This window comes from Bradyrhizobium sp. T-12 (assembly GCF_058314695.1).
Window position 1 is genome coordinate 5629099 of sequence record NZ_CM177756.1, and the last position, 55779, is coordinate 5684877.

At 64.9% G+C, this 55779-nt stretch carries 57 protein-coding genes and 1 tRNA gene (2 of these 58 cut by a window edge); 20 read left to right on the forward strand and 38 right to left on the reverse strand.

The window, feature by feature from the left end:
- On the reverse strand, positions 1–469 hold the 5' portion of the coding sequence (locus tag AC0WRY_RS26845; protein WP_210346988.1) for a hypothetical protein. 2087 nt of this gene lie to the left of the window's left edge; 469 of the gene's 2556 nt are visible here — the first part of the coding sequence; the start codon lies at positions 467–469; the stop codon falls past the left edge of the window.
- A gap of 163 nt (positions 470–632) precedes the next feature.
- A complete protein-coding gene (locus AC0WRY_RS26850; RefSeq protein WP_194403779.1) occupies positions 633–1112 on the reverse strand; it encodes a ribbon-helix-helix protein, CopG family in 480 nt (159 codons plus the stop codon).
- 81 nt (positions 1113–1193) lie between these two features.
- Between AC0WRY_RS26850 and AC0WRY_RS26855 the strand changes: the two genes are divergently transcribed.
- The 7 genes from AC0WRY_RS26855 to AC0WRY_RS26885 all read left to right on the forward strand — a co-directional run bounded on the left by AC0WRY_RS26855 (position 1194) and on the right by AC0WRY_RS26885 (position 4806).
- Entirely contained in the window at positions 1194–2666 is a 1473-nt protein-coding gene (locus AC0WRY_RS26855) for an AAA family ATPase (protein WP_194403780.1), read from the forward strand.
- Positions 2667–2668: 2 nt separating this feature from the next.
- Complete coding sequence (locus tag AC0WRY_RS26860) at positions 2669–2992, forward strand: hypothetical protein (RefSeq protein WP_194403781.1); 324 nt, start codon at positions 2669–2671, stop codon at positions 2990–2992.
- 8 nt (positions 2993–3000) lie between these two features.
- Entirely contained in the window at positions 3001–3255 is a 255-nt protein-coding gene (locus AC0WRY_RS26865) for a hypothetical protein (RefSeq protein WP_194403782.1), read from the forward strand.
- A 633-nt stretch (positions 3256–3888) separates the two neighbouring features.
- Complete coding sequence (locus AC0WRY_RS26870) at positions 3889–4158, forward strand: hypothetical protein (RefSeq protein WP_194403783.1); 270 nt, start codon at positions 3889–3891, stop codon at positions 4156–4158.
- Positions 4158–4340 (forward strand): hypothetical protein, encoded by a 183-nt coding sequence (locus tag AC0WRY_RS26875; protein ID WP_194403784.1) that lies wholly within the window; start codon positions 4158–4160, stop codon positions 4338–4340. Before AC0WRY_RS26870 ends, AC0WRY_RS26875 begins: the two co-directional genes overlap by 1 nt.
- The gene (locus AC0WRY_RS26880) at positions 4340–4534 is read left to right on the forward strand and encodes a hypothetical protein (protein ID WP_194403785.1); all 195 of its coding nucleotides are present in this window, start codon (positions 4340–4342) and stop codon (positions 4532–4534) included. The genes AC0WRY_RS26875 and AC0WRY_RS26880 overlap by 1 nt, the downstream gene beginning before the upstream one ends.
- The gene (locus AC0WRY_RS26885) at positions 4534–4806 is read left to right on the forward strand and encodes a hypothetical protein (protein ID WP_194403786.1); all 273 of its coding nucleotides are present in this window, start codon (positions 4534–4536) and stop codon (positions 4804–4806) included. Before AC0WRY_RS26880 ends, AC0WRY_RS26885 begins: the two co-directional genes overlap by 1 nt.
- Positions 4807–4957: 151 nt before the next feature.
- Here the strand turns inward: AC0WRY_RS26885 and AC0WRY_RS26890 are convergent, their stop codons facing one another.
- Entirely contained in the window at positions 4958–5344 is a 387-nt protein-coding gene (locus AC0WRY_RS26890) for a hypothetical protein (protein WP_194403787.1), read from the reverse strand.
- A 73-nt stretch (positions 5345–5417) separates the two neighbouring features.
- Here AC0WRY_RS26890 and AC0WRY_RS26895 point away from each other — a divergent pair, with 73 nt between their 5' ends.
- Positions 5418–5633: a hypothetical protein gene (locus tag AC0WRY_RS26895; RefSeq protein WP_194403788.1), complete on the forward strand. Its 216-nt coding sequence runs from the start codon at positions 5418–5420 to the stop codon at positions 5631–5633.
- Here AC0WRY_RS26895 and AC0WRY_RS26900 read toward each other — a convergent pair.
- The 6 genes from AC0WRY_RS26900 to AC0WRY_RS26925 all read right to left on the reverse strand — a co-directional run bounded on the left by AC0WRY_RS26900 (position 5630) and on the right by AC0WRY_RS26925 (position 11439).
- Entirely contained in the window at positions 5630–6448 is an 819-nt protein-coding gene (locus tag AC0WRY_RS26900) for a metallophosphoesterase (protein ID WP_194403789.1), read from the reverse strand. The genes AC0WRY_RS26895 and AC0WRY_RS26900 overlap by 4 nt on opposite strands.
- A 141-nt stretch (positions 6449–6589) precedes the next feature.
- A tRNA-Lys gene (locus AC0WRY_RS26905) sits at positions 6590–6665 on the reverse strand.
- Between the two features lie 180 nt (positions 6666–6845).
- Positions 6846–7460 carry a Spy/CpxP family protein refolding chaperone gene (locus tag AC0WRY_RS26910; RefSeq protein WP_194403790.1) on the reverse strand — a complete coding sequence of 205 codons (615 nt, stop codon included), beginning with the start codon at positions 7458–7460 and terminating at the stop codon, positions 6846–6848.
- Between the two features lie 244 nt (positions 7461–7704).
- Entirely contained in the window at positions 7705–8709 is a 1005-nt protein-coding gene (locus AC0WRY_RS26915; protein ID WP_194403791.1) for a TRAP transporter substrate-binding protein, read from the reverse strand.
- Between the two features lie 218 nt (positions 8710–8927).
- Positions 8928–10490 carry a 2-isopropylmalate synthase gene (locus AC0WRY_RS26920; RefSeq protein ID WP_194403792.1) on the reverse strand — a complete coding sequence of 521 codons (1563 nt, stop codon included), beginning with the start codon at positions 10488–10490 and terminating at the stop codon, positions 8928–8930.
- Between the two features lie 685 nt (positions 10491–11175).
- Complete coding sequence (locus tag AC0WRY_RS26925; RefSeq protein ID WP_194403793.1) at positions 11176–11439, reverse strand: hypothetical protein; 264 nt, start codon at positions 11437–11439, stop codon at positions 11176–11178.
- A gap of 324 nt (positions 11440–11763) precedes the next feature.
- On the opposite strand from AC0WRY_RS26925, the gene AC0WRY_RS26930 reads away from it, so the two are divergent.
- The 4 genes from AC0WRY_RS26930 (at position 11764) to AC0WRY_RS26945 (ending at position 18735) form a co-directional block, all read left to right on the forward strand.
- The gene (locus AC0WRY_RS26930) at positions 11764–12981 is read left to right on the forward strand and encodes an SMP-30/gluconolactonase/LRE family protein (protein ID WP_194403794.1); all 1218 of its coding nucleotides are present in this window, start codon (positions 11764–11766) and stop codon (positions 12979–12981) included.
- Positions 12982–13313: 332 nt separating this feature from the next.
- A complete protein-coding gene (locus AC0WRY_RS26935; protein WP_194403795.1) occupies positions 13314–14495 on the forward strand; it encodes a calcium-binding protein in 1182 nt (393 codons plus the stop codon).
- 255 nt (positions 14496–14750) lie between these two features.
- Positions 14751–17258 carry an excinuclease ABC subunit UvrA gene (gene uvrA / locus AC0WRY_RS26940; protein ID WP_194403796.1) on the forward strand — a complete coding sequence of 836 codons (2508 nt, stop codon included), beginning with the start codon at positions 14751–14753 and terminating at the stop codon, positions 17256–17258.
- Between the two features lie 166 nt (positions 17259–17424).
- The gene (locus AC0WRY_RS26945; protein ID WP_194403797.1) at positions 17425–18735 is read left to right on the forward strand and encodes an ABC transporter substrate-binding protein; all 1311 of its coding nucleotides are present in this window, start codon (positions 17425–17427) and stop codon (positions 18733–18735) included.
- Between the two features lie 228 nt (positions 18736–18963).
- Here AC0WRY_RS26945 and AC0WRY_RS26950 read toward each other — a convergent pair whose 3' ends face one another.
- From AC0WRY_RS26950 to AC0WRY_RS26960, 3 genes are all read right to left on the reverse strand, one after another.
- Entirely contained in the window at positions 18964–20133 is a 1170-nt protein-coding gene (locus AC0WRY_RS26950) for a Gfo/Idh/MocA family protein (RefSeq protein WP_491121688.1), read from the reverse strand.
- Positions 20134–20178: 45 nt separating this feature from the next.
- Positions 20179–20493, reverse strand: coding sequence for a septal ring lytic transglycosylase RlpA family protein (locus AC0WRY_RS26955; protein ID WP_194403799.1), 315 nt, complete (start codon positions 20491–20493; stop codon positions 20179–20181).
- Between the two features lie 215 nt (positions 20494–20708).
- A complete protein-coding gene (locus AC0WRY_RS26960; protein WP_194403800.1) occupies positions 20709–21137 on the reverse strand; it encodes a hypothetical protein in 429 nt (142 codons plus the stop codon).
- A 292-nt stretch (positions 21138–21429) separates the two neighbouring features.
- Between AC0WRY_RS26960 and glgC the strand changes: the two genes are divergently transcribed.
- From glgC to AC0WRY_RS26975, 3 genes are read left to right on the forward strand one after another with little or no spacing between them, the layout of a single operon-like run.
- Entirely contained in the window at positions 21430–22692 is a 1263-nt protein-coding gene (gene glgC, locus AC0WRY_RS26965) for a glucose-1-phosphate adenylyltransferase (protein ID WP_194403801.1), read from the forward strand.
- The gene (gene glgA, locus AC0WRY_RS26970) at positions 22689–24143 is read left to right on the forward strand and encodes a glycogen synthase GlgA (RefSeq protein ID WP_491121691.1); all 1455 of its coding nucleotides are present in this window, start codon (positions 22689–22691) and stop codon (positions 24141–24143) included. The genes glgC and glgA overlap by 4 nt, the downstream gene beginning before the upstream one ends.
- A 37-nt stretch (positions 24144–24180) precedes the next feature.
- Positions 24181–24441 (forward strand): SemiSWEET transporter, encoded by a 261-nt coding sequence (locus tag AC0WRY_RS26975; RefSeq protein ID WP_194403803.1) that lies wholly within the window; start codon positions 24181–24183, stop codon positions 24439–24441.
- A gap of 163 nt (positions 24442–24604) precedes the next feature.
- Here AC0WRY_RS26975 and AC0WRY_RS26980 read toward each other — a convergent pair whose 3' ends face one another.
- Positions 24605–25399 carry a DODA-type extradiol aromatic ring-opening family dioxygenase gene (locus tag AC0WRY_RS26980; RefSeq protein ID WP_194403804.1) on the reverse strand — a complete coding sequence of 265 codons (795 nt, stop codon included), beginning with the start codon at positions 25397–25399 and terminating at the stop codon, positions 24605–24607.
- A gap of 154 nt (positions 25400–25553) precedes the next feature.
- Between AC0WRY_RS26980 and AC0WRY_RS26985 the strand changes: the two genes are divergently transcribed.
- Positions 25554–25733 (forward strand): hypothetical protein, encoded by a 180-nt coding sequence (locus tag AC0WRY_RS26985; protein ID WP_194403805.1) that lies wholly within the window; start codon positions 25554–25556, stop codon positions 25731–25733.
- A 21-nt stretch (positions 25734–25754) separates the two neighbouring features.
- Here AC0WRY_RS26985 and AC0WRY_RS26990 read toward each other — a convergent pair whose 3' ends face one another.
- Both AC0WRY_RS26990 and AC0WRY_RS26995 read right to left on the reverse strand, forming a co-directional pair.
- On the reverse strand, positions 25755–27215 hold the full coding sequence (locus AC0WRY_RS26990) for a carboxylesterase/lipase family protein (RefSeq protein ID WP_194403806.1): 1461 nt from the start codon (positions 27213–27215) through the stop codon (positions 25755–25757).
- Between the two features lie 76 nt (positions 27216–27291).
- Positions 27292–27504 carry a hypothetical protein gene (locus tag AC0WRY_RS26995; RefSeq protein ID WP_194403807.1) on the reverse strand — a complete coding sequence of 71 codons (213 nt, stop codon included), beginning with the start codon at positions 27502–27504 and terminating at the stop codon, positions 27292–27294.
- 228 nt (positions 27505–27732) lie between these two features.
- Here AC0WRY_RS26995 and AC0WRY_RS27000 point away from each other — a divergent pair, with 228 nt between their 5' ends.
- The 3 genes from AC0WRY_RS27000 (at position 27733) to AC0WRY_RS27010 (ending at position 31207) form a co-directional block, all read left to right on the forward strand.
- Entirely contained in the window at positions 27733–30402 is a 2670-nt protein-coding gene (locus AC0WRY_RS27000; RefSeq protein WP_194403808.1) for a flavin-containing monooxygenase, read from the forward strand.
- Positions 30403–30533: 131 nt separating this feature from the next.
- Entirely contained in the window at positions 30534–30806 is a 273-nt protein-coding gene (locus AC0WRY_RS27005; RefSeq protein ID WP_194403809.1) for a hypothetical protein, read from the forward strand.
- A gap of 95 nt (positions 30807–30901) precedes the next feature.
- A complete protein-coding gene (locus AC0WRY_RS27010) occupies positions 30902–31207 on the forward strand; it encodes a hypothetical protein (protein WP_194403810.1) in 306 nt (101 codons plus the stop codon).
- A 301-nt stretch (positions 31208–31508) separates the two neighbouring features.
- Here AC0WRY_RS27010 and AC0WRY_RS27015 read toward each other — a convergent pair whose 3' ends face one another.
- The 19 genes from AC0WRY_RS27015 to AC0WRY_RS27105 all read right to left on the reverse strand — a co-directional run bounded on the left by AC0WRY_RS27015 (position 31509) and on the right by AC0WRY_RS27105 (position 52218).
- Complete coding sequence (locus AC0WRY_RS27015) at positions 31509–31664, reverse strand: hypothetical protein (RefSeq protein ID WP_167771231.1); 156 nt, start codon at positions 31662–31664, stop codon at positions 31509–31511.
- Between the two features lie 100 nt (positions 31665–31764).
- A complete protein-coding gene (locus AC0WRY_RS27020) occupies positions 31765–32283 on the reverse strand; it encodes a septal ring lytic transglycosylase RlpA family protein (RefSeq protein WP_194403811.1) in 519 nt (172 codons plus the stop codon).
- Positions 32284–32436: 153 nt separating this feature from the next.
- Positions 32437–32604, reverse strand: a complete 168-nt coding sequence (locus AC0WRY_RS27025; protein WP_194403812.1) for a hypothetical protein — start codon at positions 32602–32604, stop codon at positions 32437–32439.
- A gap of 6 nt (positions 32605–32610) precedes the next feature.
- Complete coding sequence (locus AC0WRY_RS27030; RefSeq protein WP_194403813.1) at positions 32611–33861, reverse strand: DUF1501 domain-containing protein; 1251 nt, start codon at positions 33859–33861, stop codon at positions 32611–32613.
- 2 nt (positions 33862–33863) lie between these two features.
- Complete coding sequence (locus AC0WRY_RS27035; protein WP_194403814.1) at positions 33864–35318, reverse strand: DUF1800 domain-containing protein; 1455 nt, start codon at positions 35316–35318, stop codon at positions 33864–33866.
- A gap of 147 nt (positions 35319–35465) precedes the next feature.
- Complete coding sequence (locus AC0WRY_RS27040) at positions 35466–37985, reverse strand: M56 family metallopeptidase (protein WP_194403815.1); 2520 nt, start codon at positions 37983–37985, stop codon at positions 35466–35468.
- Positions 37982–38374 carry a BlaI/MecI/CopY family transcriptional regulator gene (locus AC0WRY_RS27045; RefSeq protein ID WP_194403816.1) on the reverse strand — a complete coding sequence of 131 codons (393 nt, stop codon included), beginning with the start codon at positions 38372–38374 and terminating at the stop codon, positions 37982–37984. The genes AC0WRY_RS27040 and AC0WRY_RS27045 overlap by 4 nt, the downstream gene beginning before the upstream one ends.
- 234 nt (positions 38375–38608) lie before the next feature.
- Positions 38609–40204, reverse strand: a complete 1596-nt coding sequence (locus tag AC0WRY_RS27050; protein ID WP_246776521.1) for an NAD-dependent malic enzyme — start codon at positions 40202–40204, stop codon at positions 38609–38611.
- A gap of 224 nt (positions 40205–40428) precedes the next feature.
- On the reverse strand, positions 40429–41421 hold the full coding sequence (locus tag AC0WRY_RS27055; RefSeq protein WP_491121698.1) for a Bug family tripartite tricarboxylate transporter substrate binding protein: 993 nt from the start codon (positions 41419–41421) through the stop codon (positions 40429–40431).
- Positions 41422–41523: 102 nt separating this feature from the next.
- Positions 41524–43863 carry a mechanosensitive ion channel domain-containing protein gene (locus tag AC0WRY_RS27060; protein ID WP_194403819.1) on the reverse strand — a complete coding sequence of 780 codons (2340 nt, stop codon included), beginning with the start codon at positions 43861–43863 and terminating at the stop codon, positions 41524–41526.
- A gap of 733 nt (positions 43864–44596) precedes the next feature.
- The gene (locus tag AC0WRY_RS27065) at positions 44597–44746 is read right to left on the reverse strand and encodes a hypothetical protein (protein WP_194403820.1); all 150 of its coding nucleotides are present in this window, start codon (positions 44744–44746) and stop codon (positions 44597–44599) included.
- A gap of 5 nt (positions 44747–44751) precedes the next feature.
- A complete protein-coding gene (locus AC0WRY_RS27070) occupies positions 44752–45702 on the reverse strand; it encodes a polyphosphate kinase 2 family protein (protein ID WP_491121701.1) in 951 nt (316 codons plus the stop codon).
- The gene (locus AC0WRY_RS27075; protein ID WP_194403822.1) at positions 45662–46681 is read right to left on the reverse strand and encodes a branched-chain amino acid ABC transporter permease; all 1020 of its coding nucleotides are present in this window, start codon (positions 46679–46681) and stop codon (positions 45662–45664) included. Before AC0WRY_RS27075 ends, AC0WRY_RS27070 begins: the two co-directional genes overlap by 41 nt.
- A complete protein-coding gene (locus AC0WRY_RS27080) occupies positions 46678–47559 on the reverse strand; it encodes a branched-chain amino acid ABC transporter permease (protein WP_491121703.1) in 882 nt (293 codons plus the stop codon). Before AC0WRY_RS27080 ends, AC0WRY_RS27075 begins: the two co-directional genes overlap by 4 nt.
- 5 nt (positions 47560–47564) lie before the next feature.
- The gene (locus AC0WRY_RS27085) at positions 47565–48269 is read right to left on the reverse strand and encodes an ABC transporter ATP-binding protein (protein WP_194403824.1); all 705 of its coding nucleotides are present in this window, start codon (positions 48267–48269) and stop codon (positions 47565–47567) included.
- On the reverse strand, positions 48269–49039 hold the full coding sequence (locus AC0WRY_RS27090; protein ID WP_194403825.1) for an ABC transporter ATP-binding protein: 771 nt from the start codon (positions 49037–49039) through the stop codon (positions 48269–48271). The genes AC0WRY_RS27085 and AC0WRY_RS27090 overlap by 1 nt, the downstream gene beginning before the upstream one ends.
- A 15-nt stretch (positions 49040–49054) precedes the next feature.
- Positions 49055–50365, reverse strand: a complete 1311-nt coding sequence (locus tag AC0WRY_RS27095; RefSeq protein ID WP_194403826.1) for an ABC transporter substrate-binding protein — start codon at positions 50363–50365, stop codon at positions 49055–49057.
- 93 nt (positions 50366–50458) lie between these two features.
- Positions 50459–51163 (reverse strand): NUDIX hydrolase, encoded by a 705-nt coding sequence (locus tag AC0WRY_RS27100; protein ID WP_194403827.1) that lies wholly within the window; start codon positions 51161–51163, stop codon positions 50459–50461.
- A 29-nt stretch (positions 51164–51192) separates the two neighbouring features.
- A complete protein-coding gene (locus tag AC0WRY_RS27105) occupies positions 51193–52218 on the reverse strand; it encodes an ABC transporter substrate-binding protein (RefSeq protein ID WP_194403828.1) in 1026 nt (341 codons plus the stop codon).
- Between the two features lie 137 nt (positions 52219–52355).
- Between AC0WRY_RS27105 and AC0WRY_RS27110 the strand changes: the two genes are divergently transcribed.
- Entirely contained in the window at positions 52356–52805 is a 450-nt protein-coding gene (locus AC0WRY_RS27110; protein ID WP_194403829.1) for a cupin domain-containing protein, read from the forward strand.
- A 72-nt stretch (positions 52806–52877) separates the two neighbouring features.
- Here the strand turns inward: AC0WRY_RS27110 and AC0WRY_RS27115 are convergent, their stop codons facing one another.
- The 4 genes in view from AC0WRY_RS27115 to AC0WRY_RS27130 are tightly spaced (at most 40 nt apart) and all read right to left on the reverse strand, a layout consistent with a single transcriptional unit that may run on beyond the window.
- Positions 52878–53651: an anti-sigma factor family protein gene (locus AC0WRY_RS27115; protein ID WP_194403830.1), complete on the reverse strand. Its 774-nt coding sequence runs from the start codon at positions 53649–53651 to the stop codon at positions 52878–52880.
- Positions 53648–54166: a sigma-70 family RNA polymerase sigma factor gene (locus AC0WRY_RS27120; protein ID WP_194403831.1), complete on the reverse strand. Its 519-nt coding sequence runs from the start codon at positions 54164–54166 to the stop codon at positions 53648–53650. Before AC0WRY_RS27120 ends, AC0WRY_RS27115 begins: the two co-directional genes overlap by 4 nt.
- Before the next feature lie 40 nt (positions 54167–54206).
- Positions 54207–55676: a YncE family protein gene (locus AC0WRY_RS27125; RefSeq protein WP_491121708.1), complete on the reverse strand. Its 1470-nt coding sequence runs from the start codon at positions 55674–55676 to the stop codon at positions 54207–54209.
- Positions 55677–55685: 9 nt separating this feature from the next.
- Positions 55686–55779 carry the 3' end of a DUF305 domain-containing protein gene (locus AC0WRY_RS27130; RefSeq protein WP_194403832.1) on the reverse strand. It continues 443 nt past the right edge of the window, so only the last 94 of its 537 coding nucleotides appear in the window; the start codon falls outside the window, past its right edge; its stop codon occupies positions 55686–55688.

The following is a 55779-nucleotide window of genomic DNA, read 5'->3' on the forward strand; positions in this document are numbered from 1 at the left end:
CCTGCTCTGATCCGATGTTGCGCCGGGGCGCCTCGATTGGATTGCCCGCCCAGTCCGTCGGCTCGCCCATCTCGATGAGGCGACGGAGCGCAGGGCTGGTTGCCGATGCGAGATCGGCCTGGCGGCTCTCCTCGGCACGGGCGACCTTGGCCTGGTGCTCGGCGTCCTGCTTGCGCTTCGTCAGGTTGACGGGGCGCAGCTTAGGACCACGACGCTTCTTCGCCTTGCTGGCGGGCGCCGGGGCATGCGTCAAGGATTCGAAATCTGGTGCGGTGTCCAGGTTCATGCGAGCTATCCAGGGAACAGCAATAGACCGGACGCCCGCAAGCGGCAATGCCTTACGGCAGACTGTGGCAGACAGCCCACGAATCCTGCTGGGGGCCGCCGGCGCCGCCCACCTAGGCCCCGGAGCCACGGTCGGAACGCGCAGACGAGTCCGGGTCCGGACTCGGTTCGTGGCCCGGGCCACGTTTCTAGACTCGAATTGTTGGAGGCAGACGTTTCTAGTCTAGCAACGTCGATATGGGGGCATCAGTCGATGGTGCGCGAAAGGTCAACCGACTGTAACGGCGTCGATTTCTCGAACGACAATTAGAGTCTTGTAACATCAAGATCTCGAATTGTGAGCGCGCCTACTTCTTCTTGAGACGGTGCGAGTTGTCGATGGGCGCGTCGGCAGGATCGGTCGCCTCGCCGTCCTGCTCGAGGTGGCCGCCGACAGGCGCTGGCCAGTAGGATTCGGCTTCCTCGAACCAATCACGCGGTGGCGCCATGCCGAACAGCAGCTCATGAGCTGTGGAAAACCTCTGCCAGCGGTCGGCGGTCCGGAGCGGATCCCGCGATCTCATTTCATAGGGGGTTGGGCCCGGCTTGACGCGGCCCATGGCGTCGAGCTGCGGGTTGCGCGGGTCGGCGGTCAGCCAGCGGATCAGCAGCCGCTCGATGTAGTGCGACCGGGAGACGCCGGACTCATCGGCGCGCAGCGACAGCAGCTTGAGCAGGTCGTCGTGGGCCCGCAGCGTGATGCGCTCCGAGCGGTTCTCCCCGTCGTCACGGGCGGACGGTCCTGGCTTACGGCGCAGCTTCCTGTTCTTTGGGAATCCAGTAACCATGATCAGGCCAAATCCTTGCTTTTAGTGCATCTTTGTGCGCACAAAGATAGCCAATGGTGGCGACTTGGCGCGGGTGATAACATGGCTTCCAAGGATTCGTCGAGGGGCAAGAAGCGCTCCAACACCGCCGATCTGCTGCGCCTGATCGCCGAAGACCGAGCCGAGGGCGGCCGGCGGCCGCCGCCGACGTCGGGGCACCCTGCCCTGTCTTTGTTGCTCGTCGGACGCTGGGATGACGCATTCGGAATCCTGCATCAACTCTCCGAGGAGGTCATCGGCGCCGAGCGCGCGCAGCGCCTGCTGGACAAATGCGGCGACCGCGTCGCCGTGCAGGAGGAGATCCGCGAGACCATCGAGGCGCTCTACTCGCGCGGCAACCGGAAGGACGGCGAGCTGGCGCTGGCCTGGTCGATGATGACATGCCGCGCGACCCACCCGGCAAGCTTCCGCAGCGTGCTGCCGCAGCTCCAGTACGCGCTAGATGCCGCCGACCTCGATGCCGACGACGACGGCGACTGCCGCGACCGGCTTCGCTATTGGTGGCAGTGCGGCGCCGGCGCCTTCGCCCACGAAAAGCGCTCGCCGTTCGCGATCGCGGCGGCCATGCTATCCGGAGCTATCATCAAAGAGCCCGCCTTGGAGTCGCCGGCGAGCGAGGTCGACACGGCCCAGTGGTTTCGGTCCGCGTATCCAGGCCCGACGCTGGTCGTGATGCCGGCGTCCAGAGCTACGAAGCTGAACAACCACAACAAGCCGTTCGCCGAGATCCTCGACAAGCCGCTGCCGCTCGTCTGCGCTCGCAACCTCGACGAGGCGCGGAGGCGCCTGGCGCAAGAATTCCCGCACGCAGCCACCGCGCTGTCGATGCTGTTTCGCGACCTGCGCGAAGGCGAGGCGGTGCTCGTCAAGCCCATGCTGCTAGTCGGGTCTCCCGGCGTTTCCAAGTCTCGGATTGTGAGGAAGTTTTCGGCCTATCTCAATCTTTACGTGCAAAGATATGACGGTGCATCCAGTAGTGACGGCCAGTTCGCGGGTACCTCTAAAGGCTGGTCGAACACCGAAGCATCCGTGCCCGCTCGCGCCGTGCTCGCGAGCCGGACGGCCAACCCCGTGGTGTTCGTCGACGAGATCGACAAAGCCAAGTCCAACCATCATGGCGGGCTGGTCAACTCGATCACGGGGTACCTCGACAAGGAGACATCTAAATTCATGCGGGATCAGTCGACCGACTGTGAATTTGATCTGTCCATGGTGTCGTACTTGGCCACCGCCAACGACGTCAGCGGGCTGCCGGAGCACATCCGCGACAGATTCCGCATCGTGCGCGTGCCCTCCCCGCGGCTCGTCGACCTGCCCCTGCTGGCGGCGTCGATCGTCGACGACATGCTCACCGAGGACGGCGACGAGTGGGCCGGTAGCGTGGCGCCGTTTGCGCCCGACGAGCTGCGCGTCATGGCGAAGGCCTGGGAGGCCCGCGGGTTCTCGATGCGAGCGCTGCAGAAGATCGTCGCGGCAACTTTGGAAGCCCGCGACGCCTGCCAGATGAGGCACTGACGATGTCGAATAGTGGTTGGAAGCAAGACCTGGCGCGCGATCTCGAGAGCTTCACCCTCGGTGAGACGCCGAGCGCGTTCGAGCAGCTCCGCGCGCCGACAATCGAGAACTGGACGACGCAGGTCCGCCGCGTCGGCAAGGAGTTCAAACTGGTCATCAAGGGCCAGGCGCGGAAGCACCCTGACTACGACGACGGCGAGGACATCTGCACCGCGGCGATCCACTGGTTCGACCGAAATGGCCGCTTCGCTCGTTCCGCGCACCGGCTCTATATGCTGGGCGAGCAGCGGGGCGACGAGATCCCGATCGAGGGGATCGACGAATAACGCCCGAGATGGCCCGCCTGCTGGAGCGCCTGCAGACCGGCTGGCGCCCTCGCCCAGATGAGATCGACATGCGGATCCCCCAGCGGACGATGGCGAGGTGGGAATTCTGGCCGAGCCGCCACGCGAGCCGACCTCACATGCTGATCGCCGGCTGGCCCGTCGACGACGACGGCGCGTGGCCGCAGTTCACTGAGCAGGTCCTCTGGATCGACGAGCGCCTCGAATGGGCGCTCTGCGAGGATGGATTCTGGTGGCTCCAGTGAAAGTTTTTCACTCAGAAGTCGTGAACGGTCAATTAGTTATCGTCGTGCAAAGGCGTGGCATGATGAGGAACACGTTGGCTCAGGTCGAGCGCGCGGTGTCTGAAGCGCTGGGCTGCGCCCGCGTCGCCGTCGTCACAGAGGCGCAGTGGTCGGCCCCATAGGATACCTAAGACGGCTTAGCTTCCCAAAAGGCGCGAACTTCCATCGGACCTCCGGAAATTTTTCCGCGACCTGGCGCAGATTGCGCTTCGTCCTTGTCAAGGAGGCTGAGATGATTCCCGTCGTCCCAGGCGAACGAACCAGGGCAGAGCGGCGATAATAGCGGGATGGCCTTCGGGACCCGCACCGCGGTTCAACTAGGCGAGCTCGACGCGGATCGAGACGACGGGTTGTGGGTGACCCAGGAGGCGGAACCCTCGCTGATTTCGGAGGCGTGTATGGACATCGCAGGACTGGAAGAATTGCGGAAGGGTGTTGGCCTGGGACCTGCAGCCTTCGCGAAGGCGCTAACGGTGGCGGCCGGACATATGGTCACAAAGCCACTGCGCGAGATCGAGCCGCACGAAGTGGCATACATCCACGCCGCGTGCGCCGATATCGTCGACTTGGGAAGCGTCTTGAGGCGTTGCTCTGATGCCGTCCGACCGCCGCCTGTTCGACAGCTCGTCGATGACGCCGCCGCCCGCGCCGGAGATCGACGCCGTGACGTGCAACTTGGAGCCCGTGGCCGGCGACGTCCACATCACTGACGATGTCATCTTCGTCACCATGGGTGTCGATGTCGCGCGGGGCTACGACCCAAACATGCACCCGCCGGCGCCGGCGTGGCCGCCGCGGATCCCGCTCTATCAGCGCGAGGTTCTCGCTTCACTATCGATGGGCAAGAAGGTGAGATTCATCTGATGCAGCGCGCCGTCGAAGATCTCGATATCACGGAGGTAGTCCACGCGGTGCGGGACGCCGTGCGGCCGGCGGGCCTCTTCTCGTTCGTGAGGGACACTCTCCACCACCCGCGCAATCAGGTTGCGCGCGGCGACTGGGAGAAGCGCATGCCGAAGAAAAAGCGCAACAGGAGATCGAAGTGATGTCCGCGAAGCGCGACGACCGCATCGCCGCCCGCGAGGCCGCCTATCGCGGTCCGACGAATCCTTTCGATCCCGGATCCCGGCGCCACCGGCTGTTCGCGAAGGCGCGCCAGCACGTCGAGAACATGGACGCTGCGTTCAGGGATCTGGAGGCCGTCTACGGCACGATCGGACAGCGGAAGGAGAGCGTGTGATGGGGTTCTGGGCTATCAAGCACATCGGAGACCGCCAGTTCGACGACGCCAAGGCGTCAGACGACTGGGAAGCCTGCATGGTCGCCGAGCATTGGTGCGAGAGACTCTATGGGCCCGGCAAGCTTGGTGACGAGCCGAGCGATGTCGAGGTCAGATGGTGCGACCCTGGCAACGGTGTGCTGACTTACGGTTTACCCAAGCGCTATCGGGTCGCTGTCGAGATGGGACCCGAAGACGGTCTTCCATACTTCATCGGCGAGGAGATCGCGTGATGGAGGACCGCAGCGCATTCCGCGCTTGGGCCGTCTTGATCGACGCCGCAACGGATTGCGATGGCGTCGTAGGATCAGGAGCTAGTGATCTCGTCAAGGCGTACGTAAACGGGCTCATCACTCTCGACGAGTTGCACGATCAGGCGCCGGTTCACCTGAAATCCGGCCAGCACCCGTCGTCCTCATGACTCCCGGTCCTGATTTCGCAGCGTTCGTTCAGCAGCCGCTGACCGACGTCACGCCATAGAGCGTCGGCGCCCCAGCGTGCGATCAGGTCGCGTCGATACTCGCGGACGCCGCGCATGCAGCGCAGGCACGACACCGTCAATTCCTTCGCCTGGATCTCGCCGAGCGTCAGCCTGGCCGCCGGCCGGTCGGTCCCCGCTCGCGGATCCCGCAGGACCGCGTCCCACCAGGCGTCCTCGTCGTCGACGGAAACGCGGCGCCGCTGCGCCTCGGCCAGGCGGCGTGCCGTCTCCTCCGCCTTCTGTTGTTTCGCGGTTGGAAACCGCCACTCTGCACACCTTCTTCCGGCCATACGCTGGACTCCAATTGACCGTAGAACGAATAGAGAACAACATGGCTTCTCCGTCAATCAGGAATCCTTCGCCATGGCCGACCCCGTCGAGCAGCAACCCGTCGACGAGGCCGTCGAGCTGGAGGTCGCGGCCGCGCAGGCGATCGAGGCGTGCGGCGGCGACTTGATGCAGACGATCAAGGCGCTGATCGTCGCGAACGGGATGCTCGAGCAGGAGCTCGCCGACGTCTATGCCAAGGCCTCGCATGGATTCCTTCGCGGCCGGCGCGTGCCGAAGCGCAAGGACTAGCGGAAGCGCGGACGGGGCGCCCAGTCCGGGATCTCGACGATGAGGTCGGGTATGAATCCGGGATTGATGGCCCAGGCGTAACCGTGCGGGTTCGCGATGACCCTCGTCCCGCCGCCGTCGCTGCCGACGGTATAATCATAGCTGTCGTGAACGTGCCCATGCACCCATAGCGATGGCTTGTACTTCTCGATGATGGCGGACAGATCGCTGATGAACGAAGCGTTGATCGCGCCCTCGTCGGAGTAGCGTTCGTGCAGCGAATTCGGGTGAACCCCATGATGGGTGATCACCACGGTCGGTCCGTCATGCTCCTCGGCGAGCCGATCGGTCAGCCAGCGCCGTTCGGCGACATGGCGCTTGTAGGCTTCCAATGGCGTGAACGGCGCCGGGAATTCCGCGCCTGGCGTGGTCCTGATGGACTTGTGGTCGTTGATCCACCGGCCGGCGCGGATGCCCTCTGCCTGGCTTTCCGCTTCGAACCTGTAGTCTGTCCACAAAGTGCAGCCGAGGAAGCGGACGCCGTCGATAATCGGCACCGCGTCGGCATCGAGGAAGGTCACGTTGGTGGGGCGCGTCCGCTCGCGGATCGTGGCGGCGGCGTCCTCCAGGATGGAGCCGTAGTATTCGTGGTTGCCTGCGACGAACAGCACCGGTTTGCCCCACAGGCCGCGCTGGTTGGTCAGCCAGCTCGTCACGCGATGGGCATGATGCACGTCGCCGGCGAACACCGCGACGTCGAAGTCGAGGTTCTGCGGAACGGTGTAGCCGTGATCCCAGGCTTCGATGTGCAGGTCGGATGCGATGAACAGCTTCATGGCCGGACGATCGCGCCGGCGGCTGCAAGAGGCAACGCGATATGTTGGAGCGATTTGCCCCCAGTTCGCCCCCAGCGGCGCGAAGCGTCTTCTCGCGAAGGATCGCCAAGCGATTTACGTCAACGATATGAAAGGGAAGCTTGGTGGGCGCACCAGGGCTCGAACCTGGGACCCGCTGATTAAGAGTCAGCTGCTCTACCAACTGAGCTATGCGCCCGAAAGGCCGGTCAAAGCCTTGCGAGGCCGGTCGTTTAGCAAAGCGATCCGGGTCTGGCAAGCGATCGGACGCAAGTTTTCCAAGGTTCTTCCACAACGCCGGAAAAGCGAAAAGCCGCTGGATTCCAGCGGCTTCGCCAAGGTTAATTTCGGGGCTGATCCCCGCAAGAGCCCGCTTTGTTCAGAGCCGGCCCTCGCGGTCGCGGCCCTCCCCGCCGTCGCGGTCGAAACGCTCGTGATGGAAGTGCTCCATGCCGCGATCCATCATGCGGCCCATGCCGCGTTCCATGAAGTGGCGCGGGCCGTCCTCGCCGCCGCCGAACGGCCCGCGGTGGCGGGTCAGCACGGCGAGGCGCCGTTTCTGGCCGTCGTCCAGGGTCTTGTAGAGCGGGTCGGCGGCATCGGCGATCTTCTTCAGGGCCGCGGAGCTGGCGCCCATGTCCTCGGCGCGCTGACGCAGGCGGGCGATCGGATCTTCCGGCCTGTCGGCGTCCTTTGCAGCGTCCTTGCCGGCGTCGCCGGGACCATTCATCCGCGCATTGGCGCGATCGATGCGCAGCTTGGCGAAGTCGCGCACGGCGGCCTCGACCGGCGGCCACAGCTTCTCCTGATCGGCGTTGAGCTTCAGCCCGGCATGGACGGCGGCGATCCGCGCGTCGACGAAGGCGGCGCGGTCCTCCGGGTTCATGCGCATGTGGCGGACATGCTCCATCCACGGGCGATGATATTGGGCATAGACCGCGCCCGAGCCGGCAATGCTGAGCACGGCGATGGCGGCGATGGTGAACTTTCTCATGACGTACCTCCTCTGGAAGGATGTTCATGAAGATGGGCGCGGTGCGGCTGACACGCAACTTACAACTTGGACAGGGAGCGCGTCCTTACCAAGATGTAACGACCGATTTTACCTCCGGCCGCAAGCTGGAAATCATTCGCAACAAAAAGGCTTCCGTGCAGGCCGCACGGAAGCCTTCGTTCATCGCTCGGACGGATCGGTTCGCCGTGCCCTCAGTTGGTCGCGCTCTTAATTTGTGGCGCTCTCAATTTGTGGCGCTCTTGGCCTCTTTCAGGAATTCGTCGATCAGCGGCTGGCCGATGCGGCCCGCGGCGTCCTTGTAGACCGGCTCCATCGCCTTGCGCATCGCCTCGCTCTGCTCCGCCGTGAGCTTGATGATCTCGCTCTTGCCGCTCTTCTTGATCTCGGCGAGCGCATCGTCGTTCTCCTTCTGCGACTGCGCATTGCCGAAGTCGGTGGCTTCCTTCATCGCCATGGTGAGGGGATCGCGGATGTCCGCCGGCAGATCGTCCCAGAACTTCTTGTTCACGATCACGACGTAGCCGATGTAGCCGTGATTGGTCTCGGTGATGTACTTCTGCACCTCGTGCATCTTCTGGGTATAGATGTTCGACCAGGTGTTCTCCTGGCCGTCGACCACGCCGGTCTGCAGCGCCTGGTAAACTTCCGAGAACGCCATCACCTGCGGCAGCGAGCCGAGCGCCTTGAACTGGGCCTGCAGCACGCGCGAGGACTGGATGCGGAACTTGACGCCCTGGTAGTCGGCGGGCGTCACCAGCTTCTTGTTGGCGCTCATCTGCTTGAAGCCGTTGTCCCAATAGGCAAGGCCGGTGATGCCCTTGGCGTCCAGCAGCTTGAGCAGCCGCGTGCCGAGCGGCCCTTCCGTCACCTTCCGCAGCGTCTTCAGGTCGGGCAGGATGTAGGGCAGATCGAACACCTCGAACTCGCGGATGCCGAGCGGTCCGAACTTGGAGTTGGACGGTGCCAGCATCTGCACGCTGCCGAGCTGCAGCGCCTCGAGCTCTTCCTTGTCCTTGTACAGCGTCGAGTTCGGGTAGACCTCGACCTTGACCTTGCCGGCGGTGTACTTCTCGGCGAGTTCCTTGAACTTCTCCGCTGCCTTGCCCTTCGGCGTGTCAGTGGCGACGACGTGGCTGAATTTGATGACGATCGGCGATTGAGCCGACGCCGGCCCGGCCAGCCCGAGTGCCAATGCCGCGATGGACGCGGCGATCGCGAAGGTGCGCATGTTCTCTCCCTGTTATTATCTGGACCGCCCGGCGCGCGGGCGGCCAATCCTCATGCCGACAGAATCAATACAGGCCGTCGGGCTACGCTGCTATTGGCCGTTAGCAGGGCAGGCATCTCTCAGACTGTCATTCCGGGATGGTCCGAAGGACCAGACCCGGAATCTCGAGATTCCGGGTTCGATGCTTCGCATCGCCCCGGAATGACCAACTTCGTCCGTCAGCCCGCTGCCGCCGTCGTAACCGTATCGCGCTGGCGCTTCATGACGATCTTGTTGAGCGCGCCGAGATAGGCTTTTGCGGATGCCACCAGGGTATCCGGATCCGCCGCGCGTGCGGTCATCGAGCGGCCGTCCTGCGACAAACGTACCGACACTTCCGCCTGCGCGTCGGTGCCCTCGGTGACGGCGTGGACCTGGTACAGCTCGAGCTTGGCCTCGTGCGGCACCAGGCGCTTGATGCAGTTGAACACCGCGTCCACCGGACCGTTGCCCTCGGCTTCCTCGATCTTGATCTGGCCGTCGACGTCCAGCTTCATGGTCGCGCGCTGCGGGCCATGGGTGCCGGCGATCACGGTCAGCGAGGTCAGCTTGATGCGGTCGTGCGAGGCCGCCATCTCCTCGTCGACCAGCGCCTCGATGTCCTCGTCGTAGATGTCCTTCTTGCGGTCGGCCAGCGCCTTCATCCGCGTGAACGCGTCTTCCAGCTGGTTCGGACCGAGCCTGTAGCCCATCTCCTCCAGCTTGTGCACGAAGGCATGGCGGCCGGAATGCTTGCCGAGCACCAGCGAGGACTGCTTCAAGCCGACCATCTCGGGCCGCATGATCTCGTAGGTCGAGGCGTCCTTCAGCACACCGTCCTGATGGATGCCGCTCTCATGCGCGAACGCGTTCCGGCCGACGATGGCCTTGTTGTACTGGACCGGGAACGAGGTTGCCGCCGACACCACCTTCGAGGCGCGCGTCAGCTGGGTGGTGTCGATCTTGTTCCAGTAGGGGAATTTGTCGTTGCGCACGTTGATCGCCATCACGATCTCCTCGAGCGCAGCGTTGCCGGCGCGCTCGCCGATGCCGTTGATGGTGCACTCGACCTGGCGCGCGCCGCCGACGATGCCGGCCAGCGAGTTCGCGACCGCCATGCCGAGATCATTATGGCAGTGCACGGAGAACACTGCCTTGTCCGAGTTCGGCACGCGCTCGATCAGCGTCTTCATGAAGTGGGTGTATTCCTCCGGCACGGTGTAGCCGACGGTGTCGGGGATGTTCACCGTGGTGGCGCCGGCCTTGATCACGGCCTCGACGATGCGGCACAGGAAGTCCATCTCGCTGCGGGTGCCGTCCTCCGCCGACCATTCGACGTCGTCGATCTGGTTGCGGGCGCGCGCGACCATCGCGACCGAGGTCTCGAGCACTTCTTCCGGCGTCTTGTTCAACTTCACCCGCATGTGCAGCGGCGAGGTCGCGATCACGGTGTGCACGCGGCCGCGCTTGGCGAACTTCACCGCCTCGGCGCAGCGGTCGATGTCGGCCGGATGGGCGCGGGACAGGCCGGCGATGACGGAGTTCTTGGAGCGGCGGGCGATCTCGCTCACCGCTTCGAAGTCACCCTGCGAGGTGATCGGGAAGCCGGCTTCGATGACGTCCACACCCATATCGTCCAGCAACTCGGCGACCTCGATCTTTTCCTCGAAGGTCATGGTGGCGCCGGGGCACTGCTCGCCGTCGCGCAGCGTGGTGTCGAAAATGATGACGCGGTCCTTCTCGGACTTGTTCACGGTGGCCATTTCAAATTTCCTTTTGAGCTTTTGCGCCGTTCAGGCCGTCTTGGTCCCTGGCGCTTGAGGTGTCCGGTGATCTCGACCAACCCCTGAGCGCCCAGGCGCATGGCGCCCAGCCGGCCCTCAGGGGCAGCTAAGAAGAAGCCCGCCAATCAGGAGGGTGGGCAGCAGCGCAGCCGGGATCGTGGCGGCGGCCAGAGCCACCTCCCCCGAAATCCCCTCGATTTGGCCGCGAATCAGCATTGCCAGACCCTTTTGAGCCCACAAATTCTCGGTCAAAACCGTTGACGGTTGGTTGCCGGGAGGCTCAGTGGCCTGTTTCTAGACGAGAAATGGCCGCAACTGCAACGCCAAAAGATGGTCAAGAGGGCTGACTTGATTGCCACCCCTTCCCCCGCTTCGTGCCTGGACCCGCTGCAGGCGCGCAAGCGATGCGGCGCAGAGCCGAGACCCAAAGGCGGCAGGCAATCCGAAATCCCTCCGCGGAGGCAGTTCTGGCTTGCTTCGTTGCGCACGGGGACTACCCGCCCTGCTCGTCCCCTCTCGTGCCGACGCTGCCGCGTCCACCGTAAGCCCGGCTCGCGATCAAGACGAGTTCGAGATCGCCCTCTGGATGAGCCGGGATGGGCGACATATGCGCCATTTCCGAATTTCGGTAAAGTGGAATATTTCTGCGCGAGTGGACTTGCCCCTATCCCGCGCGGCGGGCGCGGGCTCTCGTCTCCCAGCGGCTCAGCATCTGGCCGAGCTCGCCGTTGACCACGGGCACTGCCGTGATGGCGCTGGCGATGTCGTTGGTGTTGGCGGGTGGGTTGGCGGGAAGCCAATCCGGTTCGCTATATTCCCGCCAGCGGCGAGCTTCGGCGCGCCGCTTGTTGGAGATGGTGTCACGCGTGAAATAGCCGGCCGCGAACGCGACCCCCAGCAATACGATCAATACGACGACGCCAGCCACTCTCAACTCCGTTCATTGCCCCCGCACGGTGTCTGCGTGGCAATCCGCGCGAAATCATGGCTTGAAGCGGGCCGAATGCGTGACATGCCGCGCTTTGCCGCAGGCAGATTTTTGCTCAAGCCGGCGGAACATTTTCGAGCCTTGCAAACGGCGCAAAGAGGACGCGAAGCGCGTCCGCGCCGAACGCATTCGAATATGACGGGATTGCGGCTCCGGCGCATCGTGCGCATCCAATTCCACCCTCGCAACCGGCGCTGGACCGCATTAACCTCCAGTTGCTCGGCCGGATCAACCGGCCAGCCGAACATGACTTGGGAGGACGCGATGACACGCCAGGAACAGCGTGAGCAGGAGCTTGCGCTTTCACGACGAACACTTGTCCGGGGGCTTGCGCTTGGCGCCGCCGCCACCATCGCTGGCCCTGCGCTGGCCCAGACCGGACCCGCCGCACCGCCGACCACCATCACGACCCCGCCGCGCGATTTCGGCCCGCACGGCGCGCCGACGACTTATTTCTGGGACCCCGACATCATCGCGGTCGATCCGTCCTTCAACGATCTCGCGCAGCCCAACACCGCGATCAAGCGCCTCTACACCGGCGTGTTGTGGGCCGAGGGCCCGGCTTGGAGCGCGCAAGGCCGATATCTGCTCTGGAGCGACATTCCCAACAACCGGCAGATGCGCTGGAGCGAGGACGACGGCCGCGTCAGTGTATTTCGCACCCCGTCCAACAATTCCAACGGCAACTCCTTCGACTTCCAGGGCCGCCAGCTCTCCTGCGAGCATTTGACCCGCCGGGTGACGCGCTACGAGCATGACGGTACCGCCACGGTTCTCTGCGACAATTACAACGGCAAGAAACTGAATTCGCCGAACGACGTCGTCGCGCATCCCGACGGCAGCTACTGGTTCACCGATCCGCCCTATGGCGGCCAGCTCTACGAGGGCGAGCCGGATGCGGCGGGGGGCGCGAGCAATGCCGGCGGCAAGCTCAATCCGCGGATCGGACAGCCAGCCGGCTTCACACCGGGCAAGCGCGAGCTGCCGACCAATTGCTATCGCATCGATCCTTCCGGCCGCATCGACCTCGTCGTCACCGAGGAGCAGGTGCCCGATCCGAACGGCCTCTGCTTCTCGCCGGACTACAAGAAGCTCTACGTCGCCTCGACCGGCAAGGGACCGGGCGATACCGGACCCGGCGGCAAGGGCGAGATCTTCGTGTTCGACGTCGGCAGCGACAACAAGCTGTCGAACCTCAAGAAGTTCAGCGAATGCGTGGTCGACGGCGTGAAGTGCGGGCCGGACGGCGTGCGCTGCGACGTCAACGGCAATGTCTGGGCCTCCAGCAATGCCGGCCGCGCCGTCGGCTACAGCGGCGTGACGGTGTGGTCACCGGAGGGCAAGTTGCTCGGCCGCATCCGCCTGCCGGAGGTGTGCGGCAACATCACCTTCGGCGGCCCCAAGCGCAACCGGCTGTTCATGGCCGCAAGCCAGTCGCTTTACGCGGTGTTCACGGCAACGCAGGGCGCGGGGCCCGGCTGAGGGCGAGCCAGCTATCGTCGGGTGGGCAATGGCGCAAAGCGCCGTGCCCACCATCTCCCTTCGTCTCAAAGGGATCGTGGGCACGCTTCCGCCTTCGCTTTTCGAGCTGCAGCGGACAAGTCGTTTTGCCCACTCCGCGCGACACCGGGTTTCATGACAGCCTGACGACGCGCGCGCGCCGATGACGTTCCCCGGCCGCAATCAAGCTGCACCGCGGGCCAATCTCCGCCATCAAAGCAAAGATGATGTGTGACGCGGCAGGGCCGCAGTGCGGCGCGCGGGCATGATGCTCGCCGCGCTCCGCGCCGGATATGAACTGGGGAGCCTTCGCGATGCGCCATATGCCAAACGACACGATCATCACCAACGTGGGAAGCCAGGAGCTCGTGCTCGTATACGGCGATCCCGGTCTGCCGATCGACGGCCGCGGCGGCAACGACACCATGATCGCAACAGTCGATGGCGGGCCCAGCACCCTGCTGCTGGTCGGCGACGATGAGGATCTGCAAGGACGGTCGCACGGCGGCAACGACCATTTCGTCGCTGATGTCGCAGGCTTCGGCGTCTATGTCACCGTCGATGGCGACGCGCGGACGATGTCCGGCCATGCCCATGGCGGCAATGACGTTCTCAACGTCGACGCCACAGATACGATCTATACGACCACCTCTCTGTTCGGCGACGCCGAGATGGCGATGAGCGGAGACGCGCGCGGAGGCAATGATTTCATCACAGGCACGATGGGAGACAGGGCGTACGGGACGTTCGTCGGCGATGCGGGCACGACCATGAACGACGAGACCCGAGGCGGCAACGACATCATCAACGTCACCCAGGCCGGCGTCTATGGCGCCGCATCGATCTTCGGCGATGCGCTCGACATGCTGGGCGAGGCACGTGGCGGCAACGATATTCTCGTCTACACGGTTGGCACCGAAGCGCGATCCGGGGGTGCGTTCATGGCCGGGGACGCGGACTACATGAGCGGCAACGCCCGCGGCGGCGACGACGTGCTGATCGCAGCCGTCGACGGCAATCCCGATTCGACGTCGATCACCATGTTCGGTGATGCCTCGAACATGTCAGGCAACGCGCATGGCGGCAACGACATCCTCGTGGGCAGCGCGCGCGGCGACTGGCTGTATGGCGATGCCAACACCTACGCCCCGGCCGTGGGCAGCTCGATCACGGGCGGCCGCGACCTCCTCAACGGCGGCGGCGGCGATGATCAGCTCTGGGGCGGGCCGAACAACGATCTGTTCGTGTTCAACGCAGGCTCGGGCCAGGACGTGATCAACGATTTCGATCAGGGCAACAAGGCCGCCGGCAGCACCGCGCGGGAGCATGATGTGATCGACGTCCACGCTTACGGCTTTGCAGGCTGGGCCGATCTGAAGAGCCTGATCAGCGACGACAGCGCCGGCAATGCGGTGATTCACCTGACGGCCAGCGACACGATCACGCTGGACGGCGTCCATGCCGCCGATCTCAACGCCAGGGACTTCATCGTCTGAGGGGCGGCTTGCTGGCCGCCGAACGCCTCTTGCAAGGTCCCGCCCTGCCACCGCAGGGCGATCGCCTTTGGCAGCGAGCTCGGCCGCGACCATCCTTCGAGACGCCCGCCGTTGGCGGGCGCTCAGGCTGAGGATCGCCTGCGCGGCATCCGTTTCGACAAGCGCTCATGCTGTTTAGCCTTGCAGGCGCGCTGGCATCAAAGGACCCATCCTGCGATCCTGCCGTTGTTCCCCACGGGGGCCGAAGGAGGCGAGATGGACGATCGACCAAGACAATCCGACAGCCTGCTGCAGGACGACGGCTTCGTCCGGGTCCGCGGCGCGCGCGAGCACAACCTGAAGAACGTCGACGTCCGCATTCCCCGCAACGCCCTCGTCGTGTTCACGGGCGTATCGGGCTCCGGCAAATCCTCACTCGCCTTTGGAACGATCTACGCCGAGGCGCAGCGGCGCTATCTGGAATCGGTGTCGCCCTATGCGCGGCGCCTGTTCCACCAGATGCAGATCCCTGAGGTCGACGACATCGAGGGCCTGCCGCCTGCGGTCGCGCTGCAGCAGCAGCGGGGGGCGCCGACGACGCGGTCATCGGTCGGCAGCGTCACCACCATCTCGAACCTGCTCCGGATGCTCTATTCCCGCGCCGGCGACTACCCGCGCGGACAAGCGATGCTCTATGCGGAATCGTTCTCGCCGAACACGCCGGAGGGCGCCTGCCCGACCTGCCACGGCATCGGCCGGATGCTCGACGTGACCGAGAAGTCGATGGTGCCCGACGACACCAAGACCATCCGCGAGCGTGCCGTCGCGGCCTGGCCGAGCGCCTGGCAGGGGCAGAACCTGCGCGACATCCTGACGACGCTCGGCTACGACGTCGACAAGCCCTGGCGCGAGCTGCCCAAGAAGGACCGCGACTGGATCCTGTTCACCGAGGAGCAGCCGACCGTTCCTGTTTATGCCGGCTACGATGCCGCCGAGGTCAGGCGCGCCCTGCGCCGCAAGGAAGAGCCGAGCTATCAGGGCACCTTCACCGGCGCGAAGCGCTACGTGATGCAGACCTATGCCAAGTCCGAGAGCGCGATGATGAAGCGCCGCGTCGCGCAATTCATGATCACCCAGGACTGCCCGACCTGCCATGGCTCGCGGCTGAAGCCCGAGGCACTCAAGGTGAAATTCGCCGGGCTCGACATCGCCGAGATGTCGCATTTGCCGCTCAAGCAGCTGCACGAGTTGATCAGGCCGTTCGCAAAGGCCTCGGCGGACAAGTCGGAGAAGATCGTCGTCGCAAGGCGCATCTGCGAGGATCTGACGGCGCGCCTCGCCGTGCTGCTCGACCTCGGCCTCGGCTATCTCGCCTGCGAACGCAGCACGCCGACGCTGTCGCCCGGTGAATTGCAGCGCCTGCGCCTGGCGACGCAGGTCCGCTCCAATTTGTTCGGCGTCGTCTACGTGCTCGACGAGCCGTCCGCCGGCCTGCATCCCGCCGACACCGAGGCGCTGCTGCGGGCGCTGGACCGGCTGAAGCGCGCGGGCAATTCGATCTTCGTGGTCGAGCACGAGATCGAGGTGATCAGGCATGCCGACTGGCTGGTGGATGTCGGTCCCGACGCCGGCGACGGCGGCGGACTCATCCTCTATAGCGGGCCGCCGGCTGGGCTCGGCGACATCGCACAATCGCGAACGGCCCATTATCTCTCGCGACCAAGAAAGCCGCTGCCGGCTGATCGCCGCGAGCCGAAGGGGCACCTGAAGATCAGGGGCGTCGTCCGCAACAATCTTCGCGGCCTCGACGTCGACATTCCGCTCGGCGTCATCACCGGCGTCACCGGCGTATCGGGCTCCGGCAAGTCGAGCCTGATCAGCCAGTTCCTGGTCGACACCGTGGCCGCGCATCTCGGCCATACGCTCGCCGCTGACGACGACGACAGCCTGGCCCCGACGGTCGAGACCCTCGGTGGCAAGATCGTTGGCGGCCTCGACCAGGTGAGCCGCCTCGTCGTCGTGGATCAGAAGCCGATCGGCCGCACGCCGCGCTCCAACCTTGCGACCTATACCGGGCTGTTCGACCATGTGCGAAAACTGTTCGCGGCGACGCCGCAGGCAAGGTCGCGCCGCTACGATGCCGGGCGCTTTTCGTTCAATGTCGCGAAAGGCCGCTGTGCAACCTGCGAGGGTGAGGGGTTCGTCTGCGTCGAGCTGCTGTTCCTGCCGAGCGTCTATGCGCCCTGCCCGACCTGCAAGGGCGCGCGTTACAACGACAAGACGCTGGAGGTGAAGATCCGCGGCAAGTCCATCGCGGACGTGCTGGCGATGCGCGTCGACGAGGCCTTCGTCTTCTTCGAGGGCGATGCCACGCTGAACCGTTCCCTGTCGGTTGTCCGCGAGGTCGGCCTCGGCTATATCCGGCTCGGCCAGTCCGCCACCGAATTGTCCGGCGGCGAAGCCCAGCGCATCAAGCTCGCGACCGAGCTGATGCGGCCGCAGCGCGGGCCCACGCTCTATGTGCTGGACGAGCCCACCACCGGCCTGCACCCGCGCGATGTCGAACGGCTGATTGCCCAGCTCGAGCGGATCGTCGACGCCGGCAGTAGCGTGATCGTGATCGAGCATGACATGGACGTCGTCGCGCACAGCGACTGGATCATCGATCTCGGCCCCGGCGCCGGCGACGAGGGCGGCCGCATCGTCGCGGCGGGGACGCCCGAGCAAGTCGCCAAGGCCGGCGGCAAGACGGCGCGTTATCTGGCCAGCCGTCTCAGGCAGTGACCACGCGGCGTTGGCCGCCGGGCCATCTCGCCGTCATTTCGCAAGTGCGTTCCAGGACGCCGCGGACAGACCTCGACTTTCGCCATGTTGACTTTCTTCGATCCGGTTCCCCATACTTCGCGGAACAATAACAACCAAACACAAGACGGTTTTGAGGGAGGATAGGATGCCGACTTCACGCAGGCAGCTGCTGAAGGGTACGGCGGCTGCCGCCGCCACACTCAGCCTCGATTGGACCAGGGCCCAGGCGCAGGCCGAGAATTTGCGCATCGGCCTGATCTACGACCTCACCGGGCCGTTCGCGGCCGGCGGCTCGGTCGCCTCCTCGGTCGGCGCGCAGATCGCGATCGACCTCGTCAACGAAAAGGGCGGCATCGGCGGCAAGACCAAGATCGTGCCCGTTGCGGCGGATTCCCAGAGCAAGGCCGACGTCGCCATCAACGAGGCCGAGCGGCTGATCAGCCAGGAAAAGATCGACATCATCAACGGCGTCTATTCCAGCGCGCACGCGGTGCCGATGGCGGCCAAGGTCGAGCAGCAGAAGAAGATCCTCTGGATCACGACCGCGGTCTCGACCGCCGTGTTCAAGGACAAGAACCTGCAATACGTGTTCCGCGCGCAGATTCATTCCGACCAGTACGGCCAGGCCTTTGCCGGCTTCCTCGCCGAGCACGCGCAAGCCAAGCTCGGCATGGATCCCAAAGAGGTCAAGGTCGCGCTGATCCACGAGGATGGGCCCTACGGCGTCGGCGTCGCCGCCGCCGACGAGGCCTATGCCAAGCAGGCCGGCATCCAGGTCGTGCTGCGCGAGGGCTATTCGGCCTCGGCGCCCGACCTGTCGGTGCTGGTGACGAAGATCAAGCGCGCCAAGGCCGACGTGATCTCGCATGCCGGCTACAACCCCGACATCACCCTGTTCCTGCGCCAGGCACGCGAGAGCGGATTGCGCTTCAAGATGCTGTTCGGCGCCGGCGCGGGCTACAGCCAGCTCGACAAGCTGCGCGCCACCTTTGGCGCCGACATCGACAATTTCTGCAACATCGATCCGGTGCCGGCGCAATTGCTCGATCCGTCCAAACTCGCGCCGGGCATGGGCGATCTGATCAAGACCATGGTCTCGCGCTACCAGGCCAAGACCGGCGCCACCGACGTGCCGCCGCATTGCTCGATGGGCTTCAACCAGACCTGGGTGCTGCTCAACAACGTGCTGCCGGTCGCCAAGGAGAAGTACGGCAGCTTCGAGCCCGAGGCCATTCGCAAAGCCGCCCTCGACGTCGACATTCCCGCCGGCGGCACCATCCAGGGCTACGGCGTGAAATTCTTCCCGCCGGGCACCCCGCTCTCCGGCCAGAACGAGCGCTCGACCCCGGTGGTGATGCAGAATGCCGGCGAGCACATCTCGGTGGTGTGGCCGACCAACATCCGCACACAAGACCCAGTGTTTCCGCTGCCAAAGGGATCGACCTACGGGACGTAGTATTGAACGCGCTGAAATCGATAGCGAGCATAGGCGCCGTCTTCCCCTCTCCCTTGTGGGAGAGGGTGGCTCGCCGCGAAGCGGCGAGACGGGTGAGGGGTCTCTCTCCACGCGTGAACCTCTCGCCGTCTGAATTCTCGGATAGATACCCCTCATCCGGCGCTTCGCGCCACCTTCTCCCACAAGGGGAGAAGGGATAGCAGCGTGCCTGTGGTCTCTTCAGCGGCCCTACAACACCACCCGCCGTCCCTCCTCCGCCGCCCAATACCCAGCGTAATTTACCTTGATCGTTTCGTAGGCCAGCGCGAGGTCCGACAGCGGCTGCCGGCCCGTCGCCACGCATTCCATGAAATCCTGGATCTCCTGCAGATAGCCGCGCGTCCATTCCTCCTCGAGGCAGACATATTGCCAGCCGGTTTTGCGATCGACCTTTTCGGTGATGTAGACGCTGGCGAGCTTCTCCTCGCTGGTCTGGTAGCTCATCAGATGATTGTTGGGGGTGATGTTGGCGAACAGCGAGCCGCCGCTGGTGTAGGTCTCGATCAGGTTGCGCACGCCGCCCATGATCATGTCGCCGGAAAACACGGTCGCCTTGGTGCCGTCGGAGAAGGTGGTGGTGAGCGTGCCCCAGTCTTCGACATCGACGGGATTGGCCTTGATGTAGCCGCGCTCCTCGGGCTTGAGAGACGCGGTGACGTTGCCGACGTCGCCGGTGACGCTGGCGACGCGAATGGTCTCGCCGCGCGCCTTGGCCTCGACCTGCTTGAGATAGAGCACGGCCGAGAGCGGATGGCAGCCCATGCGGATCAGCGAGCCGCCGCCGGTCATCGCCCATTGCGCGGCATGGGCCGCGTGCGAGCCGGAATGACTTTCCTCGCCCTTCATGAACAGGATCTTGTCTTTCGTCGCCCTGATGATCTCCGCCGTCTTGGTCACCGCGGGCGCGTAGACCCAGTCCTCGGCGTACATGAAGAGTTTTCCGGTGCGCTCGATCGCGGCGCGGGTCTTGTCCATTTCCTCGATCACGCGCTGGTACATCAGGGCCTTCGGCACGTGCTTGCCGATCGGCTGCGCGTCGCCGTCGCGGCCGAAATAGCCGGCGAACGGCTTTTCGCAGATCACATGCTTGCCGGCCTGCATGGCACCGACGATCATTTCGGCATGAAGATTGGGCGGGGTGCAGATGTCGACGACGTCGATCTCGCCGTCGGCGATCAGCTCTGCAAAGCTGCGATAGACGCGCGGGATATTGTGGTGCTGCGCGAACGGGATGACTTTCTCGCCACGCGCGGCGACCGCCGCGACCTCGACGTCCACGCCATAGACCCGCCGGAACGCATACATGTGCAGCTCCGACACGAAGCCGCAGCCGACGAGTCCCACCTTGATTCCTGCCATCGTGCTCCCCAATGCTTTGGGCAGCACTATAGCGTGCGGTCCGGCCTATTCCACGGAGACTCGCACCACGCCGGCGCTCATCATGCCGAGTGCGCGGGCGGCGGGCACCGAGAGATCGACGATACGGCCGCGGATGAACGGGCCGCGATCGTTGACACGGCATTGGATCGAGCGGCTGCCATAGGACACCCTGAGCACGCTGCCGAACGGGCGCGTGCGGTGGGCGCAGGTGAGTTCGCCGCCTTTACCGGCTTTTCCATAGCCGTAGTAAGAGGCAAGCCCGCTTTCGGCGCGGGCAACGGAAACGACTGAAAATGAAAACATGGCTAGGCAAAACAATAGCGTCGGCTGCGCTCGCACGGCACCGCTCCCGGTTGGCCCGCCCGGCACTGCAAACGACGATTTGTTCCCTGGAGTTCCAAACCTGCGGCGCGCAACGTGCGGCCGTGCCATCACACATTGTTACTTCCGCGAAAGAGCAGTCCACGCCGGCCGGCTCCATCGCAACGCGATTGTGCGCGCAAACACGGAACGCGTTTGCGCGCGGATCATGCTCAAAGCCAGAGCCCGAGGGCTCACCAATAGCGGCGATAATAGTGACGGTGATAAACCCGGTACGGGCGGTAGCCGTAGCCATAGCCGTAATACGGACGATACGGCCGATAATATCGCGGATAGACCGGGGCGTAACCGTAGCCGCCGTAATAGGCCGGCGCATAACCATAGCCGTAGCCCGGATAGCCATAGCCGCCGTAATAAGGACCGCCGTAATAGCCATAACCGCCGCTGGCGATGGCGCCGCCGATGATCGCGCCGGCGGCGAGACCGCCAAGGCCCCAGCCCCAGCCGCCGCCGCGCCAATGCACCTGCGTGACGTCATTGCTGGCTGCGGCCTTCATGGTCGCGACGTTGGTCGGCAGCGGGGCCGCCGCCGCCTGCTGAATTTCGCCGGCGACGACCGCGCCGGCCAGCGCACAGGCAATTGCCGTTCTCCAGATCCTCATCGTCTTACTCCCTGTCTGACTTTGCTTGGAAAAGGATCGCAACGCCATGATCGGGCATCCTTGCGCCAAGTCAAAGTCCGGATTCAAAACCCGGATTTGCGTGCGGCGCACAAGTCCCGCGCATGGCGCGCTGCTGGATAGCCAAGTCGAAAGCATTAAGCTTCCCGCGTTCGCAACCAACAACCTACTTCCCGATTTACTATGCGTACCGTTACTATCGGTTCCAGTGGGCGCGGGACCGCGGGGCTTCTGGCGACAAAAAGCCTCGAATGCCAGAGTTTGGGAGGATGACATGAGTGCCGTCGGTAGTGAACCGCTCGCCCGTCAGGCGTTGGCGTTCGTCCTGGCGGGCGGACGCGGCAGCCGGCTCCTGGAGCTGACTGACCGGCGCGCCAAGCCGGCCGTCTATTTCGGCGGCAAGTCCCGGATCATCGATTTCGCGCTGTCGAACGCCGTCAATTCGGGCATCCGCCGGATCGCGGTCGCGACCCAGTACAAGGCGCACAGCCTGATCCGACACCTTCAGATGGGCTGGAACTTCTTCCGCCCCGAGCGCAACGAGAGCTTCGACATCCTCCCCGCCAGCCAGCGCGTCTCCGAGAACATGTGGTATGTCGGCACGGCAGATGCGGTCTACCAGAATATCGACATCATCGAATCCCACGCCTGCCGCTTCATCGTCGTGCTGGCTGGCGACCATATCTACAAGATGGATTACGAGGTGATGCTGCGCCAGCATGTCGAGAGCGGTGCCGACGTCACGGTCGGCTGCCTCGAGATGCCGCGCGCGGAATCCAGTGGCTTCGGCATCATGCATATCGACGAGAACGGCTGGATCCAGGAGTTCCTGGAGAAGCCGAAAGATCCACCGCCGATGCCCGGCAAGCCGGACGTCTCGCTCGCCAGCATGGGCATCTACGTCTTCAACGCCAGATTCCTGTTCGACCAGCTCAGGCGCGATGCCGAGGATCCGAACTCCAACCACGATTTCGGCAAGGATATCATTCCCTATCTCGTCAAGAACGGCCGCGCGATCGCGCACCAGTTCTCGACCTCCTGCGTCCGCTCCAGCCGCAACAACACCGCCTACTGGCGCGACGTCGGCACCGTCGACGCCTACTGGTCCGCCAACATCGATCTCACCGACGTGGTGCCGGAGCTCGATCTGTTCGACCGCGCCTGGCCGATCTGGTCCTATTCGGAAATCACGCCGCCGGCCAAATTCGTCCATGACGAGGAAAGCCGGCGCGGCCAGGCCGTGAGCTCGCTGGTCTCAGGCGGCTGCATCATCTCGGGCGCCTCGCTGCGGCGCTCGCTGCTGTTCACCGGCGTGCGCATCAACTCCTACGCCAATGTCGAGAACGCGGTGATCATGCCCTATGTGAATGTCGGCCGCGGAGCGCGGCTGAAGAACGTCGTGATCGACCGCGGCGTCGAGATTCCCGAAGGGCTCGTCGTCGGCGAAGACCCCGAATTCGACGCGAAGCGATTCCGCACCACCGAACAGGGCATCTCGCTGATCACCCAGCCGATGATCGACGGGCTCAATAAATGACGCCTGTTCGCGTCCTCGCGGTCGCTTCTGAAGTCTATCCCATCGTCAAGACCGGCGGCCTCGCGGATGTCGCCGGCGCGCTGCCGATCGCGCTGAAGGCGCACGGCGTCGAGATGCGCACCTTGATGCCGGGCTATCCCGACGTGATGCGGCTGGTTTCCGGCGCGGCGGAGCTCCGGACCTGGCCCGATTATTTCGGCGGTCCCGGGCGGCTGCTTGCCGGCTCCCACGAGTGGCTCGATTTGTTCGTGCTCGACGTGCCGCATCTCTATGCGCGGCCCGGCAATCCCTACGTCACCTCCGAGGGCGTCGACTGGCCGGACAACGGCGTGCGCTTTGCGGCGCTGTCCCGTGTCGCCGCCGATATCGGTCACGGCCTCGTTCCGACGTTCGTTCCCGATGTCGTGCACGCCCATGACTGGCAGGCCGGGCTCGCACCCGCCTATCTGCATTATGACCATCGGCCGCGGCCCGCGACCGTGATGACCATCCACAACATGGCCTATCAGGGCAAGTTCGCGCCGGAGCTGATCGGGGCGATCGGCCTGCCCTGGGGCTCGTTCAACGTCAACGAGCTCGAATATTTCGGCGGCATCAGCTTCCTGAAAGCCGGCCTGCAATTCGCCGACCGCATCACCACGGTATCTCCGACCTATGCGCGGGAGATCCAGAGCGACGAAGGCGGCATGGGGTTCGGCGGCCTGTTGCGCGCACGCGCAAGCGTGCTCAGCGGCATCCTCAACGGCATCGACATCTCCGTGTGGAATCCGCAGGACGATCCGCACATCGCCTACCGCTACGGCGCGGAGGACCTCACGTTCCGGGCCGCGAACAAGGCGGTGCTGCAGCAGCAGTTCAACCTCGATTCCTCGGATGAGGCGCCGCTGCTCGGCGTCATCAGCCGGCTGTCGTGGCAGAAGGGTCTCGATCTCCTGCTCGAGGCGATTCCGACCATTTTGCGCGAAGGCATGCAGCTGGCGCTGCTCGGCAGCGGCGACCGTGATCTCCAGGACCGCTATCAGGCAGCCGCCCGCGCCAATCCCGGCCGGATCGGCGTCGTGATCGGCTATGACGAGATCTTGGCGCACCTGCTCCAGGCCGGATCGGACGCGCTGATCGTGCCTTCGCGCTTCGAGCCCTGCGGCCTGACCCAGCTCTGCGCGCTGCGCTATGGCGCCGTCCCGATCGTCTCACGCGTCGGCGGGCTCGAGGACACCATCCTCGATATCGGCGAGGCCGACGCCTCCGGCCGCGATGCCACCGGTTTCAAGTTCGCACCCGTGACGGCGGAGGCCCTCGCCGGCAGCTTGCGCAAGGCCAACACCGCCTTCCACGACAAGCCGATCTGGCGCCGGCTGCAGCGAAACGGCCTTGCGACCGACGTCTCCTGGCGTGGCCGCGCTGGCGAATATGCCGCGCTGTATCGTGATCTCATGACTTCCCGCGCCTGAAGCATGACCGTCCTCGAATCCATGTTATAGAGCCGGCATGGACCCCTTCGTCATCAAGCTGATCGGCTTTGCCGCCGCTACCTGCACCACCGTGGCCTACGCGCCGCAAGCCATCAAGGTGTGGAAGACCCGCTCCACCGGAGACATCTCGCTCGGCATGTTCCTGGTCATGGTGCTGGGCCTGGTGCTCTGGCTGATCTACGGCCTGCTCTCCGGCGACGCCCCGCTCGTCGCCGCCAACGCCATCACCATCGTGCTCGCCGGATGCATTCTGGTGATGAAGCTGCGATACGGGTGAATGTCCCTCTCCCCTTGTGTGCGAGGGTGGCTCGCCGCGTAGCGGCGAGACGGGTGAGGGGTCTCTCTCCGCACATGAACCTCTCGCATTTGAGTTCGCTGAAGCAACCCCTCATCCGGCGCTTCGCGCCACCTTCTCCCACAAGGGGAGAAGGAGGAATCAATCATCCAAACACATAGGACGCCATCGCGACGCTCGCGACTTCGTCGACGAAGACGCGCCGGCCGACGTCGCGGCCGGCGGCGCCAGCGGCCACCATCAGCGGCAGCAGATGGTCTTCGCGCGGATGCGCCAGGCGCGCGCTGGGTGCATTCTCCCAATCCACCAGCATCGCGTTGCGGCGGGCCGGATCCGGATTGCTGATCGCCTCGTTCAGATAGGCCTCGAAATCGTAGGAGACGGGCTTGGACTCCGGCCGGTTGAAGCCGCGCATGTTGTGATAGGTCAGCCCGCTGCCGATGATCAGGATGCCTTCGTCGCGCAGCGATGCGATCGCCTCGCCGACCTTGACGTGCTCGGCCGGATCGTAAGCCGACTTCAGCGAAAGCAGCACGATCGGCATGTCGGCATCGGGATACATCAGCCCGAGCGGCACGAAGGTGCCGTGATCGAAACCCTGATTGGGATCTTCGCGGCAATCGAGACCCGCGTGCGTCAGCAGCGCCTTCACTTGCGCGGCAAGCTCCGGCCTGCCCGGCGCCGGATATTTGATGTGGTAGGTATGCTCGGGGAAACCGTAATAATCGTACACCATCGGCGGATGCGCCGAGGTCGATACGGTGAAGGCGTCGGCCTCCCAATGGCCGGTGATGACGAGCACGGCCTTTGGCCGCGCGGGAAGCAGTTGCGGCAGCCGGCCGAACTCCTGGGCGGTCTTGGCATATTGCACCCGCCTGTCCTCCATGAACGGCCAGGGGCCGCCACCATGCGACAGAAACAGGGTCGGAATTCGCGTCATGGGGCTCGTCTCAATGGCAACAGGCGCGTGCCAGTGCCCGCGCGACCGGCGGCGAGCATAGGCAAACCGGCATGGTTAGCAAGCCGTTAACGATTTGCCGCCCAAAATCCTGATGTGGCCGAAGCAGTCGGCCTGAAGACAAGTGAGACGTGAGATGAAGAAGTTTGCGCTGGGGGACGTCGTCAACAGTGACAAGGGCCGCCGCGGCATCGTGCGCGCCGCCTTCAAGTCGCGGGACGGCCAGCAGTTCTACGCCGTCGAGAAGGACGGCGCGATGGACTATCTCGAGGAAGACCGGCTCACGCCGGCTCCCCGCGTCGAGCTCGCGGCTTAAAGCCCACTCCATTCTATGGCGCTAGCGCGCGAGCCGGTCGAGACGCTCCGCGAATGGATCGTCGCCGCTCGCGATGCGATCGTTCGTGATCAGCAGCAGGCGATCGCGGCCCGCCGCAGCGTCCCAATGCGGCAGATCGAGGCCGTTGGGATCGCCGCTCCTGGCGAAGTTGATCCAATAGGATCGCATGCGCCTCGCAACCTCGCGATCACCGCGCGAGAAGATGCCCGCCCCGGGTACGCCTTCCGCACCGAAGATGAATTGCAGCTCCCGCCCGTGCCCGCCCTCGGGACTGGCGCGCCGGGCTTCCGGCACATAGGCGAAGCGATAGCGAAAGGTTGCCGTGCCGCTTGCGGCATGCAGGCGGGTCAGCAGTCTTGCCGGCTCGGAAAAGACCTTGTCGGTATAGAACCTTGCCGCAAGGTCTGAGGACCTGACGATCTCGGGATAGAGCTTGCGCAGCTCATCGCTCGGGATACCTGACGCTGCAACCTCCTCCTTGGTATCGAACTCGCTGTCGAAGCCGGTCTCGTCGTCGTTGGAGCCGATGATCAGGGGAATGCGGCTTTGATGTCCGGCCGCAAAGCCGGCTGCAATGTCCTCGGTCACCAGGCTTCCATCCCTCATCGGCGCGAAGCTGCGCCGCGACGTCTCCAAGAGACGATTTTGAGAGGCCAGCAGGCGACGCGGCTCTGCGGCGCGCACATCCGCCTGCGGTCCCAGCGCCGCCACGAACTGCCGGCCGATCGCCTCCGCATCCTGCACCGAGCGCAGCCGCGCGCGCGCGGGGAGTGATTGCAGGATGGCTTTCTGGAACAGACCACGCGCTTGCGCGGACAGCATCAGAAGCGCGATCGACGTCGCGCCTGCGTCGCTGCCGAACAAGGTGACGTTATTAGGATCGCCGCCGAAGGCCGCGATGTTGTCGCGAACCCAATGCAGCACCGCGATCTGGTCCATCAGGCCATAGTTGCCGGAGCCGCCTTCCGACAGCGCGGGATCTGCCAACCAGCCGAGTGCGCCGAGGCGATAATTGGCGGTCACGACGATGAGGCCGGCCTGCGCCAGCCTCGCCCCATCGAACAGATGCTCATTGGCCGTGCCGCCGACAAAGCCGCCGCCATGAATGAACATCATCACCGGCAGCGGACCGTCGACCCCGAAGGGACGGAACACGTTCAGCGTGAGACAATCCTCGCTCGCATCACGCAGCGCCGGTTGAAGGCACGGCGCGCCATAAGCGTAGGCGGTGTGCATCTCCGAGCTTTCGGGTGTCGGCTGCGGCGGACGCCAGCGCAGCGCGCCGACCGGCGGGGCCGCATAGGACAGTCCTTTGAACGATGCCACTTCGCCTTCGACGGCGCCGAGCATCTGTCCTTCACGCGTCAGTGCGAACGGAAACTGTCCGACCGGCTGAGCCACGGCCGAGCCGGCGAGCAAAAGAAATGCGGAAGCCGCAATGAGCGCAAGCAGGGATCGCATCTCGGGATCTCGATGCGCGGACAGGTTCCCGTGAGGTTATGTCCGCGGCGCGCCAGGAGGCAAGCCTCGCGGCGGCTCACTGATCGCGTTTTGCGAGAATCTCCGCCAGCGCGTGCCGCGCGACGATGCCGAGCTCACCGAGCGTGGCGTGGCCGGCCTGCGCGGCCTCGATCAGGCGCTCGGCGATGAACCTGCGACTGTCGTGATCGCCGCCATGCGGCAATTGCCGGCATGTCTCCTCCAGGACGACGTCCATGTTCGCTTTGGTCCGCTCACTCAACTCTGGCATGACGCTCGGTCGCTACGCGTGGCTTGTAACCGCAAGCATACACAGGCGGATCGGGCATGATTATCCGGGTAATCACGGCCATTGTGCATCGCGATGCGTGTAGCGCCGCGACATTCACGTGGCCACGATGCCGCCGCAAACGACCACCGAAGATTGCACTTGCTCTGATGACAAGCTGAACCTGCAGCGATAGCCTGCCGGCAAAACGAAACATACGGGAGGAATGCGATGTCTGACGCAATGGTTGCTACTCGTGCCACCGAGAAACGCGGAACCGCTCAGCAGGTCGATGTCGCCGTGGTCGGCGCCGGATTTGCTGGCCTCTATCTGCTGCATCGCCTGCGCAAGGCCGGTTTCTCGACCGTCGGCCTCGACGAGGCCGGTGACGTCGGCGGCACCTGGTATTGGAACCGCTACCCCGGCGCGCGCTGCGACATCCAGACCATCGATTACAGTTACACCTTCGATCCTGAGCTCGAGACCGCCTGGACCTGGTCGGAGAAATACGCGACCCAACCCGAAATCCTGCGCTATCTCGGCTTCATCGCCGACCGCTACGATCTCAGGCGCGACATCCGCTTCAAGACCAAGGTCACCGAAGCCAAATGGGACGAGCAGGCCGAGCGCTGGCTCATCACCACCGACAATGGCGAACCGGTTTCCTGCCGCCATTACATCATGGCCACCGGCTGCCTCTCGGCGCCGAAGCCGCCGGAGATCGACGGCGTCAAGGATTTCAAGGGCGAGGTCTATTTCACCGGACGCTGGCCGCATGACGGCGTCAATCTCGCGGGCAAGCGCGTCGCGGTGATCGGCACCGGCTCGTCGGCCATCCAGTCGATCCCACTGATCGCCGAGCAGGCAGCGCATCTGACCGTGTTCCAGCGCACGCCGAACTTCGCACTGCCGGCGCATAACGGCCCGGCGCCGTCGGACCGCAAGACCTTCTTTGAAAGCGATCGCGCGGCCTATCGCGAGCAGGCGCGCCAGTCGATGGCCGGCGTGCCCTATCCGCAGCAAACGGTCGTGAGCTGGCAGCTCAGTGACGCCGAACGTCGCGAGCGGTTCGAACGGGCCTGGGCGGCGGGCGACCTCGTCCACATCCTGACCCAGCTCTGGGCCGATCAGGCCGTCGACGTCGACGGCAACAAGATCGTCCAGGACCTCATCCGCGAGAAGATCCGCGCGGCCGTGAAGGATCCCGAAACGGCGGCTGCGCTGATGCCGGATGACCATCCCTTCGGCGCCAAGCGCCCCTGCCTGGAGACCAACTACTACGCGACCTACAACCGGCCGAACGTCACCCTGGTCAATCTACGCCAGGAGCCGATTAAGGCGATCACCGCCGGCGGCATCACGACGGCCAAGCGCAATTTCGACGTCGATGTCATCGTGTTCGCGACCGGGTTCGATGCCATGACCGGCGCGATCCGCGCCGTGCATCCGATCACCGGGCGCGGCGGCAAATCGCTCACCGACGTCTGGGCGCAGGGACCGCAGAGCTATCTCGGGCTCACGGTGGAAGGCTTCCCGAACTTCTTCATGATCACCGGGCCAGGCAGCCCGTCGGTACTGTCGAACATGGCGGTGTCGATCGAGCAGCATGTCGACTGGGTGGTCGACCGCTTGGCTGCGCTGCGCGATGCCGGCTTCACCACGATGGAGCCGACAGAGACGGCGCAGGCCGGCTGGAACAGGCACATGGCCGACTGCTCGATGCTGACGCTGCACCGGCTCGCCAACACCTGGTACACGGGCGCCAATGTGCCCGGCAAGGTGCAGGGCCTGATGCCCTATACCGGCGGCGTCGGCCCCTATCGCAGCATCTGCGACGAGGTGGTCAGCCGCGGCATGCTCGGTTTCAAGCTCACCGGTCCCGGAGGCGCCGCGCAATGCAATGACGGCGAGGTGGTGCGCCTGCAGCCGGACGTGCGGCTGGTGCTGGGCCTGCTCGCGACACTGAACCTGCCGCCGATCGAGTCGATGGGCGCGGAAGGCGCGCGCGCCTTCGTCAACGAGTTCAACAAGGGCCGGCCCGCGGGGCGGCCGATCGGCGACATCGTCGATGGCACCCTGCCCGTCACGGGCGGCGCGTTGCCTTACCGCGTCTACAAGCCGGCCTCGCCGGGACCGCATAAGGTCGTGGTCTACTTCCACGGCGGCGGCTGGGTGCTCGGCGACGAGCAATCGGACGAGCCGTTCTGCCGCGACATGGTGCGGCGGACCGGCATGATGTTCGCCAGCGTCGGCTATCGGCACGCGCCGGAGCATCGCTTCCCGACCGCGGCCGAAGACGGCTATGCCGCAACGCGCTGGATCGCCGAGCACGCCGAGCAGCTCGGTGGCAGCCCGGGCCCGGTGCTGGTCGCGGGGTGGAGCGCCGGCGGCAACGTCGCCGCCGTCACCTGCCAGCTCGCCCGCGATCGCGGCGGGCCCGAGATCGCCGGCCAGCTGCTGATCTGCCCGGTCACCGATTGCACCTTCGATCGACCCTCCTACAACGACAATGCGGTCGGCTACTTCCTGACGCGCTCGTTGATGTACTGGTTCTGGGACCTCTATTGCTCGCCCGCCGACCGCAGCGATCCGCGGGTCTCGCCGCTGCGCGGCAAGGTCGCCGGACTGCCGCCGGCCTTCGTGGCGACCTGCGAATTCGATCCGCTGCGCGACGAAGGCATCGCCTATGCCGAGGCGATGTCGGCCGCAGGCGTCCCGGTCGAGCAGTTGAAGGCGCACGGCCATTTCCACTCGTCCTTCACCATGGTCGACGTGGTGATCACCGGCGTGCCGGGCCGGGTGCAGATGGCGGAAGCCTTGCGGCGCTATGCCGGGCTGCCGCCCGAGGTCAGTCGCGACGAGCCTGGCCCTGGCTTCAAGATCGCGGCGGCGGCGAGCTGATTGCGACAAGGCGGCCGGGAACCTTTGTCCGGCTGCTGCGTTGGGTCGCCGTGGCATTGAGATGCAGCGACAGGTGTAGGCCCCGGCCCGCGAACTTGCGTGCTGGGGCATTTTTTGCGTGAGGCGAGACGATGGGGGACGTTGTCGGAGAGTCCAAGGTCGATTTCGGTGCGCCTGCGGTTTTGTACAAATGGCCTTCCCTGGCAAATCAGCGCCGGGAGGATAGTGCGCCCTATCAGGTGATCGAGGGCACGCTGGACGAATGCATTTCTGCTTTCACGGCAAAGCCGGCGACGACCCGGCATCTCTATGAGATCCGCACGGCAGCGCAACCGCCGCTGGTGACCGAAGTCCTCTCGCCCGAACACATCATCGAGCTGTCGCGCTGGAGAGAGTTTCTCTGACACTTCACGGGATCGCGGAGGAACCTTCTGCTGGTTTTTCCCGTTAACGCGGATCGGAAGCCAAGTCCGGAAGCCAAGTCGCGAGTGCCCTGAGGATGCTTGAAGCTGGCGTATCGTCCCCCGTCGTGCCCTATGGCGCAGACCAGACCTTGTTCGTGGTGATCGATCGCCGCGACGAGGCGACCGAAATTCGCATCGAACGCAACGATCTCGAAGCGACCATCGGCGAGCTCGTCGCCGGCTGCTTCAACGATCCCATCAAGGTGATCTCGTTCAACACGCTCGAGCATTGGATGAAGGACATCTCGACCGACGTCGCCGGCGAGATCCGCGCGCGCTGCGACATCGACGGAATAGAGCTGCCGGACTATCTCAGCGACTTCGTCGAAAGCCATTCATAGAAAGAATTCATAGAAGGCCATTCGTGGATAGTCCGGCGCGCTAGAAGTGCCGCGCTGTTTGCGCCGGCAACAAAAAAGCGCCGCTTCCGCGGCGCTTTTCGTGTGACACCCACTTAGTGGTGCCAGAACAATGCCAGCAGCAGAACGATCGGCAGCGGCACGCCAAGCAACCAAAGCAAAGCACCTCGTCCAAAACCCATGATGTCCTCCTCTTCTCTCCTGCCCAGATGACGCAGGAGGCGCGAAGAAGTTCCCCGGTTCGCGGGGAGGACGAATGCGTTCAGAGCATGGTTTGCTGGAGCTAAGCGCGCCGGTACTTGCCGGCGATGACGTCGATCTCGCGGCGGCGTTCGTCGGCAAAGGCCAGGAGCTTTTCGATCGTCAGCGTATCCGTGATCCGTTTGGCGAGCCGCTCGGCGCGCGCGGCCTGATCTTCGAGATACTGGATCGTGTTCAAGCGTCCGACTCCCCAACAGCCCCAAATTGTCCGGACACTCATGGTGCTTGAGAAGCCGCTAACAGCCGGTTAAGCGCGCCGCGTTGTCTTGACGAGCGCGCTATTGCACGACCTCGAGGCGGACGTTGGTGATGCCCTTGTCGACCATGCCGAGCGCCTCGGCCGCGGACGGCGAGATGTCGACCACGCGCCCGCGAACATAGGGCCCGCGATCGTTGACCCTGACCGTGACGAAACGGCCGGAGTTGGTATCGGTGACGCGGAGCTTGGTGCCGAACGGCAGGCTGGGATGCGCCGCGGTCAACTCGTTCTTGTCGAACCGCTCGCCGCTCGCGGTCTCCGTATCGGAATAGAAGCTGGCGAGGCCATGCGACGCGGTCTGCTTGGCGTTACCGTCGGGGACGCGCGCCCGGCTGATCGGGCGCGGATGCAGCGCCGCCACGCGGTGCGGCCGCTCGACCGCGGCCTGCCTGTTGGCGCCGGCGAGATCGGCCTTCTGGCGGCCGACCGGCGATTGCGCGCAGGCCGCAAGCGAGGCGGCGCCGGCAATGGCCAGCAGCAGCCGGCACGAGATTGCGAAGGAAATCCGGGCAGTTTCGGCACGTGCAATGCAAGACATGGTACGCCCCTCCGAACGGGAGCGATTTTCGGTGGGCAATGAGGGCAGAACCTTGTCGGAACAAAAGCAGGCGTAGGGCCGCCGCCGTTTCGCGCCAGCTGTGACGATTCCACCACAGTGACGCGTCCTGAATCGGGACAGATTCGCCGGGAATCAGCGCGATACGATGCGCCAGATGATGATGGGCCGCGTGTCCGGCCGGCTCTCGGCCGGCTCCGCATCACCCTTCAGGAGCTGCGCGAACTCACGCCAATAGAGTCGTCGCCAGGTCGTCTTCAAGCTGGCGAGAAAATCGAGCTCTCGTTGCGTCAGCGTGCACATCGCGCCTCAGGCCACAAGGCCTCCCATCGGTTTGACGTCCGCGCTGCCGGGGAAGACCATATCCGCCAGCACCTTCTCCTCGACGCGCAGATGATCTCTGAGCAGGCCTTTCAGCACGGCGCGCAGATCGGTAGTCGGCTTGAGGTCGCGGTCTTCGAACAGCTGCGCCGGCTTCAGGCCCGGCCAGTCCGCGATCACGCGGCCGCCCGCGAGCCCGCCGCCGATCAGGAACGCGACCGTGCCCGTGCCATGATCTGTGCCCTGCGTGCCGTTGATGCGCGCGGTGCGCCCGAACTCGGTGACGACGGCGACCACAGTCTCCTTCCATGCCTCGCCCATGTTGGTCTCAATCGCGGCGAACGCGCCATCGAGTGCACCGAGCAGATTGTAGAGCTGGCCCGAGGCCGCCCCTTCCGCGATGTGGGTGTCCCAGCCGACGAAGCCCATGGCGCCGACGCGCGGACCGTCCTGCTTGGCGAGGTAGCGCGCGGCGGTGCCGGCCGCTTCCGCAAAATAAGCGCGCACGCGCGCGATGCCCGGTGGCGCCAGCGTCGGATCGTCCGACATCGCTTCGCCTGCGCCCGGTGCCCCGCCGAGCGAAGCGAGCTTCATGCGTGCCTGCAGCACGGTGGCGAGCTTCGGGTCGGTGTGCCGGTAGAGATCGAGCAGGCGGCTCTGGGTGTCCTCGCTCGCCGGCAAGAGCTTTTGCGGCACCCATGTCATCACAGGCGCGGAGCCGCGCACCACCAGCGGCGTCACCGAACCGATGCCGAGCGCGCGGCTGCCGCGCGGATCGACGCGGCCGCCCCCTTCCAGGGCAAGCAGCGCGCGGTTGAGCCAGCCCGAGGCGGTTGCGCCCGGCTTGGTGAAGCCGCTCTCCAGCACGTCCTGGCCGTCGAAATGCGAGCGCTCGCGATAGGGCGTCGCGGTGGCATGGACGATCGCGGCCTTGCCGCTCTTGTAGAGCCGGTGCAGGTTCGGCATCGCCGGATTGAGCGCGAAGAAGGAATCCAGCGGCAGCGCCGGCGGCTTGCCGTCCAGCACCAGCGCGCGGTCGCCGCGCAGCGAGATCCAGTCGGGATCGCCGACCGGCGCGACCGCACCGAGGCCATCGAGCGCACCGCGCAGGACGATGACGAGCAGCCGCGGATCGCGTCCTTCGGCGCGCGCGATCCTGGGCATCTGGCTCCAGGCGAACAGCGCACCGGAGCCGGCCAGAAGTTCGCGCCGCGTCGGCAGGTGATTGACGATGCCCATGCTCACCTCCTCTGAAAATCCGCCGACATGAACAGCAATGCCAGCGCCTGCTGGCGGCTCTCGGCGCGGCCGACCGCCTGCTTCACCTCGCTCGCGATCTCCGATGCAAAGACGTCCTCGATGATGGCTTGCGGATCGGTCGTGCCTGCGAGGCGCTCGGCTAGATTGTTGGCGACATCGAGCCGCCGGCCGACGCCGTCGATCCAGCTCGCCTCGTCATCCGGATAGCCTTTTGGCGCGGACGGGCGCCACAGCGGCTCGCCGAGCAGCTCCTGGCCGCCGGTGTAGCGGACCGGATCGACCTGGGTGATGCCGGTCGCACGTGCCATGCCCACGACCCATTCGCCGGGCCGCTTGAGCTTTGACGGCGGCCCGCGCCATGCCTCGTCCGACGACACCATCGCGATCGCGACCTGCTTGAGATCGCCATCGGTGTCGCGAAAGGTTGTCGCCAGCTGCTCGACCAGGACCGGCGGCGGCTCGTCGGCGACGAAGTGGCGGGCAAGCTTGGTCGCGACATGGGTCGCGGTCGCCGGATGCGCGGCGAGATCGCGCAGCACGGCGCGGCCCTGCTCGACGTCCTCCTGCTCATAGCGCTTGCCGAGCACGGTCTGGCCGCCGGGCTCATGCAGCCGCGGATTGAAGATGAACTCGCCGCCATGCTGGGGATCGGCGCCCGGCGGCACCAGCGTCCAGCCGGTCATGACGTTCGCGAAGCTGATGACGTCGTCCTGGGTGTAGCCGGTGCGCACACCGAGCGTATGCAGCTCCATGATCTCGCGCGCGATGTTCTCGTTGAGACCGCGGCTGCGGTTGATGCCGGCGATCGAGTTCGCCCCCATCGAGCCGAGATTGTCGAGATAGAACAGCATGGCCGGATGGCTTTCGGCCGCCAGCAGGAGATCGACGAAATGGCCTAGCGCGTGGGCGCGAACCGCCTCGCGCTCATAGGCGCCGGACATGCTCTGGATCTTGTTGGCCGAGATGCAGAAATGATTGGACCAGAACCACACCAGCCGTTCGGCAAAGCCGATCTCGGCAGTGAGCGCAGCTTCGGTCCGCAGCTTGGCTTCCTGCAAATAGATCGGACGGCCGGGATCGGGGACGGCATCGGCCGCCTGCTTCGCCGCCATCTCGGCGGCGTCCTTCTCCTGGGCATAGCCCTGTGCCCGGCCCTCGGGCTGCGCCTGATCCGCCGACGCCATCTGCTGCTTCTTGACCTGCTGCTGCGCCTGCTTGGCCCGCGCCGTCCGCCGCGCATTGGCATCGGCAACGGTGCGATAGGCCTTTGCGCTGGGGGGAAGGCTGGCGGCGGCGCTCAGTGTGAGCGGCCGGTCGAGCTCGGCAACCAGCGCGCCGCGCGGGTCGGTCCCGATCGCGGCCATCGATCCCGGCCGCGGTCCCATCCCGAAGCGATGCAGCGCCAGCAGGGCTTCTGTCTTGGCAGAATTGCTCATGGCGATCGCCTCTTTCTTCGCGCCTGCCCTGATCGCGAGTCGTTAGAAGCTACGATTTGTAATGCTACAAATCGTAGCATTCACATTGCCGGCCGACAAGCGGAGATTGCGACGCCTCCGTCAAGAAATCGCGAGCCGCCACCCTGCCTAGAAATTCGGGCCGAGCGCGATCTTGGTGATGGTGCCGTTCCGGACGCCGATGCGCCATTCCGCCGAGCCATTGGCGAACTGGGCGATGTAGATGTCGCTGTCGAGCGCGGTGACGCCGCGGAACGAGACCGCCCGCAACGCGCCGAGCTTGGCCAGGATCGCCTGGTCGAACGGCAGCTGCTGGCGCGTGATCTCGGCGACCTCCGACGTCATGAGCTCGTAATCGGGCTGTCCCTTGCCGACGCCCTCGATATAGCGGCGCAGCATCTCCTCGCCATTGGCGATCGGAACGGCGCGGCGTGCGGCGCGCCCCGGCTTCGCGCCGAGGTTCGAAGCCTCCACGTTGTGGAAGCGCGTCTGCCGGCCCGGCATCAAGACCTCGAGGCACCGCCCCGACTTGTCGGCAATGACCCAGGGATTGTTCACGGTGGTGGTGACAGCCCAACTCATATTGGGCCTGACGACGCTCTGCGCCTTGCGATTGCCGTCGGCGTCGAGATTGAAGATGCGGATGTCCTCGCCCATCTCGTTGTAGAGCATGATCCGGATCGGCGAGGTGCCGGCGCGACCGCGCACATTCGCCTGTTCGGCGCAGGGCATGATGCCGCCGAGCTCGTCATTGCCGTCGGCCCGGAAGATGACGTCGCCGGCCTTGCCGTCGGGCTCGAGCAGCAGGCGGAATTCCGCCGTGCCGTTCTCGAACTTGGCGCCATAGATGTCGTAGCCGCCGGGGCCGACGCCGCGGAAGAAGATCGATTCGAGGGCGCCGAGCGCCACGAAGGTGGCCTGCGTCTCGTTGAGCTGTCGATGGATCTTGGCCGCCAGCGGCGCACTCATGCGGTCGTAATTCGGCCTGCCTTGGCGCATGTCCTCGATCCCGCGCAGGATCATCTCCTTGCTGCCGGCAACCGGGACCTGCTCGCGGAAACGATCCGGGACTTCCGCGACACGGCGCGCAAAGTCGGCCTCGATCGCCTGCGCCACCGCCGCGTCGATCCGCGGCGCGAGACGCGCGCCGGCGACCGCGTTCTGGACCAGCACGCGCGAGACCCTGGCCTGCTCGTCGCGCAGGAAGATCAGGAGGTTGTGGCCATGGATCGAGAAGGCATCGGCACCTTCGGCGAGAGCTGTCGCCGGGCCCTGCACGGTCTCCTGCACCTGCAGCCGATCCCCATCGCGGCGCACGGTGAGCACGCGGTTCGGCGCCAGCCGGTACCAGCCGACATATTGATCGAGCGGCGCGGGCTCCGCAGCGGTGGTCGGCATCTCCGCGACACGAACCGCGCGGATGTCGCGGCCGTTCATGCGCAAGCTCAGCTCGGCCGAGCGATGCTCGGCATCGAGCGGGAACGTGATCTCGCCGGACGAGGCCGGATAGGACGCCGTGCCGTCGCGGCCCACCGTCAGGCGCAATTTGCGCTGCCCGGTCATCTGGCCGTAGAGATCGTCGCCCTCGCGGAAGATGGCGAACACCGAGGCCGGACCCATGGCGTAGAAATTGACGAACGGGCGATAATGCTGGGCCGGCGCCTCACCGAGATCGGCGATGGGTGCGGGATCCGGCGCGCGATAGGCGATCATGCCGGCGGACATGATCACGACGGGTGCGATCGCGCTCGCGATCCAGAGCCGCTTGCGCCAGCCGACCGCAGCTGGCATCGCGGCCGCCGCGATGATGCGCTCGACGCGGGCGCGCACGGTCGAGGCCCGCGCCATCGCGAGCTCGACCGACCGCGGCCTCACCGTGCTGGCGAAATCGAGCAGGATTTCCGCATAGGACAGCCGGTCCTCGATGACCTCGATCGCCTCGATGTCGCTGATGATCTCGGCGAGCTCGGCGAGGCGTGCGAGCTGCCACCATGCGAACGGGCTGAACCAGAACATTGCCCGATTGAGCGACGCCAGCAGCAGGACATAGAAGTCGCGGTTGGCGACATGCGCGCCCTCATGCGCGAGCACGGCGAGGCGCTTCTTGGCGTCCCAGCCGGCGAACTGCGGCGGCACCAGAATGGTCGAGCCGAAGGTGACGGGACCGCCGACATCGCGGCTGACGCGCACGTCGGTGCCGGTCATCGGCAAGCCGCGCAGCGGTTTTGCCGCCCGCGCCAGCCGCCAGGTCAGGAAAAGACCGATCGCGAGCCGCAGCAGCAACAGGCCGGCAACGCCGGCATAGACGAGGGTGGCGATCAGCCACCAATTGATCGGCAGACCACTTCGCATCACCGGCGGCGCGACGGCACCGGCGGGAGCGCCGGACAGCGCGGGCTGCGGCGTCTCCAGCATCGAGATGTCGGCCGGCAGGAAATCATCCGGCACGGAGACCGGCAAAGGCAGCCGGCTGATCGTGAGCGTCGGCCAATGCATCACGAACGGCATCGCCAGCGACGCCAGCAGCACGACGATCCACGCCGTCATGTGAACGCGCGGATTGCGCGCGCAGAAAAGATTGAGACCGAACCAGACGACGCCTCCCAGCACAAGGGAGCGCAGTGCCGCCTCCGCCAGAGTTGCGATCATTCTTTCTTCACTCCCCTCGCCTTCTTCGCCTTGGCCACCTGGTCGGCCAGCTCGCGCAATTGCTGCTGGTCGAGCATCTTGTTGTCCACCATGCCGACGAGGACCTCCTCGATCGAGCCATTGCAGAACCAGTCGACGATGCGCTGCACCGCCTTGGCCGCCACCTTCGCGCGCTCTTCGGCGGCGTGATAGACATAGGTGCGGCCGTCCACGGTGTGGCGAGCATAGCCCTTTTCCTCCAGCCGGCGCAGCACCGTACGAACCGTCGATTCCTTCAGCCGCCGCGACAGACGTTCACGCACGATCTCGGCCGTGACGGGACCATGGGCCCAAACCAATTGCATGACCTCGCGCTCGAGGTCGCCCAGTTCGGGCAAACGATCGTCCATGGCATCTGACCTTGCGGCTTGAGTTCTTCTTGTAACGCTACAGATTGTCGCATATAGCGCCGCGCGACACAACGCCGATTCCACCTGAGATGGTGCCGGTGGGCTGACCTGACTGCCGGTTCGTGAATGTGAGACAGGCGAAAAATGCGAGGTCGTCATGCCCAAGCCTGTCCCGGGCATGACGATGCGGAAACGTGGCGCCGTTATCGCGCCGTTCGAGCGCGGGGCGACCGCTCAGTAATGCGGCTCGTACATCTGCGACTGCACAAGGGCCTTGACGTCATTGGGCGCCGGCCCGTCCGCGAGCCCGCGCTGATAGGCAACGTCGGCGACGGCCGCGGCGATGCGGACCGAGACTTCGCGGATGCGCGGCAGCGCCGGATAGAGACTGCCCTGCGCGAGATCGTCCTTGCCGACGCAATCGGCGAGCGTATGGGCCGCCGCCATGAACATCTCGTCGGTGACGAGGCGCGAGCCACTGGCGATGACGCCGAGGCCGACGCCCGGGAAGATGTAGGAATTGTTGCCCTGGCGCGGCACGAAGCTGCGGCCGTTCAGCTTGACCGGATCATACGGGCTGCCGCAGGCGAACAGCGCACGGCCCTCGGTGTAGCGATAGGCATCCTCCGCCGAGCATTCGGCCTTCGAGGTCGGATTGGAGAGCGCGAACACGATCGGCTGTTCGTTGAGCTCCGCCATCGTCTTGAGCACCTCCGGCGTGAAGGCGCCGCCGACCGCGGCGACGCCGATGATCGCCGTCGGCTTCAGCGTCTTGATCGCGGTGAGGAAGTCGGCGATCGGCGCCTGATCGGTGTGGGCATAGCGGAGCTTGTGGCCGGACAGACCTTCGCGTCCGCCGACGACGAGACCGCGGGAATCCACCAGCCAGTTGCGGCGGAGCGCGTCCGCCTCGGAGGCGCCTTCCGCCATCATTGCGGACACCACGAGATCGGCGATGCCGGTTGCCGCCTCGCCGGCGCCCAGGAACAGGATCATCTGGTCCTTCAGCTTGCCGCCATTCACACGCAGCGCCGAGAACAGGCCGGCCAGCGCCACCGCCGCGGTGCCCTGGATGTCGTCGTTGAAGACGCAGGCTTCATCGCGATATTTGTGCAGCAGCTTGAATGCCGAATGATTGGCGAAATCCTCGAACTGGATCAGCACGCCCGGAAAGGTCTTTCGCGCCGCCTGCATGAACTCGTCGACGAAGCTGTCATAGGCTTCGCCCGTGAGCCGCCGCTCGCGCAGGCCGAGATAATAGGGATCGCTCAAAAGCTCTTCGTTGTTGGTGCCGACGTCGAGTACGATCGGCAGGCACGCCTCCGGATGCACGCCGGCGCAGGCCGAATAGAGCGAGAGCTTGCCGACCGGGATGCCCATGCCGTTGGCGCCGAGATCGCCAAGTCCCAGAATGCGTTCGCCGTCGGTGACGACGATCAGCTTGGCCTGATAGGGCCAGTTCTCCAGGAGCTCGGTGATCTGGCCGCGATCGCGCGAGGAGATGAACATGCCGCGCGGCCGCTGGAAGATCAGGCCGTATTTCTGGCAGGCGAGCCCGACCGTCGGCGTGTAGATGATCGGCTGAATCTCGTCGATATTGTCGACGACGACGCGGAAGAACAGCGCCTCGTTGCGGTCATGCAGCGCGTTCAGCGCGACGTATTTTTCGAGGTCCGTCGGCAGCGTGCGCAGGTTGGTGAGGACGCGCTGCGCCTGCGTCTCCATCGTCAGCACGCAAGGCGGCAGCAGGCCGCGCAGGCCGAGTGCTTCGCGCTCGGATTCCGTGAAAGCGGTGCCCTTGTTGAGCAAGGGATCGCGCAGCAGCGCCATGCCTTGCGGCGGATTTGACGACGTCGATTGGGCAACGACCCGGGCAGGTCTATTCACGAATTCCCCCAAGAAGCACATTGAACCGCGCACATTGTCGGCCAGCGCTCCATTGAGATCAAGGACGCAGACACTGAGGCCCCGATTGTGATCTCGCACCGCAGCGAGATTTGCGCCAACGATTGGCAGTTGCGCGCGTAAAAGTTAACGCGGCAAGCTACCCCTCGTCATTCCGGCTGGATGTTGGCCGCCTTCACGATCGGCCACCATTTCTCGGTCTCGGCCTTCTGGAACGCAGCGAGCGCTGCGGGCGTCTGCTGGTCGGTTGGCGGTATCTCCTGCCCGAGTTCGGTAAAGCGCTGCTTGACCGCGGCATCGGCGAGCGCGGCGACGATCGCCGTGTTGATCCGGGCGACGATGTCCTTTGGCGTGTTCTTCGGTGCCCAGATGCCGTGCCAATAGGAAATATAGAGCCCTGACAGGCCCGCCTCGTCGACGGTCGGAATGTCGGGAGCGGAGGCAAGCCGCGTCGGCGATGTCACCGCGAACGCCTTGACCGCGCCGCTCTTGACGTGTGCCAGCGAGTTCGCCGCCTGGTCGAACATGATGTCGATCTGGCCTGCGACGAGATCGATCATGGCGGGCCCCGCGCCGCGATAGGGCACGAACTGGAAGTCGGTGCCTGTTTTATCCTTGAAGAAGACGGCGGCGACATGGGCTCCCGTACCCGCCCCTGAAGTTCCCGCGGTGGCCTTACCGGAATTGGCCTTCAGCCACGCAATCAGCTCCTTGAGATTGTTCGCCTCGAGCGACTTCCGGCCGACGATGAGTTGCGTGCCCATCGCGATCATTGCGACCGGCTCGAAATCGCTCACGACGTCATAAGGCAGCTTGAGGATCGCGCCGTTCAGCACATGAGTGCCCCAATGACCGATCGTGATCGTCGTGCCGTCAGGCGTCGCGCGGGCGGCGCGGGCACCTGCAATGCTGCCGGAGGCACCGGCGACGTTCTCGACCACGACCGTGGTGTGCAGCTCGGCGGCGATCCGCTCCGACAGGATCCGCGCCAGCGTGTCGGTCGGACCGCCCGCGGCGAACGGTACGATGAGGGTGATGGGCCGCGATGACTGAGCGCCTGCCGGCGCGCACCACATCGCGCATGCGATCAACCCGCCAATGACGATCGCATGACCGCGCAACACAGCCCACAGCCCCCGCATCAGTCTCTCCCACCCTTTTTGCCGCCCGCATTTTGGCAGCGGGCCGGAGGGCGAGTGAACGCTGCCGGGCGAGCTGAGGCAAGCGGTAAGTTGATAGCGCTTCTATCCGGCCGCGCGCCGCGGCGTCAGATTGGCGGCGCTATCGGCCGGCGGCGCGATATGCATCAGGATGGTCTGGGTGGCGGATGCGACGTTGATGCCGTTCTGCTGGAAGCGCAGCTTCATGCGCCGGTTGAATTCGCGCTGGACCGGCCAGCGCCCGGCTTCGGTGCAGCGGATCTGGCCGACGATCGACACCATCGCGCCGTCCACCTTGTCGATGCCCCAGAGATCGAGGTCGCCACGGATCAATGCGCGGAAATCCGGCTCGCGGCGCATCTCGTCGACGATGTCCTTGAGGATCTGGCTGGCGCGGTCGGTGTCTTCCTTATAGGCGACATTGACGCTGACGGAGGCGTTGCCTGCGCCGCGGCTCGCATTGGTGATGGTCGTGACCGCGCTGAACGGCACGATGTGCACGGCGCCGTCGCCCGCGCGCAGACGTATCGTTCGAATGGAAACGTTCTCGACCACCCCTGACAGGCCCGACACGCTGACATTGTCGCCGACCTGTACCGTGTTCTCCAGCAGCAGGAACAGCCCGGTGATGAGGTCCTGCACCAGCTTCTGCGAGCCGAAGCCGATGGCGATGCCGACGATGCCGGCACCCGCCAGCAGCGGCGCGACATTGACGCCGATCTCGCTCAGCGCGGTGAGGCCGACGATCGTGGCGATCAGGCAGAGCAGCGCGGTGCGCAGCATCGGCTGGAAGGTGCGCAAGCGCGCGGCGCGGGCGTAGTGCCCGTCCCGCGACAGCGTGTTGATCTGGCGGTCCAGAAGCGCGTTGCTGGCTTCCCAGATCGCGGCTGCGATGAATACGGCGAGGCCGATCGTCACCACGGCGGAGATCAGCCGGCTGCCGATCTGGCCGCCATAGAACCAGACGATGGCGTCCACACCCCAGACTTCGAGCATCGCCACGAAACCGATGAAGACGATCACGCCGGAGACGATCCTGCGCAGCAGCGGCAGATAGCGGTTGGCGCGGATCTCCAGACCCGGAAAGCGCTGCAGGATCTCCGGCTGGATGCGGAAGCCACGGTCGATCAGGCTCAGCGTCAGCATGATGGCAACGCGCGTGATCACGGCAACGACGACAGTGCCGACGAAATATTGCAGCAGCAGCGAATAACCGTTGCGGATGTTGAGCGCCCACACCGCCCAGAGCGCGAGATCGAGCGCGATGGCGAGATAATGCCATCCGCCGGCGATGCGGTTGCGCAGGCGGGCCGCGATGCCCTGCCGGTCGGCCGGCGCCCGAATGGCCTCGGCGACCTGCCGGCGGCATTGCAGGATGATGACGACGACGAAGAGATGCACGATCAGCATCACCATGCGGAGCAGCGCGGCATAGCCGGCGCGGTGCAGGCCGAGCAGCAGCGCGACATTGGCAAAAGCGATGCCGGAGACGCCGACGCCGACGATGCGGCGCGCCCAGATCTCGACATAGGCCGCCGTCTCGGCGCGCACCGGAAACAGACCGAACGGCCCGGCCAGCGCCCGGAAGACGCAGATGAGTCCGCGCGAAAACGCATAGGCGTTGACGACCGCGAGGATCACGAGGCGAACGGTGGTGGGCTGTCCGATCTCGGTGCCGAGCAGCGCCGTCGCGACGCCGACGAAGAGGAGCACGGGAAGCAATTCGAGGACGAGGCGCCCGAACACGAAAGGCAGGCGCTGCATGATCTGCCAGACGCGCGCCAGGCTGTGACGGCGCTTGTGCAGTTCGGGCGCGGGGGTGACATCGGCAACCGACGACGGCGGATCCGCAATCGGCAACACCTGCGCCGGCAGATGCGCGGTTTGCGGCACACGCCCCTCGAGGAAGGCAACCGGGCGCCGGATCAGGCGGAACAGTACCCATTCGGCCGCGAGCGCGCAGCCGACCACCAAGGCGAGCTTCCAGGCGATCTCGATCAGAAGGTTATAGGCCGCGGGATCGTTCGCCGTTCGCACGATCCAGTAATAGAACGCCGGGAAATGCGTGATCGTCCGCGCCACGCTGGCGATCTCGCTCGAGATCTCGCCAATCTCCTCCGACACCGTGAGCAGGAGCTGCGCACCGAGTCCGTCGGCCGAGAGCGGGATCGGCGACTTGCGCTCGGGCGCGGGCGTCGCAGGTTGCTGCGGACCGGACGCATTGGCGATCAGGCGCAGCGTATCGATCATCTGCGCGCGCTTCTTGTCGTCCTGAAGCGTCTCGAGCGCACGCTTGGCCTCGTCCGGCGACAACGCGGCGGCATTGTTCGCGGCCGGCTGAGGCGGCTGGGCGCGAACGCTCGGGAAGGAGAAGAACGCGAGGAAGAGAACGGCGAGAACCACCGGGGCAAGCTTATGCGACACGAGGAGTCCTTAAAAAAATGCATGCGCCGGCGGCATCGGGACCACCGAAACACATGCGTCATGTCGGATTGAAGCTATTCGCCTCGCGCCTGTGTCGGAAGTTGGCCTTCGAGGCGACATTCTCTTGGCATTTGCCGCAATGCGGGGGCGGGGAACCTCGTCTCAGCAGAGTTCAGACGCCGACGAAGCGCGGTCCGTGCAACGCGATCCGTCCATTGCGGGATTCCCGCAGTTCGACTTTACGAGTCGTCACGCCCGGGCTTGTCCCGGGCATCCACGTTCTTCGCGCCTCGGGCCAAGGCCGTGGATGGCCGGGACAAGCCCGGCCATGGCGATGTGGTGACCAGTGCACCCCAATGCACAAATCATCCGCGGATCGCTCCGTCATTCCGGGAAGCGGCCCGGAATGACGGCGAGGAGGAAGGAGGGAGAAACGCAGGATGTCAAAGGCAGCTATCGCGGTCGGCCTCGTCAAGACCATCCACACGATCGGCGACCAAAATACAGCGCCGGGAAGGTAGGGGCTCTGCCTTACTGATGCAGCCCGCTAAACCTTGACCCGGCGTGCCGTTCGCGGTTTCTGCCGCTATGCGATAGTCCGAACGAGCTCCATCGCACTTAACGCGGCTGGATTTGCGGAGGTGGTGTCATAGACCTCCCCTTGCTCATGAGGTGGACGTTGCGTGTCGCTTGTTTGCGACCGGCGGCATGGTCCTCCTGTGCCACAAGACTGTCAAGCGGGATCAATCGGCGAGAGATCACAATTGAGCACGCCGGTTCCGGGAATGATCGGAACAGCGCCTGTTTTGCCCGACGCAGCAACTCCATTTCGTATAAATCGAACTGCCTCTTCAACGATCGGCAAGCCATTGATTTTGTTCACGCCGTCTACTGTGCATGGGGTTGTTTTCGCGATTTCTTCGCCTGGCTCCTCTTGTCTTCCTTCTCCAGCGCCATGCGCACCGCGTCGAACTCCTTCAGCGAGGCCTTGTCGGCGCGGGGGAAGCGCAGGTCGAGTTTTTCGAGCGTCGCATTGATCACGGAGCCGATCACGACGCGCGCGAACCATTTGTGATCGGCCGGCACGACATACCACGGCGCATGGGCCGTCGCGGTGTGCCGGACGATGTCCTGATAGACCGCCTGGTAACGCGGCCACAGCGCGCGCTCCTTGATGTCGTCCATCGAGAATTTCCACTGCTTGGCCGGGTCCTCCAGCCGGTCGAGGAAGCGCTCGCGCTGCTCGTCCTTGGACACGTTGAGGAAGAACTTCAGCACCACGGTGCCGTTGCGGCAGAGATAGCGTTCCCATGCCGAGATGTCCTCGAACCGCTCCTTCCAGATGTTCTTGGTCAGCAACTTCTGCGGCAGCTTCTCCTTGGCGAGAAGCTCCGGGTGCACGCGCGTCACCAGGCATTCCTCGTAATGGGAGCGGTTGAAGATGCCGATATGACCGCGTTCGGGCAGCGCGATCACATGGCGCCAGAGGAAGTCGTGATCAAGCTCCTTGCTGCTCGGCGCCTTGAAGGCGTGGACCTCGCAGCCCTGCGGATTGATGCCCTCGAAGATCGCCTTGATGGCGCTGTCCTTGCCGCCGGCGTCCATGGCCTGGAACACGATCAGGAGCGACCAGCGGTCCTGGGCGTAGAGCTTCTCCTGAAACTCGACCAGCCGTTTCTTGTTGACGTCGAGAAGCGCCTGCGCCGTCTCCTTGTCGAGATCGCCCTTCTCGCTGGTCTTGTGATCCTTGAGATGAAACTTGCCCGAACCGTCATAGCGGAATGGCGTGATGTAGCGGTCAAGTTCCTGGGCGGGCGATTTGGACGGCTTCTTGCTCATGAGCGCGGGGCACCTTGCGTTGCGGCTTCAGTCGGTCGAGCAAGCTACCAAGGATGCCCTTGGGAAGGAATATGATGAAGAGCACGAGCAGCACGCCGTAGACGAGATTGTCCCAGCCGACGGCCTTGGTGCCGAAGCCGATGCGCAGGGTCTCGGCCAGCAGAATGGTGATGATGGCGCCGAAGGTCGGGCCGAGCGAGACGAACAGGCCGCCGACGATGGCCGCGAACACCATCTGCAGAGACACTGCGATGCCGCTGACGGTGTCGGGGGTGATGAACATCTGGTACTGGCAGTAGATCGCGCCCGCGAGCGCCGTCATCAGCGCGCTCAGCAGCGTGATCTTCAGCTTCTCCGCGGTCACGTCGACGCCGGCGGCCGCCGCCGCGTCCTCGTCCTCCGAGATCGCCTCAAGCGCATAGCGGGCCATGCTGCGGTCGACCCAGTGCCAGACCACGATGCCGAAGAGCCAGACCCCGAGCGCGATCAGATACCAGGTCGTCTTGTCGTCGAACTGCAGCGCCCACAGCTTGTTGCCGGATGCGCGGTTCGGCGTGTAGCCGAGCGAGCCGCCGGTATAGTCGCGTGTCGCGGTGATGACCTGGAGCACGATGCCCGACAGCGCCAGCGTCACCAGCACGAAATAGTGGCCGGTGATGCGGAAGCGGAAGCAGGGATAACCGACGATCAGCGCCAGCGCGCCGGCCGCGACCATGCCGATGGGAATGCCAATCCAGGGCGACAGGCCGAGATGATTCCAGAGCAGCGCGGTGACATAGGCGCCGATCCCCATGAAGCCGCCATGGCCGAGCGAGACGAGGCCGAACCGCCCCATCATCGACCAGGAGGTGTAGGCGAACGACCAGATCAGGATCAGCACCAGGATGTGCAGATGATAGGGGTCGCGATAGACGAAGGGCAGCGCGACCAGTGCCGCGAGCCCAATGCCCCAGGCTGCAAGCCTCCCCTGCCCCATCATCGGCGCCTCGCCAGGAGGCCCGCGGGCCGGATGAACATCATGACGATGAAAAAGGCGAAGGCGAGCACGTAGCCCCATTCGAGGTCGGAGAACAGGCCACCGAGCGAGATGATCTCGGCGAACACGAAGGCGGCGATGAAGCCGCCGATGAAATTGCCGAGGCCCCCGAGCACGCAGATCAGGAAGGTGATCGGCCCAAACGACAGCCCGACGAAGGGGTGCACGTCATATTGCAGCACCAGAAGGCAGGCGGCGAGCCCGGCCAGCGCGCCGCCGAGTGCGGAGGTGATGAGATAGATTCTCTTGGTGTCGACGCCCATCAGCGCCATGATCTGGCGGTCCTGCGAGATGGCGCGGATCGCGGTGCCGGTGAAGGTGCGCGTCATGAACAGATAGACCGCGACCATGCCGACCAGCGCCGCCAGGAACGACAGCAGCCGGGCATAACTGAAATTCATGTCGCCGAAGGCAAGCACCGGCAGGCGGATGCCGAGGTTGCGGAAGTCGATGCCGAAGGCGACGGTGGCAAAGCTCTGCAGCACGAACAGAACCCCGCCGGTCGCAAGCAGCTGGTTGATCGACGGCGCGGTCAAGAGCGGCGCGATCACGAGGTAATGCAGCGCTGCGCCGAGCAGCGCGACCAGGACAACGGTGAGAGGCGCTGCGACGAAATAGCTGAGGCCGTAGACCTGCACCATGAAGTACATGGCATACATGCCGATCATCACGAGCTCGGCGTAGCAGATCCAGGTCACGTCGATGACGCCGAAGATCAAATTGAGCCCGAGCGCCAGCAGCGCCAGCACGCCGCCGAGCAGGATGCCGTTGATCACGGCCTCCAGCAAATAGATGTCGAAAATGTCCAGGAACGCCTGCATCAGCCTCACACCCCCAGATAAGCTTCCTTGACCGTGTCGCTCGCCAGCATCTCGGCCGAGGTGCCGGACGCCCTGATCGTGCCGGCCTCGATCAGATAGGCGCGGTCGACCACTTTCAGCACCTGCTGCACGTTCTGCTCGACGATCAGCACGGTCAGCCCGCGGCTGCGGATCCGCTTCACCAGCTCGAACACCTGCTGCACCACGACGGGCGCAAGGCCCGCCGACGGCTCGTCCAGCAGCAGCAGCTTCGGATTGGACATCAGCGCGCGGCCGATCGCGCACATCTGCTGCTCGCCGCCGGACATGGTGCCGGCCATCTGGTGGCGCCGCTCCTTCAGGCGCGGGAACAGGTCGAACACGACCTCGAGCCGCTCGGCATAATGGCCCCGCGCCTCCTTCATGAAGGCACCCATCTTGAGATTGTCGTCCACCGAGAGCTGCGGAAACAGCCGCCGGTTCTCCGGCACATGCGCAATGCCGAGGCTGACGATCTTGTGCGGTGGCGTCGCCACGACGTCCGTGCCCTCCATCCGGATCGAGCCGCGCGCGGGGCGGATCAGGCCGGAGATGACGCGCATCAAGGTGGTCTTGCCGGCGCCGTTGGGGCCGATGACGCCGACGGCTTCGCCGGCCTTGACGTCGAGATTGACGTCGAACAGCGCCTGGAAGGTGCCATAGCCGGCATTGACGCCGCGGAGCTCCAGCATCACGCGCCTCCCGCGCGGCGGCGCGCTTCGGCGGCCGCGGCCTGCGTGGTCTCGGCATCGGTGCCGAGATAGACCTCGATGACGCGCGGATCGCCCGCTACCGCACTCGGCAGGCCTTCCGAGATCTTCTCGCCGTGGTCGAGCACCATGACGCGATCGACGACGCGCATCAGCACGCCCATGATGTGCTCGACCCAGATGATGGTGATGCCGAGCTCGTCGCGGATGTTGCGCAGCATGTCGGCGGCCTGATCCATCTCGGCCTCGTCGAGGCCGCCGAGGCTTTCATCGGCCAGCAGCAGCTTAGGCGCCGTGGCGAGCGCCTTGGCGAGCTCGAGCTTCTTCAGGCCGGCGGCGCCGAGACCATCGACGCTGGCGTGGCGATCGGTCGGCAGGCCGACCATCGCGAGGGATCGCTCGGCTGCCTCTTCCGCCTTGACGCGGCTATGTCGGCCCTGGCCGTAGAAACCGGCGAGCGCGACGTTCTCGAAAATGGTCAGGCGGCGAAAGGGGCGCGGAATCTGGAAGGTGCGGCCGACGCCGCTGTTGATGATCCGGTGCGGCGCAAGGCCCGCGATCTCATGCCCGGCAAACATGATCGAGCCCGAGGTCGGCGCCAGCGTGCCGGAGAGCATGTTGAAGATCGTGCTCTTGCCCGAGCCGTTGGGGCCGATCAGGCCGAGAATCTCGCCCTGATCGACCCGAAACGACACGTTGTTGACGGCGGTGAAGCCGCCGAACCGCTTCACCAATCCGCTGACTTCCAGCACCAAAGCCCTCCGCTGCTACTGGTTGCTGTAGGTGGTGCCCTTCGGCAGCGGCAGCACGGCGTCGCGCTGCGCCTGGCTCTTCGGCCACACCACGTGAGACTTGTCGTCGAGATACTGGATCACGACAGGGAACGAGCGCTCGTTCTGCCCGGCCATCGGCGTGCCCTCGCCGTAGAACTTCACGCCGAAGCCGAGCATGGTGCCGCCTTCGGGGATGTCGGTGTCGAGCGCCGCCTTGCGCAGCGCCTCGGGATCGACGCCGCCATATTTCTTGATCGCCCGCGGCAGCACATCCGCCATGAACACATAAGTGTTGGAGGCACCGATGCCGACATGGGCGGAGCGGATGGCGACGCCGGGCTTGATCTTGTCGAACTCCTCGCCGACCATCTTGATGACGGGCGGGAGCTTCGGATCCATGGTCTTCTGGTTGGCCAGCCAGATCGAGATCGGGTCGGTGTTGAAGATATAGGCGGCGTCGGCCCCCATGCCTTCCTTCAGCTTCTCATAGACGCCATAGCCGGCGCCATGGCCCATCAGCGCACCGAACTTCAGCCCCTGCTCGCGGGCCTGGCGCAGCAGCAGGGTGATGTCCGGATTGTAGCCGGTGTGGAAGATGACGTCGGGCTTGGCGCGCTTCAGCTTGGTCACCAGCGGGGACAGATCGGGCGCGGTCGCCGAATAGCCCTCTTTGAGCACGACGTTGAAGCCGGCCTTCTTCGCGCCGGCCTCGTTGCCCTTGGAGACGTCGACGCCATAGGCGCCGTCCTCGTGGATGATGGCGACGCGCAAATCCTTCGGTTCCTTGCCGAGCTTCTCCTTGGCGTTCTGCGCGATGAAATCCATCGTCATCATGCCGAACTGGTCGCCGCTCGCCTGCGGGCGGAACACGTATTTGTAGCCTTTCTCGTTGAACACGGCCGACGAGATGCAGGTCGTCATCCACATGAACTTCTTGAGCTGCTCGACGCGGGCGGCCACCGGCACGCATTGGGCCGAGGAGAAGAAGCCGAGCACCATGTCGACCTTCTCCTGCTCGAGCAGGCGGACGGATTCGTTGATGGCGATGTCGGGCTTGCTCTGCGCGTCGGCATAGACCGCCTCGATCTTGTAGCCCTCCACGCCGGTCTTGGCGAAATGGTCGAGGATGATCTTCGCGCCGACATAATTGAGCTCGGAGCCGCCGCCGGCCAGAGGCCCGGTCAAATCAAAGACGACGCCGATCTTGATCTTCTTGTCCTGGGCCTGGGCGGACGCCGCCAAGCCCGTCGCTGCTATCGCGACCACCAGCCCATGTAGCAACCGGGCAGCCATGCGCAGGCGCATCAAAACCTCCCTGGACGATTGTGCATTGCATTCGTCTTGATCTTGCTTGCCCCCATCACATGGGCAGAGCGCAGGGATGTCAAGTCTTGCGCATCAGCGCGAGGCGAACTGCTGCTCGACAAAGGCCGTGACAAATCGCGGCATGGTCGGCCTGAGATCACTCATCCCGCGCACGAGATGAATGGCCGACAATTCGGGCTCGTCCTCGCTGGCGAGGTTGGCTTCGATGCGGGCGCGCGCCTCCTCGCCGGACATATCCAGGTTGAGTACCTGCATCATCGCAATCGCAGGGCCACTGACGATGCAGTGCCAGTCCGGCTCGGCCCGAAAGTCCGCCGCGGTGAGGCCGGTCTCTTCCTCGAGCTCGCGGACGACGCTGCCGGGAATGTCCAGCGTGTCACCCCTGACGTCGTCGAGATCGGGCGTGCCCGAGGGGAAATAGATACGGCCCGCATTGGCGGTGTGCGGCGCCATCTCACCCATGACGAAGGCGCCGTCGGCGCTGCGCAGCGCGCCCATGCCAAAACCGTTGAACACGGCAGGCCCAGGAAAGCCCCAGTCACGCCAGGCGAGGAAGCTGGCGAAATCGGTCTCGAAATAGGTCGCAGCGAAACAGCCGTCCGCGAACACGGGATCGCGCCCGAGCAGGACGCGGCCGTTCCAGATCTTTGGCCGCTCGCGCTGCTTTTCGGCGAAATGCGCCGCGATCTCGTCGCGCCATTCCTCCGCGAACGGCCAGACGATCGGCCGCACGGCAAGATCGAGCGTGGTGACGCGATGAATGATCGGCGACGTCATGAGCGACGGCTACCTCATCTTCGCGTCAGCTATTTGGCATTCCCCGTGGTCTTCTTGGCCTGCTCGACGAACTTGTTGGTGAAGGTCTTGCCGACATCGATCTTGGCATTGGCGACCTCGGGCGAGCCGACGCTGAACACCGAGAGCACGGCGTCGGCGCCCTTCGGGTCCATCTTGCCGGTCTCCGAGTACATCGGGATCGTGTTCTTCAGCGCGGCGAGATAGAGGTCCTTGTTCTTGCCGACCGTCTCCTCCGGCATCTTCGCCATGATCTCCTCGGGGGAGTGCGAATGGATCCAGGCGAGCGTGGCGAGGATCGCGTCGGTGAGCGCCTGCGTCTCCTTCTCGTGCTTGGCAACCCAGGCCGCCGTCGAGTACAGCGCGCCGCCCGGATATTCGCCGCCGAAAGTCTCGAGCGTGTCCTTCTGCGTGCGGGTGTCGGAGAGGATGCGCAGATCCTTGTGGCTGCCCTGGAGGACGGTGACGGAGGGGTCGAGCATCACGGCCGCGTCGATCTGGCCCTGCTCCATCGCGGCGACCGCGGTGGCGCCGAGACCGACGCCGATCACGGCGGCGCTGGTGGGATCGACACCGTTCTTCTTGAGCATGTATTTCAGGAAGAAGTCGGTGGAGGAGCCGGGCGCGCTGACGCCGACCTTCTTGCCGGCGAGATCCTTGACCGACTTGATGTCGTTGGTGCGCGAGGGCGCGACTACCAGCACGAGGCCGGGATAGCGGTCATAGACCACGAAGGACTGCAGCTCCTGCTTCTTGGCGGCCAGATTGACGCAATGGTCGAAATAGCCGGAGACCACGTCGGCGCTGCCGCCGAGCACGGCCTTGAGCGCGTCCGAGCCGCCCTTGAGGTCCACGAGCTCGACATTGAGGCCGGCCTTCTCGTATTCGCCGAGCTGCTTGGCCAGCACCGTCGGCAGATAGCACAGGCAGGAGCCGCCGCCGACCGCGATGGTGACCTTGCTTTGCGCCGCGGCAAATCCGGTGGTGAGCGTCAGCGCGAGCAGCGCGCCGGCGAGCCTGGCAATCGTGTTCTTCATTGGTTTCCTCCGTTCGGCCGGCGGCACCATAGAGCAGCAGGACCGGCTTGAGAAGCGCGCCTTAAGGCTCTGGCCATCGGCCTTTCGGCGCAATAGCATGGACGCACAAGAACAATTCCTGATGGGGAGGATCATCCATGAATCGCTTCACTGCCGGGCTCGCGCTGGCCGCCGCCTTTGCCGCCGGATGCGGCGCGAACCAACTGCTCCGGCCGGCGCTGGCCGCGGAAAACATCACCGCGCAGATCATCCACACCGGCGAGACGGAAGGCGACGCGCTCGGCCCCGCCAACGCCGTCGGCTACCGCTCGAAAATGTTCGCGAGCGCCGACGGCGCCACGATCTCGATCCAGGTCGGCAACGTGCCCAAGCACATGCACCCCAACACCAACGAGATCCAGTACATCCTGGACGGGACCGGGACGATCTGGCTCGGCGACAAGGAAGTGACGGTCAAGCCGGGCGACCTCGTCATCATCCCGAAGGGCACGCCGCACGGCGGCACCAAGCCGATCTCGGGACAGGTCAAGGCGATCGCGATCAAGACGCCGCCGCAGGCGCCTGATGATACCAAGCTGCTGGATTGAGACCCCTCGACCGGCGCGGGGCGAATGCTCGGGCTCGCGCCGCTGCGCGGACCCGCTTGGTCAATTCCCGCGCTAGATCGGGCGCGCCTGCTTCCGAATCTCGTTCGCGATCGGCTTGAGAGTCTCCCCCGGAAGCTGGCCAACGAGCGTGTAACCCATGCCGCCATCCGCCCACACGAAGCCCGCGACATCGCCGGTCGATTGCGGCATCATCGGCGTGTCCAGGTTGCGGTTGCTCATCGGGCGCGTCAGTACAACGAGGCGATCCCCGCGATCGTCATCGTACATGAACATCGCGGCCGGGCCATGGGACGTCGCAACCAGGCGCCCCCCCATCAGCCTGTAGCCCGAGACAGAGAGGTCCGGCACCTTCACCGGCTGCTTCAGCCGAGTCGAGACCCATCGCGTGAGCTCCGCACTCTCGGAGGCGCGAATCTCGACCGGACGCACGCGGTCCGGTGCGTAGACGCCATAAGAATAGGCTGCTTCCCGCGCCAGCGCAGACAGTCCGTTGGAACCCTCCTGCAACACGCTGCGCATGGTCCACCCGCCGAGACCGCCGATACCGAGGAGCAACATCGCAGCGATCGCTCCCCACGTTCGCAGGGGACGCCGTCTTCGGCTCTCGATGATGCGCGACAAGTTCAATTCTGCCGGCAACGGCTCGTCGGCGATCGGCGCAAGCGCGCCGCGCAGCTGCTCGCGCTGGGTAGCGAAGGCGGCAACGCGCGCAGCAACATCCGGATGATCGTTCAGGTAGGATGCGACCTCCGCGCGACGCTCGGGCTCGAGCGCCTGGTCCACATAGGCGTGGAGGTCATCCTCGGTGATCGGCCGATGGTTCATTTCACGCTCCGCAAGGCCACGACATTTCCCGCCGCAGTGCCATCCATCTCCTGCTGCAGCCTCTCCCGCGCACGCGACAGGCGCGACATCACGGTCCCGATCGGGATGTTCAGCACCACTGCCGCATCCGCGTAGGAGAGATCCTCGACTGCGACCAGCAACAACACGGCCCGCTGCTCCTCCGGGAGTTTCGCAAGCTTGCCAAGGACGTCCTGATAGATCAGCCTGTGCTCTTGCTCCGCCGCGCTGACAAGTTCCCGCTCGCCCGCATCGTCGATCGGCATATGCCTGCCCCGCGCTGTCGCCTGGCGAAACTGAGTGACAGCCAGGTTGTGAAGGATGGTGAACAGCCAGGCGCGCACGCTGCCGTCGCGCCGCTGGTGCCAGCGGCTGACGGCGCGCTCCAGGCAATCCTGAACCAGATCGTCGGCCGCGGCGCGTTCGCGCGTGAGCGCGCGGGCATAGCGGCGGAGCGCAGGGATTAGCGGCTCGACTTGAACCAGCATGTCCTTCATCAAGCGCTCCGCCATCTCGCGATTGGCGTTCGAACCGGAATCATTGAGCCTCGATCTGGACCGCCTCGCCCGGCATCGCCGCGTCGCCGGACGCGATCACCAAATAGCGCTTTGCGGCCGCGGCAGACTGGTCGACGATCTGCCGGATCGGACCGGCCGCGTTGACGATAGCGGATCCCGCCGGATTGGTCATGAAGGCTGCCAGCGGCTGCAATGGGCCGCCCCCGTCACTACGCTCCGCAAGCGCCAACACATATTTCCGCTTGGGCTGAAGTCCCGTCACTGAAGCCTGCAGGATCTGGATCAGGCCTTGATCGAAGAGCGAGACCGTGGTCGGCGCCTTACCGTGCTTTGTGCCGCCTATCGACGCGAGCGCCAGATGAGCCACCTGGCCAGCCACGCCGAGCGCCTGCAGGTTCTGGCGGTCATCCGGGTCAGGCGCAGCATTCGGAACATAGGCGATCGCTTGCGGCGCCTGGCCGATCGGAACGTTCCCAACCACTTTGTTGGTCGCGGTGTCGATGGCCGCGAGCGCGTCGGCGTTCTCCAGCCCCACATAGATGCGCGTGCCGTCGCCGGACGGCCACACGCCGTGCGGCAGATTGCCGACCGGGATCGTGGCGACTTGCGAGAAGTCGTCGGTGCGGAACACCTTCAATTCGTTCAAGCCGCCGACGGTGACATAGGCGAACGTGCCTTTGGCGGTGTGCGCGAAGTTGACGTGATTGGTGATCGGCCCGGTGTCGATCGTCTTGATTGCATTGAACGGTGGCCTTGCGTTGAACACTTGTGTCCGGCCGACGTCCTTCAGCGTGAACCACACCTGATCTCCATCGGGCGTCGCCGCAATGTTCGGACAGAACGGACTTTCTTGCTTCACCGTAGCGATGATCTTGTGCTCGACGACTGAGACGACATCGGTCTCGGGATTGAAGGACGAGCAGATGTAGCCGTATTTGCCGTCAGGTGAGAATATCTGCATCCCCGGCCCGTTCGGCGTCGTGATGCGGGTCTTCTCCTTGAAGCTCGTTGGATCGATGACGGAGATGTAATTCTCGCCGCGGACGGTAACCCAGACCTCCTTGCCGTCGGGTGTAAAGAACGCCTCGTGTGGCGACCGCCCGACATAGGTCACGTGCTTGACCGCGTTGGTCGCAGTGTCGATGAAGCTCACTGAGTTCGAGCCGATCGACACTACGGCCAGCGTCTTGTGATCGGGCGAGAAACCCATGCCGTGCACGAGCACCTGCCCCTTGTAGAGCGGGCTGAAATTGCCGGGCTGCGGGTCACCAAGCCGGATTACGCCAAGCAGTTTGTTGTCGGCAGGGTCGGTGACCGAAACCGTGTTCGAGAACTGCTCAGCCGCGTAGACCCGATCGTGATGACTAATCGGAATGTCGGGGGAGGACAGCGCGCCAGGCGCCTGCCCCGCCCATGCGACGGAGCCGGTGGCGAGCATGGTGGCCGCCAGGAAAATGGTCCTCATCATATGGCTTCGAGACTTGGTCATCTGCCGCTCCTACTTCTTCATTCCAGTGGACATGTCCATCTGCATCACAGGATGATGATGATGAACAGTTGCGATGGGAACGGATTGCGGCTGGGTCGGAGCA

Coding starts and splice junctions, on each gene's coding strand:
- AC0WRY_RS26995 (WP_194403807.1), bottom strand. CDS start 27,504: ATGCCAGAGTTGAGTGAGCGGACCAAAGCGAACATGGACGTCGTCCTG.
- AC0WRY_RS27035 (WP_194403814.1), bottom strand. CDS start 35,318: ATGAGCAATTCTGCCAAGACAGAAGCCCTGCTGGCGCTGCATCGCTTC.
- AC0WRY_RS26865 (WP_194403782.1), top strand. CDS start 3,001: ATGGCCCGCCTGCTGGAGCGCCTGCAGACCGGCTGGCGCCCTCGCCCA.
- AC0WRY_RS27005 (WP_194403809.1), top strand. CDS start 30,534: ATGGGGGACGTTGTCGGAGAGTCCAAGGTCGATTTCGGTGCGCCTGCG.
- AC0WRY_RS27080 (WP_491121703.1), bottom strand. CDS start 47,559: ATGCAGGCGTTCCTGGACATTTTCGACATCTATTTGCTGGAGGCCGTG.
- AC0WRY_RS27105 (WP_194403828.1), bottom strand. CDS start 52,218: ATGAAGAACACGATTGCCAGGCTCGCCGGCGCGCTGCTCGCGCTGACG.
- AC0WRY_RS27055 (WP_491121698.1), bottom strand. CDS start 41,421: ATGCGGGGGCTGTGGGCTGTGTTGCGCGGTCATGCGATCGTCATTGGC.
- AC0WRY_RS27000 (WP_194403808.1), top strand. CDS start 27,733: ATGTCTGACGCAATGGTTGCTACTCGTGCCACCGAGAAACGCGGAACC.
- AC0WRY_RS26985 (WP_194403805.1), top strand. CDS start 25,554: ATGAAGAAGTTTGCGCTGGGGGACGTCGTCAACAGTGACAAGGGCCGC.
- AC0WRY_RS27115 (WP_194403830.1), bottom strand. CDS start 53,651: ATGAACCATCGGCCGATCACCGAGGATGACCTCCACGCCTATGTGGAC.
- AC0WRY_RS27120 (WP_194403831.1), bottom strand. CDS start 54,166: ATGAAGGACATGCTGGTTCAAGTCGAGCCGCTAATCCCTGCGCTCCGC.
- AC0WRY_RS26935 (WP_194403795.1), top strand. CDS start 13,314: ATGCGCCATATGCCAAACGACACGATCATCACCAACGTGGGAAGCCAG.
- AC0WRY_RS27085 (WP_194403824.1), bottom strand. CDS start 48,269: ATGCTGGAGCTCCGCGGCGTCAATGCCGGCTATGGCACCTTCCAGGCG.
- AC0WRY_RS26980 (WP_194403804.1), bottom strand. CDS start 25,399: ATGACGCGAATTCCGACCCTGTTTCTGTCGCATGGTGGCGGCCCCTGG.
- AC0WRY_RS26880 (WP_194403785.1), top strand. CDS start 4,340: ATGTCCGCGAAGCGCGACGACCGCATCGCCGCCCGCGAGGCCGCCTAT.
- AC0WRY_RS26870 (WP_194403783.1), top strand. CDS start 3,889: ATGCCGTCCGACCGCCGCCTGTTCGACAGCTCGTCGATGACGCCGCCG.
- AC0WRY_RS27095 (WP_194403826.1), bottom strand. CDS start 50,365: ATGCGCCTGCGCATGGCTGCCCGGTTGCTACATGGGCTGGTGGTCGCG.
- AC0WRY_RS27045 (WP_194403816.1), bottom strand. CDS start 38,374: ATGGACGATCGTTTGCCCGAACTGGGCGACCTCGAGCGCGAGGTCATG.
- AC0WRY_RS27020 (WP_194403811.1), bottom strand. CDS start 32,283: ATGTCTTGCATTGCACGTGCCGAAACTGCCCGGATTTCCTTCGCAATC.
- AC0WRY_RS26960 (WP_194403800.1), bottom strand. CDS start 21,137: ATGAGGATCTGGAGAACGGCAATTGCCTGTGCGCTGGCCGGCGCGGTC.
- AC0WRY_RS26910 (WP_194403790.1), bottom strand. CDS start 7,460: ATGAGAAAGTTCACCATCGCCGCCATCGCCGTGCTCAGCATTGCCGGC.
- AC0WRY_RS27040 (WP_194403815.1), bottom strand. CDS start 37,985: ATGATCGCAACTCTGGCGGAGGCGGCACTGCGCTCCCTTGTGCTGGGA.
- AC0WRY_RS26915 (WP_194403791.1), bottom strand. CDS start 8,709: ATGCGCACCTTCGCGATCGCCGCGTCCATCGCGGCATTGGCACTCGGG.
- AC0WRY_RS26950 (WP_491121688.1), bottom strand. CDS start 20,133: ATGGCAGGAATCAAGGTGGGACTCGTCGGCTGCGGCTTCGTGTCGGAG.
- AC0WRY_RS26885 (WP_194403786.1), top strand. CDS start 4,534: ATGGGGTTCTGGGCTATCAAGCACATCGGAGACCGCCAGTTCGACGAC.
- AC0WRY_RS26860 (WP_194403781.1), top strand. CDS start 2,669: ATGTCGAATAGTGGTTGGAAGCAAGACCTGGCGCGCGATCTCGAGAGC.
- glgA (WP_491121691.1), top strand. CDS start 22,689: ATGACGCCTGTTCGCGTCCTCGCGGTCGCTTCTGAAGTCTATCCCATC.
- uvrA (WP_194403796.1), top strand. CDS start 14,751: ATGGACGATCGACCAAGACAATCCGACAGCCTGCTGCAGGACGACGGC.
- AC0WRY_RS26900 (WP_194403789.1), bottom strand. CDS start 6,448: ATGAAGCTGTTCATCGCATCCGACCTGCACATCGAAGCCTGGGATCAC.
- AC0WRY_RS27010 (WP_194403810.1), top strand. CDS start 30,902: ATGCTTGAAGCTGGCGTATCGTCCCCCGTCGTGCCCTATGGCGCAGAC.
- AC0WRY_RS27110 (WP_194403829.1), top strand. CDS start 52,356: ATGAATCGCTTCACTGCCGGGCTCGCGCTGGCCGCCGCCTTTGCCGCC.
- glgC (WP_194403801.1), top strand. CDS start 21,430: ATGAGTGCCGTCGGTAGTGAACCGCTCGCCCGTCAGGCGTTGGCGTTC.
- AC0WRY_RS27030 (WP_194403813.1), bottom strand. CDS start 33,861: ATGGGCATCGTCAATCACCTGCCGACGCGGCGCGAACTTCTGGCCGGC.
- AC0WRY_RS26930 (WP_194403794.1), top strand. CDS start 11,764: ATGACACGCCAGGAACAGCGTGAGCAGGAGCTTGCGCTTTCACGACGA.
- AC0WRY_RS26975 (WP_194403803.1), top strand. CDS start 24,181: ATGGACCCCTTCGTCATCAAGCTGATCGGCTTTGCCGCCGCTACCTGC.
- AC0WRY_RS27050 (WP_246776521.1), bottom strand. CDS start 40,204: ATGGCGCTGCTGCGCGATCCCTTGCTCAACAAGGGCACCGCTTTCACG.
- AC0WRY_RS27100 (WP_194403827.1), bottom strand. CDS start 51,163: ATGACGTCGCCGATCATTCATCGCGTCACCACGCTCGATCTTGCCGTG.
- AC0WRY_RS26890 (WP_194403787.1), bottom strand. CDS start 5,344: ATGGCCGGAAGAAGGTGTGCAGAGTGGCGGTTTCCAACCGCGAAACAA.
- AC0WRY_RS26990 (WP_194403806.1), bottom strand. CDS start 27,215: ATGCGATCCCTGCTTGCGCTCATTGCGGCTTCCGCATTTCTTTTGCTC.
- AC0WRY_RS26875 (WP_194403784.1), top strand. CDS start 4,158: ATGCAGCGCGCCGTCGAAGATCTCGATATCACGGAGGTAGTCCACGCG.
- AC0WRY_RS26895 (WP_194403788.1), top strand. CDS start 5,418: ATGGCCGACCCCGTCGAGCAGCAACCCGTCGACGAGGCCGTCGAGCTG.
- AC0WRY_RS26920 (WP_194403792.1), bottom strand. CDS start 10,490: ATGGCCACCGTGAACAAGTCCGAGAAGGACCGCGTCATCATTTTCGAC.
- AC0WRY_RS27125 (WP_491121708.1), bottom strand. CDS start 55,676: ATGACCAAGTCTCGAAGCCATATGATGAGGACCATTTTCCTGGCGGCC.
- AC0WRY_RS27075 (WP_194403822.1), bottom strand. CDS start 46,681: ATGATGGGGCAGGGGAGGCTTGCAGCCTGGGGCATTGGGCTCGCGGCA.
- AC0WRY_RS26850 (WP_194403779.1), bottom strand. CDS start 1,112: ATGGTTACTGGATTCCCAAAGAACAGGAAGCTGCGCCGTAAGCCAGGA.
- AC0WRY_RS27025 (WP_194403812.1), bottom strand. CDS start 32,604: ATGTGCACGCTGACGCAACGAGAGCTCGATTTTCTCGCCAGCTTGAAG.
- AC0WRY_RS26855 (WP_194403780.1), top strand. CDS start 1,194: ATGGCTTCCAAGGATTCGTCGAGGGGCAAGAAGCGCTCCAACACCGCC.
- AC0WRY_RS26945 (WP_194403797.1), top strand. CDS start 17,425: ATGCCGACTTCACGCAGGCAGCTGCTGAAGGGTACGGCGGCTGCCGCC.
- AC0WRY_RS27070 (WP_491121701.1), bottom strand. CDS start 45,702: ATGAGCAAGAAGCCGTCCAAATCGCCCGCCCAGGAACTTGACCGCTAC.